Source organism: Subtercola sp. RTI3 (assembly GCF_035018625.1).
In the GTDB taxonomy this organism is placed as follows: domain Bacteria; phylum Actinomycetota; class Actinomycetes; order Actinomycetales; family Microbacteriaceae; genus Subtercola; species Subtercola vilae.
In genome coordinates this window covers 1-43,556 of sequence record NZ_JASJXO010000030.1, presented here as the reverse complement: position 1 = coordinate 43,556, position 43,556 = coordinate 1, and the positions used below count along the sequence as shown (strand labels likewise).

The 43,556-nt window shown below is 63.1% G+C and carries 28 protein-coding genes and 5 pseudogenes; 9 read left to right on the top strand and 24 right to left on the bottom strand.

Translation table 11 applies throughout. The annotated features are described in order from the left end of the window. Positions 1-391: 391 nt before the first annotated feature. Both QN358_RS11995 and QN358_RS11990 read right to left on the bottom strand, forming a co-directional pair. Entirely contained in the window at positions 392-1,360 is a 969-nt protein-coding gene (locus QN358_RS11995) for a hypothetical protein (RefSeq protein ID WP_323512498.1), read from the bottom strand. A 16-nt stretch (positions 1,361-1,376) separates the two neighbouring features. Continuing rightward, the gene (locus QN358_RS11990) at positions 1,377-1,979 is read right to left on the bottom strand and encodes a MerR family transcriptional regulator (protein WP_323512497.1); all 603 of its coding nucleotides are present in this window, start codon (positions 1,977-1,979) and stop codon (positions 1,377-1,379) included. Between the two features lie 409 nt (positions 1,980-2,388). Here QN358_RS11990 and QN358_RS11985 point away from each other — a divergent pair. Together QN358_RS11985 and QN358_RS11980 are read left to right on the top strand one after the other, a co-directional pair. Further along, a pseudogene (locus tag QN358_RS11985) lies at positions 2,389-3,637 on the top strand (IS4 family transposase). A gap of 760 nt (positions 3,638-4,397) precedes the next feature. Further along, the gene (locus tag QN358_RS11980; protein ID WP_323512496.1) at positions 4,398-13,217 is read left to right on the top strand and encodes a kelch repeat-containing protein; all 8,820 of its coding nucleotides are present in this window, start codon (positions 4,398-4,400) and stop codon (positions 13,215-13,217) included. A gap of 30 nt (positions 13,218-13,247) precedes the next feature. Here QN358_RS11980 and QN358_RS11975 read toward each other — a convergent pair whose 3' ends face one another. The 9 genes from QN358_RS11975 to QN358_RS11940 all read right to left on the bottom strand — a co-directional run bounded on the left by QN358_RS11975 (position 13,248) and on the right by QN358_RS11940 (position 21,807). Next, positions 13,248-13,610, bottom strand: coding sequence for an integrase core domain-containing protein (locus QN358_RS11975; protein ID WP_323512495.1), 363 nt, complete (start codon positions 13,608-13,610; stop codon positions 13,248-13,250). Then, positions 13,591-14,988: an IS30 family transposase gene (locus QN358_RS11970; protein ID WP_416351988.1), complete on the bottom strand. Its 1,398-nt coding sequence runs from the start codon at positions 14,986-14,988 to the stop codon at positions 13,591-13,593. Before QN358_RS11970 ends, QN358_RS11975 begins: the two co-directional genes overlap by 20 nt. Then, positions 14,880-15,704, bottom strand: coding sequence for a DDE-type integrase/transposase/recombinase (locus QN358_RS18865; protein WP_416351987.1), 825 nt, complete (start codon positions 15,702-15,704; stop codon positions 14,880-14,882). The genes QN358_RS11970 and QN358_RS18865 overlap by 109 nt, the downstream gene beginning before the upstream one ends. A gap of 17 nt (positions 15,705-15,721) precedes the next feature. After that, on the bottom strand, positions 15,722-16,036 hold the full coding sequence (locus QN358_RS11965) for a hypothetical protein (protein WP_323512501.1): 315 nt from the start codon (positions 16,034-16,036) through the stop codon (positions 15,722-15,724). 51 nt (positions 16,037-16,087) lie between these two features. Continuing rightward, positions 16,088-16,585, bottom strand: coding sequence for a hypothetical protein (locus QN358_RS11960; protein ID WP_323512500.1), 498 nt, complete (start codon positions 16,583-16,585; stop codon positions 16,088-16,090). Between the two features lie 81 nt (positions 16,586-16,666). Beyond that, positions 16,667-17,564, bottom strand: a protein-coding gene (locus QN358_RS11955; RefSeq protein ID WP_416351986.1) for an IS5 family transposase whose coding sequence is annotated in 2 segments (ribosomal slippage) — positions 16,667-17,203 and positions 17,205-17,564 — 897 coding nt in all. Because the reading frame shifts where the segments join, the coding sequence is not laid out codon by codon here. A 416-nt stretch (positions 17,565-17,980) separates the two neighbouring features. Then, positions 17,981-18,208 (bottom strand): hypothetical protein, encoded by a 228-nt coding sequence (locus QN358_RS11950; protein WP_323512494.1) that lies wholly within the window; start codon positions 18,206-18,208, stop codon positions 17,981-17,983. Between the two features lie 198 nt (positions 18,209-18,406). Then, positions 18,407-19,258, bottom strand: coding sequence for a bacteriorhodopsin-like (locus QN358_RS11945; protein ID WP_323512493.1), 852 nt, complete (start codon positions 19,256-19,258; stop codon positions 18,407-18,409). Positions 19,259-19,593: 335 nt separating this feature from the next. Then, on the bottom strand, positions 19,594-21,807 hold the full coding sequence (locus QN358_RS11940) for an IS30 family transposase (protein ID WP_323512492.1): 2,214 nt from the start codon (positions 21,805-21,807) through the stop codon (positions 19,594-19,596). A gap of 195 nt (positions 21,808-22,002) precedes the next feature. Between QN358_RS11940 and QN358_RS11935 the strand changes: the two genes are divergently transcribed. The 4 genes from QN358_RS11935 to QN358_RS11920 all read left to right on the top strand — a co-directional run bounded on the left by QN358_RS11935 (position 22,003) and on the right by QN358_RS11920 (position 24,957). After that, positions 22,003-22,269: a hypothetical protein gene (locus QN358_RS11935; RefSeq protein WP_323512491.1), complete on the top strand. Its 267-nt coding sequence runs from the start codon at positions 22,003-22,005 to the stop codon at positions 22,267-22,269. 246 nt (positions 22,270-22,515) lie between these two features. Continuing rightward, positions 22,516-23,304 carry a Mu transposase domain-containing protein gene (locus tag QN358_RS11930; protein WP_323512490.1) on the top strand — a complete coding sequence of 263 codons (789 nt, stop codon included), beginning with the start codon at positions 22,516-22,518 and terminating at the stop codon, positions 23,302-23,304. Continuing rightward, positions 23,301-23,672, top strand: coding sequence for an ATP-binding protein (locus QN358_RS11925; RefSeq protein WP_323512489.1), 372 nt, complete (start codon positions 23,301-23,303; stop codon positions 23,670-23,672). Before QN358_RS11930 ends, QN358_RS11925 begins: the two co-directional genes overlap by 4 nt. A gap of 34 nt (positions 23,673-23,706) precedes the next feature. Continuing rightward, positions 23,707-24,957, top strand: coding sequence for a serine hydrolase domain-containing protein (locus tag QN358_RS11920; RefSeq protein WP_323512488.1), 1,251 nt, complete (start codon positions 23,707-23,709; stop codon positions 24,955-24,957). 28 nt (positions 24,958-24,985) lie between these two features. Here QN358_RS11920 and QN358_RS11915 read toward each other — a convergent pair. From QN358_RS11915 to QN358_RS11885, 7 genes and pseudogenes are all read right to left on the bottom strand, one after another. Then, positions 24,986-25,624 (bottom strand): annotated as a pseudogene (locus QN358_RS11915) (DDE-type integrase/transposase/recombinase); the annotation flags it as partial. Positions 25,625-25,735: 111 nt separating this feature from the next. Continuing rightward, a complete protein-coding gene (locus QN358_RS11910) occupies positions 25,736-26,485 on the bottom strand; it encodes an ATP-binding protein (RefSeq protein ID WP_323512487.1) in 750 nt (249 codons plus the stop codon). Then, a pseudogene (gene istA / locus QN358_RS11905) lies at positions 26,482-28,055 on the bottom strand (IS21 family transposase). The gene QN358_RS11910 and the pseudogene istA overlap by 4 nt, the downstream one beginning before the upstream one ends. A gap of 181 nt (positions 28,056-28,236) precedes the next feature. Further along, positions 28,237-28,431: pseudogene (locus QN358_RS11900) on the bottom strand (IS481 family transposase); the annotation flags it as partial. Between the two features lie 913 nt (positions 28,432-29,344). Further along, a pseudogene (locus QN358_RS11895) lies at positions 29,345-29,734 on the bottom strand (DUF4158 domain-containing protein); the annotation flags it as partial. A gap of 72 nt (positions 29,735-29,806) precedes the next feature. Further along, complete coding sequence (locus QN358_RS11890; protein WP_323512486.1) at positions 29,807-30,502, bottom strand: alpha/beta hydrolase; 696 nt, start codon at positions 30,500-30,502, stop codon at positions 29,807-29,809. Positions 30,503-30,592: 90 nt separating this feature from the next. Next, a complete protein-coding gene (locus QN358_RS11885; protein ID WP_323512485.1) occupies positions 30,593-31,252 on the bottom strand; it encodes a TetR/AcrR family transcriptional regulator in 660 nt (219 codons plus the stop codon). A 113-nt stretch (positions 31,253-31,365) separates the two neighbouring features. On the opposite strand from QN358_RS11885, the gene QN358_RS11880 reads away from it, so the two are divergent. Next, entirely contained in the window at positions 31,366-31,773 is a 408-nt protein-coding gene (locus QN358_RS11880) for a hypothetical protein (RefSeq protein ID WP_323512484.1), read from the top strand. A 35-nt stretch (positions 31,774-31,808) separates the two neighbouring features. Here the strand turns inward: QN358_RS11880 and QN358_RS11875 are convergent, their stop codons facing one another. Continuing rightward, on the bottom strand, positions 31,809-32,429 hold the full coding sequence (locus tag QN358_RS11875; RefSeq protein WP_323512483.1) for a DUF998 domain-containing protein: 621 nt from the start codon (positions 32,427-32,429) through the stop codon (positions 31,809-31,811). 113 nt (positions 32,430-32,542) lie between these two features. Next, on the bottom strand, positions 32,543-34,717 hold the full coding sequence (locus QN358_RS11870) for an MMPL family transporter (protein ID WP_323512482.1): 2,175 nt from the start codon (positions 34,715-34,717) through the stop codon (positions 32,543-32,545). Positions 34,718-35,465: 748 nt separating this feature from the next. Here QN358_RS11870 and QN358_RS11865 point away from each other — a divergent pair. Continuing rightward, positions 35,466-35,912: a DUF488 domain-containing protein gene (locus QN358_RS11865; RefSeq protein ID WP_323512481.1), complete on the top strand. Its 447-nt coding sequence runs from the start codon at positions 35,466-35,468 to the stop codon at positions 35,910-35,912. Then, entirely contained in the window at positions 35,912-36,259 is a 348-nt protein-coding gene (locus QN358_RS11860) for a cupin domain-containing protein (RefSeq protein ID WP_323512480.1), read from the top strand. The genes QN358_RS11865 and QN358_RS11860 overlap by 1 nt, the downstream gene beginning before the upstream one ends. On the opposite strand, the gene QN358_RS11855 is transcribed toward QN358_RS11860, so the two are convergent. From QN358_RS11855 to QN358_RS11840, 4 genes are all read right to left on the bottom strand, one after another. Then, positions 36,256-37,317: a tellurite resistance/C4-dicarboxylate transporter family protein gene (locus QN358_RS11855; protein ID WP_323512479.1), complete on the bottom strand. Its 1,062-nt coding sequence runs from the start codon at positions 37,315-37,317 to the stop codon at positions 36,256-36,258. The two genes, QN358_RS11860 and QN358_RS11855, sit on opposite strands and share 4 nt — an antisense overlap. Further along, positions 37,314-39,077 (bottom strand): molybdopterin-dependent oxidoreductase, encoded by a 1,764-nt coding sequence (locus QN358_RS11850; protein ID WP_323512478.1) that lies wholly within the window; start codon positions 39,075-39,077, stop codon positions 37,314-37,316. Before QN358_RS11850 ends, QN358_RS11855 begins: the two co-directional genes overlap by 4 nt. A gap of 471 nt (positions 39,078-39,548) precedes the next feature. Further along, positions 39,549-41,264, bottom strand: a complete 1,716-nt coding sequence (locus QN358_RS11845; RefSeq protein WP_323512477.1) for a beta-propeller fold lactonase family protein — start codon at positions 41,262-41,264, stop codon at positions 39,549-39,551. A gap of 918 nt (positions 41,265-42,182) precedes the next feature. Next, positions 42,183-43,556 (bottom strand): peroxidase family protein (locus QN358_RS11840; protein ID WP_323512476.1); only part of this gene is annotated, 1,374 nt, incomplete at its 5' end.

Below are 43,556 nucleotides of genomic sequence, written 5' to 3'. Positions count from 1 at the left end.
CGAGCTGACCGCCGCCTAAGCTAAAACCACTGACCTGCACGGTAAAGCGAAAGCACACCACTCAGCGGGACGTGACCAAACTATCGTGGGACCTGTGGAACGCGCATCAGCAGTAGCCAAAATCCGTTCAGGGTTCGAGCGTTGGCCAATCGCAGCGCAAGCAGCCATTGCAATCTCGACACCGGTCGCCGTCTTCGCTGCTATCGGACAGACGGGACTTGGTCTACAGGCAGGTGTCGGCGCATTCACCGTTCTGTATGCCGGCACATTGCCGGTGCGTTGACCGCTTGAATCTGACCGTTTTCGTTCTACCATTACCCAAACCCCGTATTGGGGATAAGTTCGGCGTTCTTCGTTTCGGACACTTCAGACCAGCGTCCGAGGTAGTTACCTAGCTGCCCTCTGTGCCGCTTGTGAGGCGTTTTCTGCGCACCACGATTACCGCGCTGGCGGCCACGGCGGTGAGGAATAGCACGGTCGAGACGGTCGCGATGGCGGCATCCGGGTGCACGATCGACTCGCCGGAGAGCGCCTGAAGGGTGAGCACCGCGATGACTCCGAGATAGAGCGCCGCGATCACGATGAGAATGCCGAGCCGGGTGCCGGAATCGCGCAGGGCCGAGACGCGGCGAGAGCCCAGTTCGAGCAACAGCGCGACGATGGGGATCACCTGCATCGCGTGCATTCCCACGAAGTGCGGGATGCGCAGATCGCCCGCGACAGTGCTCCAACCGAGCAGCGGCAGACCGGGGCCGCCGTCGGGAAGGCCCACAGTGTGGGCACCAGCAATCCCATGGAAGTGTGACAGCTGGGCGGCGGTGGGGTTCGTCATCAAGAACGCGAGCCCCATGCCGATCACCGCGATGATGAGGCCGGACCGGATAGCGAAGCTGCGAGCGGGGTCGCCGAGATCGGCGCGGAACAGCAACACGGCCACGAGGATGGTTGCAGCCCAGACGATCACGATCGACACCGCCATCGTGCCCCAGATCGCCGTCGAGAACGGGGTCGAGACGTTGAAGTGACTGGTCGTGCCGGCGACGGCGGCCCCGTAGATGGCGATCATCTCCACGGCGAGGAAGGCAGCGGCCACCGTGCCGGCCCACCAGGCGAGTCGGCGGTGCCGCGGAAGCTGGCCGAGCAGCCAGGACAGCGTGACGCTGTAAATCAGTACTGAGAGCGAGAACTTGAGTGGCTTCTCCCAGAGCGGCATCCCCGTGATCATGCGGGGGTCCACCACCAGACCGACGAGGGCGATCACGGTGAGGGCGAGCATGCCGAGGGCGAGCCAGAGCAGTGGCCGGTGCCCACCGAAGCGGGTGAGGACGGAGGCGGGGTGCGCATCGATCGTGCGGGTCATGGTGGTCATTTCTTCTTCAGGAATATCGCTGGGATGTGACGTGCTCTTGGGCTGCACGGCGCAGCCCAGAGATCAGGGCGTCGCCGAGCACCGTGCCCACGGCGACAGTTTCGGCTTTGGCTGCGCGGCCCTGGCGCGACTCGACCTCATCGAGGTCGGCGGCGGCGATCAGCAGGGCGGCCTCGGCGTAGCGGGCGAACCAGCCCCGCTCATCCTTCTGCCCGACTCCGCGGAAGGCGGAGAGAACCCGTGTTGCAGCGAGACGCCCGGGGTTCTCCGGTGAAACGTGCCATCCCTCGAGCAGCACGTTGATGCTAGCGAGGTCCGCCGGTTCGAGGTCGCCCGGTTCAATGGGCGCCGACACAGAGCGCTGCGCCACCTTGAAGACTTCGGGCAGCGAGGCATCCGAGTCGATAGCTTCGAGCACGCTGTGGGCGGATGCCACGCTGAGCCTACCCGCGTCGATGAGCGCGCGGATGAGACGCAGACGATCCAAGTGAACGGCCCCGTAGCTGGCCTGGTTGGCCGTCTCGCTCTCGCCCGCAGGCAGCATTTTTTCGCGGAGATAGTACTTGATCGTCGCCACCGGGATACCGCTGGTGGTACTGAACTCAGCCATTCGCATACAGATAATATATCTATCCGACAGTCAAACTATCTAGTAGTCGCGTTGACTCAGTGGAAACCTTCGCGTAGCCCTGTTCGTTGCCTCATTTGAAAACCTCCGTTTCGGCTTGGTTGGGGAGTGATTTGGTGGATGTGGGATACGCCCGTTTCTACGGAGCTGACGATGACGCAGCGGCACGCTGTGAAGAAGAAGAAAGCGGTGTCAGTTCACGAAAGGGAATAAATCACACGATTAGGGACGAAGGCTGGAGGCTCTCCACCTCTTGGCGGGGCTCGTCGTTGTGTGGACAGCGTCCATTGCGTCGAAGCCCGTCACGCTGCTCTCTTTCAAAATGCATTTCGACCTCGAGACTTTAGCCTCAGTACCGTTCAGTTAAGGCTCTCTGTGTTACGTTGTCGGTATGGCGCGAACAGGGTGGGTGAAGCCGGTCTCTGATCGTCGGTTGTCTGATTTGGTATCGGTCGGCTTGCTGACGCGTGTTTTCCCTGGGGACGTTATTGACGAGGTGGTCATGGCGGCGGGTCGGACTGAGCAGCGCAACCGGGCTTTGCCGGCGCGGGTGATGGCGTATTTCTCGATCGGGATGGGCCTGTATGCCGAAGCGTCCTATGAGGATGTGTTTGCTCAGTTGACGGATGGGCTCTCGTGGTCTTCTGGCTGGTCTGAGGCTTATGTGCCGCCGTCGAAGTCGGCTATTTTTCAGGCGCGTCGGCGGCTCGGATTTGAACCGGTGCGGGCTCTGTTTGCCCGAGTCGCGCGGCCCCTGGCCGGGCCGGACACGCCGGGTTCGTGGTTGGCTGGGCGGCGTTTGATGTCCATCGATGGAACGGTCCTGGATCTGGCCGACAGCGTGGTGAACGCAGAGTTCTTTGGCCGCCCGCCAGTCAGCCGTGGGGAGCAATCTGCCTTCCCGCAGGCGCGCCTGGTGGCGTTGGCCGAGTGCGGAACGCATGCGATTCTCGACGCGGTGATAGGCCCATGCGCGACGTCGGAAATTGAACTCTCACGGGAGCTCGCCGGCCGTTTCGAGCCGGGCATGCTGGTCTTGGCCGACAGTGGCTTCTACGGCTTCCGGCTATGGGAACAGGCGGCAGCGACGGGCGCTGACCTGCTCTGGCGGGTCAAAACGAACCTCCGTCCACGGTACCTGGAGACCCTCGCGGATGGCTCGTGGCTGGCCACGATCATCCCGACCTCCGGCCCGGGGCGGCAATCGACACCACCGTTGACCGTGCGGGTCGTGGACTACACGATCGACGACGGCCGCGACAATCCCGATGGCTACCGGTTGCTGACGACAATCCTTGATCCGGGTGAGGCATCTGCGGAAGAGCTCGCGACCGTGTACTCCGAACGGTGGGAGATCGAGTCTGTGTTCGACGAGTTGAAAACTCATCAGCGCGGCCCGCGCATGGTGATGCGGTCCAAGTCCCCGGATCTGGTCAAGCAGGAAATCTGGGGCCACCTCTGCTGTCACTACGCGATCCGAACCCTGATGATCGAGGCTGCACAGCACGCTCACCGCGACCCTGATGATCGAGGCTGCACAGCACGCTCACCGCGACCCTGATCGGGTCTCCTTCGTCGCCGCACTCCGCATCGCCCGCCGCTCCGTGGCCCAGGGCGATTTTTCCCCCTCCGCGACCTGACCACGCCAAAGCGGTCTGGCGTCACGCCATCCTCGCCCTCGTCCGACGGCTGAACCCCGGGCGGCGACAGCGATCAAACCCTCGAGTCGTCAAGCGCAAGGTCTCGAAATGGCCCGCCAAACGCTTCCACCACGCGCATTGGCCACAACCCCACCATGCACCAGAAATCACGATTCAAACACTTAACTGAACGGTATTGAGGCTAAGCTTCAACTACTGACCTCGACCGGTAAGCGAAAGCACACCACTCGAGGGGACGTGACCGTGCAGGTACGTTCGCTGAGCCCCGAACACCAGATGACAAGCACTATGCCGATAGCGGGAATCTTGGCTCTCTACCTCGTCGTCACAGTCGCTCTGCTGGTGATGTATGTGAATGCAAGCCGTCGTGCGAAGGGAAACAGCCACCGATCGGCCGCCCTCGCCGCCCTCGAAGCAGCGGCTAGCGCTGCGTTGTTTGTCTGACCGGCGAACCAGCCGAAATTCGCTTCAAATCAGGTTGCGAAAGGCTTGGAGCTGTTGACCTCGTCGGCCTCCATTCCGAACTTTTCGACGACCGAAACTGAACGAGGGGCGCTTCGCGAGATTGCGAAAGTGCGGTAGTCTTCGATCACTTCTAAAGCTGAAGTCGGCCCTGGGGTTGATTGACAGAAGCCGCGTTTGTTCGACACGCACGGGGTTGTGTGTGTTCTGTGGTCTCTGAGCGTCATTGCATGCCCCCAGTGCCTCACCGCACGCCACCCTTACTGCTAGGACCCTCGTGCGCGGTTTCGCTGCATTACGCCTGCCTGCCTTTCTCGTCATCGTTGCTCTCGTCACGGCGCTGACCACCCCGTTCTCGGCGTCGGCGAGTTCGCCGACGTCGATGGATGCTGCACCGACGTCACCGGTCACTACGGTCACCCCGGTCGGTACTACGTCGACGACCTCGAATCGAGTGACGGCAGCAGCCCCCTTGATTCTGATCACGCCTGTGCAGAGAGCCCTGCTGGTCTCCGCGCAGGCGTCACCGAATTTTTCCGAGTACTGTTCTGGCGTACTCCCGTCGAACGGCACGGTTGACTGTGGTTACCAGCCGCAAGCCGGCAAAGAATATACGTTCCGCATGGTGCACGGAATGACGGGAATCCAGTTCGTCGCCATGGGTGCCGCTGGATTTCAGCCGGACGGCTCGGGATACCAGCCCATCAACTGCCAGGCGGTCTACAATCCGTCTTCTCAGCCCGCGGTGTCATACCCCGCGTGTTATTTCAGCGGGGCAGGGCAGCGGCTTGAGGGCACGATCGCGAACGACGCCGACCACGTGTTGACGATCGACGTCGGAATCAGGGGCGGGGTATACGCTCCAACATCGTCTGTGCCTGAGGGCAAAACAATGATCGTATCTGCGCATGGCACCTCGGTGCTCATTCCCCGATACGCAGGCGGCGAAGGTATGGCTCGAGGCAATGTGAGCGGAGGTGGTGGCGGTGCCACTGCCATCACTGCCGACCGGGCGGATCCAGTGATCGATTTTCATACGTTCCCCTACAAGGTCACGCCCGGCTTTCTGGGTACGCCGATTGTGGTCGCGGCGGGCGGCGGCGGCGCAGCTTCCTGGGACGGAAGTCGTCTGGGCGGGGTATCACCCGATGGTGGGAGTACAGGGACTGATCCGACTACCGGCGGAAGCGGAGGAAGCGCACTGGGAGGCTCGCTCTTCTCCTTCGACGGCGGCGGCGGGGGCGGAAATCCCGGGGGCAGCAGTGGCAACATCAGCGGCGGGCACAATGGGAAGAGTTCTTCCTCTTTTCCCGCGGCAACACACCCGTGTTTCGAGACTCCCGCAAACTGCGTCAACTCGTTCGCTGGCGGTAGCGTCTTCCTCACCTACCTCCGCGGCCCGTCGGCGATCACGCCGGTACCCCATGGCACTCTTTTCGCGATCAAACAGCAGACATTCGCCGTTCAGGTCTCAGACGGCGGCACCGTCACTGCTGAAGACGGCACCGTGGAGACAATGCTCGACCGTGTCGTGGTGTGCGATTCCTCTCCCGTATCTGCCTCCGGGTCGGCAAGCTGCATCGTGCCCAAAGAGAAGATGACGGGAGGCGAGCATACGCTGACGTATTTCTTCTCCGGCAGTGCGGGTTTCGCCGATTCCTTCAGAACACAGACCATCACAGTTGCCCCCGACCCGAACACGGTGAGCATCGCCACCGCTGCATACACCGACGGCACACCGGGAAGCCAGTTCGAAGCGACCGTCTCGCCGAACGCAGATGGATTCGTCGACGGAAAGCTGTCGATCACGACCGATCCGCCCGCGCCCGCAGGTTTCTCTGCCTCGTGCCAGCCGGCGGGCCCGGCGACACCCTATGCAACACCGGGAACGTCGTTCACGTTGAAGTGCCCGGCCACGTTGCCGCCTGGCCACTACACCGTCGCAGCCCATTTCGATCCGACGCCCATCGTCGACACGGCGACCCCGTCGGTGACCCGTGCAAACAGCGCGTCATTCACCCCTGACGAGTCGACTGTTCCGTCGGCTGGCGTGACCAGTTTCACCGCGGACGCCTATGTCGCATCGGTGTCGCTGAAGGTGAACCCGACAACCTCGACGTTCGGAACTCCGACGACCGCGACGGTCTTGATCACCCCTCCAGCTGGCGCGCTTGTTGCGCCCTCTGGCACGGTTCACGTGGGCAGGGCAGATGGCGGCAGCAGTGCGAACGCGCAGTGCGATGCACTCGTGAACCCGGGCGGTCAACCCGCAGATGCCGCAACGGCGACGTGCACCTTCACTCCGGACGGAGGTCAGCACGACTACACCGCCACCTCACCAGCCAACAACTCATACGCAGCGGTCAGCAGTAGTGCAGTCCAGGTCGACACGACGGCGCTGGCGCCGACGCTCAGTCTGAGCATTCTCGACAGCACAGGTGCTGCCGTCGTCAACCCTGTTGCCGGCCAGAGCTTCGCTCTCAGCCCGACGGTGACCGGCGCGGGCGCAACCGTCATCTCCCAGGGTGTCGTGACGTTCTACGACGGGCTCGGCAGTACAACACCGATCGGGACAATCGATCTGAGTGCGAATCCGCGGGTGACCTCGTTGGCGGTCACGCCGGCGGCGGGCCCGCACACCTACTTGATGAGCTACCACGACCCCTCTGGCAGCTATTCAGACGGCAACGCGCCCGCCTCCACACTCAACGTCAAGCCTTTGAGCAGCTCGATGTGGACGTCTGCCACAAGCAACTCGAGCGGCGCCACCGCAGCGGGTGTGCCGATGATCGTGACGACCAGGCTCTCCGTGCCGGCGACCGATGCTCTCTCGTCACCGATCACTCTCGCGCCGGCCCCAGTTTCGCCGTGCTCTCGCACCGAGTCCACCCATGGATCCAGTCGCACCATCACCGTCGTCTGCGTTTACACAGTGGTGCCGGGCTCGACACCGAGCTTCACCGCAAGCTATTCCGACGCGCTCGTCGGCGCCGTCGGCACGACGGAGAACTCCACCAGAGTGGCCAACTCGCCCACCACCATCACCGTTGTTGGCTCTGGCGCGCCATTCGGCACGTCTCCGACCGTGACCGCGACCGTCAGCCCCACGGTAACGGCCACCACGGTGAGCGGAACCGTCACCTTCATCGAAGGCGCCACAACCCTGTGCAGCACCGCCACGTCAGCCGTTGCAGCCGGCGCAACGACGATCTCGTGCATCCTGCCAGCTGGTCTGCTTCACGCGGGCAACCACGCGATAACGGCCTCGTTCGTTCCGGATGCTACGAGCTTCACCCTTACCTCGACCGCCGCGACATCGACCAGCGTTACCGTGACAGCTGTACCCGTCAGTGTCAGCCTGACGACGACCCAGAGTGCTACCCAGCTGGTCATCTCGGTGCGGGCGGCAGTCGATGGTGGCACAGCGCTGTCGCGCGTACCGGTCGGCTCTGTGAAGTTCACCGACAACGCGAGCAGCTGCCACACGGTCGCCCTCGACGCCGGTGCGCTTGCAAGCTGCGCCATTCCGTTGCCCGCAGCCGGTGCGATCAGCACCCTGAGCGCGGCCTTCATCGGCACCAGTACAGACTTCATCGCGGGTGGTACCCCCTCGGCGTCGACTCAGTACCAGCTGCCCTCCTCCGGGCCGTGCTCGACTGGTTTCGGTGATCTGTGGACGGCAGCCCAGCTCGCCGGATCGCACTCGTTCACCGTCGACACCGGCGGTCTCGGCAGCATCAGTATCACGATTCCCGGTGGTCTCGGTGTCTGCGACCGAGCCGGAACTCTGTCGGCGAAAGCAGATGTCTCGCTGTTCAACGCCTCGGTCACGGCCACGGCTATGACGATCTCTGTCAATCAGGCTTCGGGTCTCTGCCTCGAGACGGGCTCGCTGGCCTTGCCTTCGGCCTGGAGGTCGGGGGCTCTCTCGGTGACGCAGGCGATCTGTTTTCCGCTTACGGCAACCGGCGGTGTCACGGCACCGACGTCAGGATCGCTTGCCTTGGCGTCGGGTGCGCACGCCGATCTGCCGCTGGTCTCCATTCCGGGAGTCTCGGGCCACGCCTCGTTGCGGGTGGACTTCGGTACGGTGTGCCCCGGTTCGGCCGTGGGAACCCCGACGCCGTGTGACGCCGCCGACCAGACCCCGGCGTACACTGTCGTGGCGGCGGTGACGGCCGCCGGTTCCGCGCCGGGCGCGACGCTGGTCGCGACCGTCGGCAGAGACGGCAGCGCCCACGGTGCACTCACCACTTCGGCGGTCAGAATGCTCGGTACCGCGGTCATCTTCACCGGCACCGTCGACCGCTCTGCGGCGGGTACCACGACGGCCACCCTGGCGGCGACTATGACGGCCGGCGCAACGCCTACCGCGAGCCTGTCGATCAAGCCGGGCGCGATCGTGACCGTCACAGGCATGACCGGCACGACTCCCGCGTTCGCTCTCGCCGGAACGGCAAGCATCGCCGCAGGCACCTCATCAGCAGTCGATGTGGCGGTCACCGGTTCGTTCGTGTCGACGGATTCGTACTCGCTGGCACTGGACAGCTCGAGCCCGCCGCCGGCGTGGAGCCCCGCTGACGGGCTGACGATCACGCCCGTGCTGCATGGCACGCTGGCGCGAGCTGGCGGCGCCACCACGTTCGCGGTCTCGGCCGCGGGTGCTGCAGGTCATTCATTGGTTACGTGGGCGGCCCAGGGCGGGGTGACCGTCACCATCAACACGATCTCGGTGGGCGGCGACCCGAAGAAGATCGACTCGCGATGCCCCTACACCGTCGGCGCCATTGCAGCGATCTCAGGCAGTCTCACCGTCGGCGGTCTGACCGTGCCCGCCTCAGGTTGCCTGTCGTTGGCCGACCATGGCTGGCACGTCGAAGCGACGTCGACCGGCACCTCGATCAACGGTGTCGATCTCAGTCTGTTGTCACTGGATGCCTGGCACGCCGGTGGCGGAACGACCGCGGTCTTCGGCACCGCCACCGCGAAGGTCGCAGTCGGGTCGAAGTCGGGCACGGCAGTAGTCACGATTAACGTCAGCGACAGCATTCTGGTGATCGGCGGGCAGTTCGACGCCACCTCGCTGGGCCTGCCCTCTACCAACAGCTACCTGGCTTATGCATCGGCGGCGACGACCGGTTGGCTCACCGGCGTGCCGAGCATCGGTCTTGCCGGCGTCGTCGATCTGCCCGCCGGACTGTCGGTGTTCGGGTCGATGGTGCTGCCGAGCGGAACCGCCACTGTGCTGAAGTCGGCGCACTTCGCACTGCCTTCGAACTCGACCGTCACCTTCTCGGTACAGATTCCGAAGGGCTCTGACACGTCTCTCGCTTTCGCTGCAGCGTTGAACGCCCCGAGCGCGTTTCCGCTGCTCACACTCCCCGGCGGCACCGTGCTGAATTCCGCATCGGTGAGTTACGCCGACAAGACGTTCGGTTTGACGGCAGACGGCACCGTGAAGGGGCAGGATGCGACGGTTTCTCCCGTTCATCTGGCAGTTGCGATCTCGGGAGATGGCAGCTTCACCGGAACGGGCACCGTGACGAACCTCGGCCTGCTCGGGCGCACCACCACGCTCACGGGCGTCGTTTCCAGAACCGCGGCCGGGGTCTTCGCGGCCAACTTGAGCGCGCCGATCAGCGGCACGATCGCGCTCGGCGACGCAACCGCCAGTGGCGTGACGCTGTCGGTCGGTACTGCGGGGCTCGGGGCATCCGGAACCCTCGCGGTGGCTTCCGCCACGGTGCCCTTCACAGCGCAGTTCGCCAGCATGACCTCCTATTCTTTGACGGTTTCGACCACGATTGACGAGTGGTCACCGGCCACCGGGGTCACGGTGAACGCTGCGATCAGCGGCGCGCTCACCCACACCGCAGACGGCTACAGCTACGACTTCGCGGCCGCACCCACGCCCGGTAACACGTCGCTGGTGTCGTTGAACCCAGCGGGAGGCGTGACGCTGGCGCTGAACACCTTCGAACTCGGCAACGGTGCACGTCAACCGGCTGGCTGCTCGGTGAGTGCGGTCGGCGACTCCTGGTTGGTCGCGGCCTCGAGCGTCTCGCTGTCGGCGGGTGCCGTCAACGCCTCCGCGACCGGCAACGCCTGCTTCGACCTGACACACCCGTCTTTCGGGTTCACCACCCAGATTCCTGGATCCGCTTTCAGTGGCGTGAATGGCAGAGTCACCATGAGCGGCATCACCGTGCTGATCGCTCGGGTCGACGGTGCCTTCACCGCCCAGGCATCGTCACGACTGAACATCGTCATGCCCAGCGGCGCGGCGTTCTCTCTGATCGCCCAGTTGACCTTCGGGGCTGACGGATTCGCGGTCGGCGGAACCTCCGACCTGTCATCGGTACTGGGCGGTTCCGCGCACAACGCGTACATCTACTACGCCAACAGCGCCATCGACGTGCAGACCGGTGACCCGACGCTCGGCACGCTGACCCTGCAACCCGGCGTCACTGCAGGGCTCGACTTCTCGCTCGGAGCCAATGTCAGCAGCGCTATCCACACCCTGGGCCTGAATGTCGGCGCTGGAACCATGGTCGCAGCGACCGCGGCGCTGAACTTCGCCGACCCGACCGTCGTTCTCACGGTCGACCTGAAATTCGGGCCGCACAACGTCTTCAGCAACAGCGACGGCACGTACTTGCGCGAAGACACGATGGCTTTGGCGATGATGCTGTCTCAGACGCAGCCGAGTTTCGCGTTCATCACCACAGCGACCCTGCACTTGCCCAAGACCGCATCGGGAAGCACTCCTTCTGACGTCGCCATGGTCGGAGGCATCAGTATCGGAACGCAGCTCACGGCGTTCATGACCGTCAACAACTGGTCTGACGCGTTCGGCATCAGCGGACTGACCATCAACAGATTCACCCTGCAGGGCGGTATCACCCTCACCGGCCTGCCGCTGCCGTCGCTCGCCGTGGCGGCTACGGTGAGCCAGCTGCCCAGCCCGATCGCCGGCATTGTGGGCTACCAGCAGGGTGCGCCCATCACCGTTGCGTTGGGCCTCGGGGAGACGAGCCTGCTGCTGGACCTGTCGATCGGTACTCGCGGATCGAGCTCGCCCGCGCTCAAACCGTTCGCGCTGTTCGGTAAGGCCGATCTCGTGACAGCGAACTTCGCCGAACTGTACATCTCGCCCACCGGGGCGACGATCGGTCAGGCAGTGTACCCGGCCGGCTACGGCCTCGCGTTCCAAGGCGCAGTGTTCGGCATTCCGATCGATGTCGACGCCGCGATCAACCCGAATGCCGGAACGTTCCACTCCCTTGTGTCGCTGGGCGCGGTCAGTCTCGGTTCCCTTCATATCGGGCACACCACCCTCCTCATCGACGCTGCGCCGAGCAGATTCAACATGGCCTTCGCTGGTTCTATATCACTGAGCCCGACTACCCTTGATCTCGGGCTCGTCAACATCACCGTTGCCGCAAGCGCCGCACTGACCATCACGGTCGGCACCAGTGGATTCAGCGCAATGGCCGACCTCAGCGCCTCCATTCAGCTCGGTGCCTACCTCCCTCACAGCGTCTGCGCAAAATGGGGAGTCGTTCCGTGGCCGTGCGATTGGTACTGGGAAACGACCCACAGCTACGGCGCGACGATCAGCGGCATCGGGTTCTCGATCAACGCCTCCGGCATCGGCATCAACATTCCCGGTACCGGCCACTCCATCACCCTCCCGCTACCGAGCGGCCTGGCCGACAGTGTGCGCAGAACCGTCGGTAGCGACTACAGCAGCGCGGCGGCGACGCCGCAGCAGCCTGCGCATCTGGCCAGTCTCGTGACCCAGAACGAACGCACCTCATCGCCACTTCCGGCAGCCCAACCCGTGATTCACCTTGCCACGGCGATCTCGGCAAACCCGCTCCCTGAGCCGACCCCCGTTCCGACGGCCGCCGACACTCCACCTGTCGGGCCGGCCTGGCAAACAGCCGGCAGCCTCGGTGCCGCCCGATTGTTCGGGGCAACCGCGAAACTGCGCGACGGCCGGGTGCTTGCCGCCGGCGGCTCCGACGGTAAATCCAGCGTTCTCAGCAGCGCCGAGATCTACGACCCCACAACCGGCGGTTGGACCGGAACCACCCCCCTCACCGATGCCCGGGCGAACGCCGCGACCGCCGTGCTGCCCGACGGCAGGGTGCTGGTTGCCGGTGGAACCAACAGCACCGGTGAGATCGCCTCGGCCGAGATTTTCGACCCGGCGACAGCAACATGGTCGAATGCCGGCCATCTTTCGAGCGCGCGCCAGGGCTCGACCGCAACACTACTGCCTGACGGTACCGTGCTCGTCGCCGGCGGTCTCGTCGGCAAGACACCCGTCTCGTCGGTCGACATCTACAGTCCGGCATCCGGTACGTGGTCGGCGGGCGCGCCACTGCTCGTTGCGCGGGCGTCACCCACCGCTACCGCGTTGACTGACGGCACGGTGCTCGTCGCGGGCGGACTCGGTCAATCGGGTGCCGTGGCGACGGCGGAGATCTTTCACCCGGCATCCGGCACCTGGAGCCCTACTGGCAGCATGCTGAACCCCCGCTTCTACGCGTCGGCCATCAAACTCGCCGATGGCCGGGTGCTTGAAAGCGGAAGCGCGCCCGAAGCCGAAACATACGATCCCGCAACGGGCAGCTGGAGCGCGGCTGGTATCCAGTCGACCTCCACCGTACTTTCATCGATGGTGCCGCTGGCTGACGGCACCATTCTCGTCGCCGGAGGAATCAGCGACACCTCCGCACTCTCCGATGTAGCCAGCTTCGACCCCCAGACCAATGAGTGGACGACCCTCATGTCGCTGCCGAGCGGCCGCGGAGCGATGATCGCCGCACCCATCCAGGGCGGAGTGCTCATCGCAGGCGGCGCCAACGACACCGGCGCTGCGGCAGACACGTACGTCTACGACACCCATGCCAACCCCGTGCCAGCGACGGCGTATGAAGCCACTGCGAAGCCCACTGCCAATGGCACGAGCACTTCGGCGTCTGGGTCACCCGCCTGGATCTGGATCGGCATCGCCGCCCTCGTACTCCTAGCCATCGTCGTGTCAGCCATGATCTTCATCAGACGCAGACGATCAAAAACCGTCTAGACGATATGAGTAAGTGAACCGTCCCGGTTTTCATGCCGCCGTCTTGTTGGCGGCGTTGCCGGTTGGGGCGCCGATGTTTGAAGCATAGTATTTCTGTTCGTAGTGCTCGGGGCTTTGGTAGTCGAGGTAGCTGTGTAAGCGGTCGTTGTTGTACCAGTTGACCCAGTCGAAGGTGATCTCCTGGACGTCGGCGAGGTTCTTCAGCGCGCCGGTTCGGAAGGGTGATCCGTTCGCGACGGCTTCGTTCTTGTACAGCCCCATGACTGTCTCTGCGGCGGCGTTATCGTAGGCATCTCCCACGCTTCCGATCGACGCGACGAGCCCCTCGAGCGCGACGGTGTCGGTGATCTGTTCAGATGCATATTGGACGAGTTCAATTGGTCGTTGCAACACCGGGTTGTTGGAGTAACTGTAGCTGTTCGTCGAAGACCTCGGCGGGGGTTTTCCAGTCGAGGCTTTTTCGGGGTCGGTTGTTCAGGGCAAGTGCGACGGCTTCGAGGTCTTCTGCGGACCATCGTGAGAGGTCGGTGCCCTTCGGGAAGTACTGCCGCAGGAGCCCGTTGGTGTTCTCGTTCGTCGGCCGCTGCCAGGGCGAGTGCGGGTCGGCGAAGAACACCTTCGTTCCCGTCTCGAGCGCGAACTGGGCGTGCGCGGAGAGCTCCTTCCCGCGGTCCCAGGTCAGTGTCTTGCGGAGCTGTTCGGGCAGCTTCGTCATCGACGCGGTGAGCGCGGCGTTCATCGCGACGGCACCGTAGCCGCCCAGCGCCGGACCGTTCTTCACGTAGGGATCCTCGCCCCAGCCATCGAGCCGGGGAAGGTGCACCAGCAGGGTCGAGCGGCTCTTGCGTTCGACGATCGTACCGATCGCTGACCTGCCTGTGCCAATGATCAGGTCGCCTTCCCAGTGCCCGGGGACGGCGCGGTCCGCGGCCTCCGCGGGGCGTTCGGAGAACACGACATCGGCAGTCACATGACCCTGGGGTCGGTTCTGTGCTCGAGCCCGCGGCTGCCGGAGCGCGCGACCCGTTCGCAGGCAGGCGACGAGTTCGCGCTTGAGGGCGCCACGACCCTGGATGAATAGCGACTGGTAGATCGCTTCGTGGCTGATGCGCATGGATTCATCATCCGGGAAATCGACCTTCAACCGGTGTGAGATCTGTTCCGGGCTCCACGCGGTCGCCCACCGCCGGTCCTGCCGGTGCGGCTTATTCAGCCCCTTCCACTCCGGTGGTTCCGGCCCGACGACGATGCTGCCGTCGGGTCGGCGAACGTTCCCAGCGAGGCGATCCTGTACGTACTCACGCAACCCGTCGTTCGCGACGAGCCTCGCCGTCTTCGGTCGCTTCGCCGCCTGCTGAGCCTTCCATTGCGCCACTAACGCCCGATACTCCTGCTTCCCGCTACGCGTGGCAGCGTTACGGCGCAGTTCCCGAGAGATCGTCCCCGGATCGCGGCCGACCCTGCGCGCGATCTCACGCACGCCGACCTGCTTGGCGCGGAGCAGTGCGATCTCTTCACGCTCCTCGAAAGAGAGGTAACGACCGCTGGGTTCGGCAAGTGAGAGCGATGGCATACCGCCAGCGTGGCGAAACCAGCGGGAACCGACCGGCACGGACACGCCCACCTTCAGCGCCGCCTCAGCTGAAGTGATGCCCGTCGCGATCAGACGCCAGAACTGCCGCTGCACCGCCCGCGAGGGCTCAGGCCGCCCAGGCGAACGCATCGGCGGGCGCAACGCCCGATCCGCACGCCACTGCCGACGTGCACCCACGGGCACATCACTCGTCTTCGCAGCCCAGTCCTTCTTCGCCACCGCCGAACACCTCCACGATCAAGGTGTTGCGACGACCAGTTGAATCCGCCTTGGGAGCCTGCGTCCGAGTGGTGGATCATTCCGCGGTTGACGGGCCGGCTGGTGTGATCCCGTCGCCATAACGCCATCCGTAGGCAGGCTTCCACGAACGGGGTGTCTTTGATCGTCGAGGCCTGCCAGCCGACGATCGCGCGGGAGTACAAATCGATAGCGAAAGCGACGTACACGAACCCAGCCCAGGTCGGGACATACGTGAAGTCCGTGACCCAGCTGTGGTTCGGGTAAGGCGCGAAGAACTCCCTGTTCAGCAGGTCGCCGGCGCGTTTACCATTCTTCGCCGGGATCGTTGTGCGGGTCTTCCGCCCGCGCACGAGACCATTCATGCCTTCGTCGCGCATTACCCGGTCAACGGTGTGTTTCGAGATGCCCGCGAACCCGTTTCGGGCAAGCCACGCTGTCATCTTCCGCCGCCCGTACAGCACTTCGGGTTTCTGCCGACCCTTCGCATCACGCTGCCTCAACGATCGGAGTTTCCCGACAACGGTCGCGTCGTTGATCGTGCGATCTGCTGCCGGCCGTGTCTTCCACGCCCGGTACGACCTTGGAGCGACCTGGACGCCCTGCAGGTGCAGGACGTCACAGATCGACTCGACTCCATGGCCGTCCGTCCTCATCGTTTCGATGAAAGCGATTATCCGCGGTTGCGAGGGCCTGGTTCCCTCGCGAAGAAAGACGCTGCCGCTTTCAGGATCTCGTTCGTCTCTTTCAGATCACGGTTCTCTTTCTTCAACCGGTTGATCTCTTCGAGCTCCTCGGTGCTCGGACCGGTCTTCGTGCCCGCGTCGACTTGCGCCTGAACGATCCACTTCCGAAGCGTCTCCGCGCCGACGTTGAGCTTGGCACCGAGGTCCTGGCACGCAGCCCACGTCGATGGGTAATCGGTCAACCGATCAAGAACCATCCGGGTCGCACGCTCCCGAACCTCGGCAGGGTATTTGCTTGGCATATCCGAATCCTTTCAAAGAAAGAAAACAGCACGAAATCAGGGACAGTTCACTCAGCCCTCGGCTACCGACGCCCCAACGAAGTCCACTATGGCTATCAACAGCCAGCCCTGGCAGCGTAGAAGAAACCACCAAATCCGCTGACCGAAAACCGCGCGGCATCCCAGTTGCCGCACCGGCATGGTGCGGGTCACGTGGGCGATGGCAATGCCAAGCTTCTGAGTCATGCGCAGGTTTTGTGCGGCGAGAGTGGGAGCGGTTTTCCACAAGTGCATGAGCGCCGAACTCATCACGACCTCTGGCTGTGCGGTCCGGTTCCCGGTCAGCATCCCGAGAACGATCGGTGCGATCCGGTCGTACAGGTGAGAGAACGCTTCTTGGTCTCCTTGGGCCACCCGACGATACAACGCTGTCGCTATTTTCTCGTGGACCCAACCACTGGTGCCAACTACGACACGCCCCACCCGACGAGATCGCGGTGCTGAAACCGCCGGTCCGGCGAGGGCAGCACCATCGGCATCAGAAACGGCGAGATCCCCATTCTTAGACACGATTATCGTTCCTCTCAGACCGCAGAAAAGCGCCGCCGCGATGGCAACAAGAACACGGTAACCGCAGCAGAAGTACACGCCCTAGGGCGTGTCTCCTAACAGCTTGAGCCAGATGGTGATGGCTCGGAGGACGACTCCGCCGCGGTACGTGAGGGCGAGTTTGTCGTAGCGTGTGGCGATGCCGCGCCAGTCTTTGAAGGTGTTGAAACAGCGTTCGATGACGTTGCGTCGCTTGTAGGCCTCGGTGTCGAACGTGGGTGGCCGGCCGCCTTTCTGGCCGAGTCGTTTCCGGTTGGCGATATGGTCCGATTTCTCCGGGATGACCGCTTCGATGCCGCGATCACGGAGCAGCTTCCGGTTCGCTTTCGACGCGTACGCCTTGTCGGCCATCGTCCGATCGGGCTTCGTCCGGGGACCACCTTTGCCTCGACGCGGGACCCGCAAGCTCGCCATCACCTCGGGGAACATCGGCGAATCGCCGCCCTGACCTGTGCCGAGCAGCATGACCAACGGGCGCATCTTCGCGTCGCATAACGCGTGGATCTTTGTCGTCAAACCCCCGCGAGAACGGCCAACCGCATTCTCAGGAGGCTCGATCAGCAGATTCGTGTAATTCGACAGATCCCCCCGTGGCCCGACCGAGGTTGGTGCCGTGCTGATGGGCACGATTCACAGTCGAGTCCACCGACACCTCCCACTCGATCAGCCCGACCTCATCGGCATGGGTCAACAACTTGGTGAGAATCTTGTCCCAAGTGCCATCACCACTGAACCGGCGGTGTCGCTTCCAGACCGTCTTCCAAGACCCGAAACTCTCTGGCAGATCCCGCCACGGCGTTCCCGTCCGATATCGGTAAATGATGCCCTCGACCATCAGCCGATGGTCATTGAACGGCCGCCCACCTTTGCCTGTCGGGCTGGGCATTAACGGCGCGATCAACGCCCACTGGGGATCCGACAAAGACTTAGTTCGCGACACACCAAATCATCTCAAACCCAACATGACGAGGTTAAGAGACACGCCCTAGCCCTTGACGAGGACCCACCGATCATCCGCGCCCAGCTAGCCGGACACCGCACTGACTCTGGCAGCCTCGATCACGACCCGTGACCCGAGCAGATACCCCCACCTGTTACTCCTCAGACCTGGACTGGCTGGCGGCATTTCGAAAAAACGGCGCCTCAACTACGCCAAGATCAATGTCGTGCAGTCGAGCTGGTACGTTCTCCCTATCGGAGGAGAACAACAACCGGGCAACAGATCGCGCCTCGTCGATTCCGGTCTACACACTGACACCATGCGTTACGAAAGCCGCGGCGACGCCCGAGATGATCGTCATCCGGCGTGGCAGAAATGGGAGGTGCGAAACATCCTCTGGTTCGGTGGCGATTTCGTCACCGGGGATCGGAAATCGCCGTGAATGGCCGTGAATGGCCGCCCACACTGACCACAACGCGCTCGGCCATGATCTGACGCTTATTTTCGAGCGCCGGCGTGGTGCCGCCAATGAACCGGGCGCGGCCTTCGTGAATGAGAGCGCTGCCGGCGAGGGTAGTGCTCTGCTCCTCAGTTTTGATCGAACACATTCTTTCGACCGGTTCCTCAACGCGGGTCGCGGTCATGGGCCGACGATGGCGGAGACCGCCGCGAGAATACCATGCCTGAGTAGCGCTCTTCGCGAATGAGGTGGGCGGTTTTTGCGTAAGCTCCGGGTGGGTACACGCCCGGTGTTCACGCAGGCGCACCCGACCCGCCCGGCTTCGAGCACGACGACGCTCGCGCAGTCAGCCGACTTGCGTCGAAGCGGGCAGAATCAACAATCAGGTGACTGCTTGGGTACGCAGTTCGTCGTCGGTCCAGGTGCCGGTGGCGAGTTCGTCTTTGGGGAGTTCTATTTTCGCGAAGGTTAGGTCGTCGTCGTATGACTTCATTTTCGCGACCTGGAAGATGATGAGTGCGTAGACCGCTTTGGCCAAGATGTCTGCTATGGAGTAGCCGACTTGTTTGGCGACCCAGGCGTCTGCGCCGTTTAGGTTCAGTAGCGGCAGGAGGTACGCGATCGGGTATACTCCCCAGCTCAGCAGCAGCAAGAACCTCAGGCGTGAGAGAGTGCCGCGCACTGAGGCGGGTTGATGTTCGAGTGATTTGCCCAGTTCGGTGAAGAGAATGAACAAGATGTAGGCGAAGGGTATGGCCGAGAGCAGACCGAACAGGCCGCGGAGGCCGTTGTCGCCGCTGATTTCGCCGGGGTAGCCGAGGGCGATCATGAGTGCGGCGGCGGGTACTAAGCGTACCAGCAGGCGGCGCTGAACTTTTCTCGCCAGAGCGAGTACAGCAATGAGTTCGACGAGTAGCAACGGCACGGTCAGCAGCCAGTCCACGTACCGGTAGCCCTCGTTGAAGCCGGCACCGGCGGCCTGGGTGTAGTCGCCGGTGCCGCCGATGGAGGGGGTGACGAATGCAGATGTGAACGAGTTGAATATGCGGAAGTAGTGATATGTGGCGATACCGCAGACAACAATCGCGACGGTGATGGCCTGGCGATAGCGCGGTAGCACGCGCGGGAGCGAGATCAGCAAAAATAGTGCGGTGAAAAGCATGGAGGCGATCACGAGCGAGACAGAGTTGTAAACGGTTTCAAACTGGCCGTGGCTGAGGATGTTCGGTATCACTGGGCTCCGATGGGCGACGTTGAATAACCACTGGGAGAAAGGCTCTCACCAAGAAGAACGTGTTTGTGCACTACTCATCCGATCGCATTGGCCCACCAATCTGAAGGCCTTGACATCAGAATGCAAACACAACACGGCCTTGGTCGTCCCATCCGCCTGACGCTACTCACTGTCACATCTTGTATTTGTCAAGTCACCTGAGACAGGTGGTGTTTAGTTTGTTTTTGTCGTGCTCGCCCTACGTGTCAGGGTTGGGTGGGGTGACGTCCCCGTGAGTGGTGTGGTTTCGGGTTCTTGAGCGTTGCGCCCGCGACGTGAAGAGCCACCGGGTGAATTCAAGCGGTCGTCGCAACACCTTTTTCTTGCTGCGATCCTAGCTCTGCGGTGAAGAGCTGGGTGGGGCTTTGCCAGTTGAGGCGTTTTCGTGGTCGATCGTTGAGCTTCGCGGCGATGACTTTGAGGGTGTCGGCGCCGTGAACGCTGAGGTCGCTGTGCTTGCGGAAGTATTGCCGAAGCAGCCCGTTCATATTCTCGTTGGAGCCGCGCTGCCACGGCTTCCCGGGGTGGGCGAAGAATACTCCGTCGCCGAAGAGGGAGGCGATTTTGTCGTGGCTGGACATCTCAGACCCCTGGTCCCAGGTCAGCGTTTGCCGCAAGTGCGCAGGCAGCTGCGACATCGTCGCGGTAAGTGCCGCGTTGAGCTCGAGCGCAGAGTGCGAGTCGGGCAGGTGCAGCAGTAAGACATACCCGCTCTTGCGATCGACGAGCGTGCCGATCGCAGAGCGCGTCTTCGACCCGATGATGAGGTCGCCTTCCCAATCGCCCAGCCGGGATCGTTCCTCCATGACAGCCGGCCTGTGATCGATCAGCGTCGCCGGCGCAATGAACCGCGGCGCGCGCACATCGGGTCGCCGTCGTCGCTTCCGTAACGGCCGGCCCGTGCGCAGATGCGTGGTCAACTTCCGCGTCAATCCGCTGTTCCGCGGCCAATACACGGCCTGGTAGATCGTTTCATGACACACATGCCAGGACTTCTTCTGCGGGTGAGTTTCGCGGAGCCAGAAGCTGATCTGCTCAGGGCTCCAATCCTGAGTGAGCTTCTCCTGCACGAGATCGCGTAGCACTGGGTCTTTACCTATGAGGCCGGCGCGGTCGCGGCGGGCTTTCTCTCTGAAGCGGGCGTGCGCGAGCACAGCATCGTATTTGCCGCGGTCATGCCGGCGCATATTCCGGTGCAACTCCCGGCTGATCGCACACCCCAACGGCCGGTAGCCGCGGACTTGCTTGAACGCCTGCCGCAGCACTGCCGCCTCTGCAACATGGGCCGGATCGGTGACGATCAGCTGGCGGGCCCACTCCCGCTGATGCACCGCGATGACAGTGCCGTCATGGGTGACAGTGACCTGGTGCAGGTCAGCAGTGACATCAACGATCCGACCGATCATGCCCGGACTGACCGAGTAATCGTTCGTGAAAACCCGCACGTAGTAATCCCTAGGCAGCCTGACCGTGTTCCGGAATAGCACCTCCGGTGGCACCGGTGACAAGGCCCGCATCGCGGCCCGATCACGGCCGACAAGCTCGGCGGGTTTCCCGCGCCGTGAGCGCGAGTGGCGGGCATTCGCGACGGGCAGCCAGTCAACGAGCTGGTTGTTGAAATCCGCTGGCGATGCGAAGCTGCGGCCGGGCATGAACCTCGAGCGGAAGAACTGGTTCATCCGCTCGACCATGCCCTTGGACTCCGGATCCCGCGGTGGCAGCAGCACGATCTTCGTCCCCAACGTGCCAGCGAACGCGGCAGCGGGCTCGGTGAGCTTACGCCGGCCGATACCGGTCTCGTTATCCCAGACCAGCCGCTCCGGCACCGCGCCGGCCTGCTGCAACAACTGCCACATCCCGCCGAGGAGGTCGGGGGTTGTCCGGGAGGGCAGCATCAACGCTTGAATGTTCCCCGAGAACGTCGACGTCATCACCAGCACCGGCGGCATGCCGTGCTGATCATGACCCAGCGGGATCGCCTGGTGCGGGAACCACAGATCACATTGCACCTGCACACCGGGCTGATGATCGATCCGGTCAGCGGGATCCGGCGGCAGATATTCAGGTCGGATCGCTGCGACCCTTAACCGGAACAACGACGACGAACCCGACCACCCCACCCGCTCCGCCAGGGCCGGCGACGGCATTCGCGGCGAACTCAGCAACAGCTTCCGCACCGCCAATGCGACATCATCAAAACTCGACCCCGTCAACGCTCGCTCGTACCGAGGCACGGTCGAGCGGGCGCTGGAAGCGGGCAGGCCACCGACGTATTGGCGGGCACCTGCCGGGTCGACGTTCGACGCGTTCGAACCGAAGGTCCGGGTGCTGCTCGCGGCCACGGCGCGGATGCCAGCATCGACGCTCGCAGAACGGGTGGGCTGGTCCGGGTCTTCGTCGGTGTTCCGGCAGAAAGTGTCAGAGATCAGCCCCACCAGACAAGCCCTCGGCCACACCCTCACCACGGTCGCCGCGGCCCTGGACTGCTCACCAATGACCATCTCGGTCATCGAACGAGGACATGTCAACAACCGCGACTTCCTCACCCAATATCGAACCTGGCTCACCACTTGACGGTGCTCACTGAAATTCCCCACCCCGGGTCGCTTCCGCTCATAAGTGCGGGCATTCCTCGATGCTGATGGTCTTCGACCACACACCAGCACGAGGAAGGTCCTACTCCTATGCTTTCAGAGGAGGACGACGTGGATATTCACGCGCTCAAACGGCCAGGGATGACGATCAGTGAAATCGCTCGCCGTACCGATCATGACCGTAAAACGATTCGAGCGTATCTGTCGGGCCAGCGTAGCCCCGGGATTCGGAAACGCGCCGACCCGGACCCGTTCGACGTGTTCGTGGTCTATGTCACCGCGAGGCTGGCCGAGGACCCGCACTTGTGGGCCGCGACGCTGCTGGACGAGCTTCATCCGTTGGGCTTCACCGGGTCGTACCAAACTCTGACTCGTTAGGTTCGGGACCGGGGATTACGGCCGGCGTGCACGGCGTGCGCGCATGTCACGAAACGACCGAATGCGATCATCGAGCACCCGCCCGGTGAGGAGACCCAGTTCGACTGGGTCGAGCTGCCCGACTCTCCAGCGGGGTGGGCGTTTCCGACGAAACGCGCGTACGTGCTCGTGGGGTCGTTGGCTCACTCCGGGGTGTGGCGGGCAGCGATCGCCCCATCGATGGACCTTCCGCACTTGCTTGCCGCGATGACCGTGCTGCTCAGCCTCCTCGGCGGTGTCAACACGTCGTGGCGGTTCGATCGGATGGCGACGGTGTCGAAGGCCGGCACCAGCGATCTGACACCCGCGTTTTCAAAGCATCACGCGGTGACCGTTGTCGCGTGCCGGCCAAGGTCGGGGAACCGTAAAGGCGTGGTGGAGAAGAACAACCACACCACAGCACAGCGGTGGTGGCAAAACCTGCCCGAAGACCTCATCGCCGAGCAAGCACAAACACGATTGATGACATTCGCCCGAAGCCAAGACGCCCGCCGCCGTGAAGGCCGCGACGGTTCGACGACAGCCGCGGTCATGTTCGCTGCGGAACGGCTCCGACCGTTACCGCCTAGCGTGTTCCCGGTCGTCGTGACCGAGGAACGCACCGCGACACGGCAGGCCCTGATCGACTGGCGCGGGAACCGCTACTCGGTACCCCCGGAGCTCGCCGCCACGAAAGTCATCGTTCATCAGCGGCTCGGCGTGAACACGATCGATATCGCGACCGTATCGGGTGTCGTCCTGGCACGGCACCAGACAGCCGAACCCGGGCTCGGGCTCGGAGTCACGATCCGTGACAGCGGCCACATCACCGCACTCGAGCGGATCGCGTTAACCTCGGCACCTCCCGGGCGGCCGTACCGGAAGAAGGAACGCATCCCGCCAGGCGCCGCTGCCCGTCACGAGGCAGCAGCGCTCACCGGCACCACCGAACCCACGACCGTGATCAGCCTCGCCGCGTATGAACAGGCCGCGAAGAACAGGAACACCCTCCAATGACCACCACCACGACAGCAGTGACGCCGGCGAGCGTGTATCAACAGCTCCGCGGCCACCTGACCGACCTGAAACTCGCAGACGCCGCCGACGCGCTGCCAGGGATACTGGACCAGGCCCAAGCCGAGGGCTGGTCTCTGACTCAGGCCCTGGAGCACCTCCTCGCCATCGAAGTCACCGCGACCGATGCCCGCCGCCTGACCGGCCGGTTCCGGTTCGCGAACCTCCCCACCGGTGCGACACTCAACGACCTCGACTTCGACCTCGACGCAGCATCCGGGATAGACTCCGAGATATCGGTGCAGCAAAGCGCGTGCTGCAGCATGAATCGCATGAGAGGGTGCCGCAATGAAGCGATCGACCGGTCATAAACGATTCTCAGGCTCGGCTGTTGCCTCGCTTGTCGTGGCGCTGGGGCTCGCCCTCAGTGCGTGTGCGCAAGGAGGATCTGCTCAGACTGTCACATCGTCTCCGGCGGCCGCCGTCGATTCGACCTGCGTTTCCGATGTCGCCGGTGTTATCAGTCGCCAACCCACGTCCCAGATGACCACTGCCGTGTTGCCCACCGCCCTCACGGATTCGCTGGACTCAGCGGCCAGGTCGTCGTTCACTGAAGCAGCATCACCGGGGGCAATCGTCGGGGTGCGTACGCCGCAGGGCACCTGGATGGCGGCGTATGGAGTGGCCGATCCTTCGACAGGCGCGCCGATGGAAGTGGGCATGCATACGCGGATCGGCTCGGTGACGAAGACGTTCACCGGCACGCTTCTGATGCAACTGGCTGAAGATAAGAAGCTTTCGCTCGACGACACGATCAGCAGGTACATCCCCGGCATTCCGAATGGCGAGCAGATCACCCTGCGCCAGCTCGCCTCGATGACCAGCGGCATAGCAAGCTACACGATGAATTCCTCGTTCACCGATGTGTACTTCGCCAAACCGGAGACCATCTTCACGCCGACGGAGTTGGTGGCCGCGGGGGTTGAGAAGTCCCCGATCTTCGCGCCGGGTGAGCAATTCAACTACTCGAACACCAACACCGTTCTTCTGGGGTTGGTGATTGAAAAAGTCACAGGGGAATCGATCTCAGACGTCTTTGCGCAACGCATTCTGAAACCGCTTGGTCTCACGAGTACATCGTGGCCGGGCGACCAGACGGCCATACCCGAACCGTATGCCCAGGGCTTCACGGTGCAAGGTGATTTCGCGACACCGTCAGCCCCGAGCAATGCGACCAATTGGAACCCGGCCTGGGGCTTCACGGCGGGCGAGATGATCTCGAACATGCCCGATCTGCTCACTTACGGGAGGGCCCTTGCCACCGGCCAGGGTCTGCTCGACACGGCGAGCCAGACTGAACGCTTGATGTCGTTCCCCGGTGCGGCAGGATATGGCATTGCCTTGGGTTGTATCGGTGGGTGGGTCGGGCACACTGGTGAGCTCCCCGGGTACAACACCAGCCTCTTCTCCGACACCAGTACCGATACGACAGTTGTGGTGCAGACGAACAGCGACATTCCTTCTGGCGATTGTGAGTTGTCAGCCGTGTTGACCGACGATCCGCGAACGGCAGTGTGCTCGTCTCCGGCCACTCGGATGTTCGTGGCCCTGTCGACCGCGCTCGGGCACACTTTCACACCGAACCCCTCGAAATGAGAGTCCTGGGCCGCAAAGCACTGCTGTGCTAGATGTACTGCCCAGGGAGGTTGGTCAACCGGGTGATGGGTGGGTGGCTTCCGATGGCGGTGTGTGGTCTGTGGTGATTGCTTTCGTGGAGCCATGCTGGGAGGGCGTTTCGGCGCGCGGTTTCGGTGGGATGGAACCTTTTGTATGCCCGCCCGTCGACGAGGGCGCGGTGGAAGCGTTCGATCTTCCCGTTCGTCTGCGGCCGGTACGGCCGGGTTTTCTTCGGGATTATCCCAAGCTCGGCGCAGGTATCGCGCCAGAGATGTGATTTGTATGCGGACCCGTTGTCGGAAAGCACCCGCTGCACGGTGACGCTGCGGGCCGCGAACCAAGGCACCGCGCGTTGTAGCACCCCAACAGCTGTGAGGGCGGTTTCGTCAGCGTGGATCTCGGCGTACGCGACCCAGGAGTGATCATCGATCACGGTGTGCACAAACGCTTTCCCTGGCAGCGGGTTGCGGTGTTTGTTCCGCGGGAGCCCATTGGTCGCTGCGCGGTTCCGGTTGCCTTGTTGTCGGCCGACCTAACGGTGCCCGCCACCATCGGGAATATTGCCGAACTTCGTGACGTCGACATGGATCATCGCACCCGGGGTGTCGTGCTCGTACCGGCGAACGACCTCACCGGTGCGTTTGTCTGAGTATTTGCGTGGGTGGGAGCCACCCGATATTGCTGTTCGGAGCCACTGGTATTGCCGATGAGAGCCAGCGAATCGCGTGCTTGGGAGCCCCGCTGGCTCTCGTTGCGGTTAGGCGGCGCGTTTCGCGGCGTGTGCTCGCATGTTGTAGTCGCCGGTCTCGACCCATAACGTGTGGTGCACGATGCGGTCCATGATCGCGTCGGCGTGGACTCCGGAGCCGAGGCGCTGGTGCCAGTCCTTCTGCGCGTACTGGGTACAGAACACGGTCGAGGTTTCGTCGTAGCGTCGCTCGAGCAGTTCCAGCAGCATGCTCCGGGTGCTCTCGTCAGGTTCGTCGAGGAGCCATTCATCGATCACGAGGAGCGTGAACGATGCGTATTTGTTTAGAAACTTCGTCTGCCCAGAGGGTTTGTCGCGGGCCAGCTGCCAGGCCTCTTCAAGCTCTGGCATCCGAATGTAGTGCGCCCGGACCCGGTGCAGGCACGCCGCTTTCGCTAGTGCGCACCCGAGGTACGATTTCCCGGACCCGGTGAATCCCTGGAACACGACGTTCTGCTGCCTCTCGATGAACGAGCAGCTGCCAAGTCCCGCGATCACACTCCGGTCAAGGCCGCGTTCCTCGATCAGATCCAACCGTCTCAGGTCAGCGTTCGGATAGCGCAGGTTCGCCCGCCGGATCAGCCCCTCGACCTTGGACTGAGTGAACGCGGAGTGGGCGTCATCGACGGCGATCTTGATCTTCTCCTCAAACGCCAACCCGAGGGTCAGCGTGTCGTCTTGGGCTTCGAACGCGTCCAACAGTGTCGCGACGCCCATCTCTCGGAGTTTACGTTTCGTCTCGATATCGATCCGGCTCATCGGGCACTCCCGCCTGCGTAGTAGTCGGCACCGCGCACATACCCGTCCGGCTCCGGCTCCGGGCTGGCGTCTTCGAAACGCGGTCGCCGACGCGTTCCTGCTCGATCTTGCCCAGTTTCTAGGATCGGTTGCAGGTGTGCGTAGCGCGGCGATCGGACACGACTTTCCAGCGCGATCTGGCAGGCGTGCTCAACTCGTTCGCTGGAATATCGGCGGGTCAGCCTGAGCACGGCGAGGGCTGCGTTGAAGCCTTGCTCCTCGACAGCTACCGACTCGAAGATCCGGCCCACCACGGTCACCATGTGCGGGCCGACGCGTTCCGCCCACGTCCGGATCCTTTGATTATCCCATTCCCGATACTTCTCACCTTGCGGCTGATCGGAGTCGTTCGTGCGGTACTCGTTCACGACGTGCTCACCGAGCAGCAGATGGCTCGTGAGGCGTTCATGATTCCGGTACACCTCGACCAGCTGCGCCGTGACACGCAGATCGACAGCCTGCCCGATAAGCGCGTACGGGACGGAATAGAAGTTCTTCTCCCACACCACATGGCCGTTCTTCTGCACCCGACGCCCGGTCACCCACCGGCTGATCTCGTACGGCACTGCGGGCAGCGGTCGAAGCAAAGGTTTCTCCTCCGTCTCGAACACGCTGAGCCTTGAGCCAGCCCGTTTCTGGAACGGCTCCCGATTATACGCATCCATCCGCTCCCGTACCGCGGCCCGCAGCACAGCAAGCGAGGTGAAGCTCTGATCACGCAGGCCCGCGATCACCCAGGTAGCGACATGAGAGACCGTGTTCTCTACGCTCGCCTTGTCCTTCGGCCGGCGCACCCGCCGGGCAGCACAGCCGCGGAATAGTGCGCAGCGAGTTCCCTGTACGCGTCGTTCAGCACCACCTCGCCCTCGCGGGGATGCTTGATCACACCGGTCTTCAAATTGTCGGGCACGACCCTGGGTGCTGTCCCGCCGAACCACTCAAACATCCCCACGTGCGCCAGCAGCCACGTATTTTGCCTCATATCCGTGGTCGGCTCCACGAACGCATACCTCGAAAATGGCTGACATGCGACGAACAAGAAAACCTTCGATACCTCGCCCGTTGCCGGATCGGCGAGCTGCATCGTGGGCCCCGACCAGTCGACCTCGATCGTCTGCCCAGCCTTATGACCAACCCGGGACGCCGCCCCGCTGACCATGGCGTGTGCCGCGTACGTCTTACAGAACCGGTCGTAACTCATCGCCGGCCCGCCTGACGCAGAGCATCCGTCGACATACTCGCCGTGTAGCTTCAGCGTCACCCCCGCACGAGCGAGCTCCCTATGAAGCCCCTCCCAGTCAGGCTGCACGAACACGCTCTCGTGCTCCCCGCGACCCGGGAACACCAACGCGTACACCTCAGCATCAGTCTTGCCAGCGATACCATCCCAGACGATCCCGGCCCGATCCGCAGCGGCGAAGACCGCCGCGGCACTGTTCCGGGAAACACCCTGCGCCTGAGCGATCATCCGCCCTGTCAGCCCCTGTGCCCGAAGCTCGAGCACCAGCTTCGTTTTGATCCTACGTACCATTGGTGACTACTCCTTCTGCCGCACGCCACATACGCACGGCCGAAGGAGCCTAACCAGCCGGCTCCGAACGACAATATTCCGCCACCCCCACGGTAATGACACCGACACCGACACCGACACCGACTATCGGGAAGTGGCTCTCAACGGCAATAACCGTGGCTCCCAGAAACGCGAATATTCATTTGTTGATGTAGCTGAGCCGGTTCAGACGGCAGCGCACCAGAACGGCGTGCACCGTCGACGCCGGGACGCCGAGGTGCCCGCCGATGCCAACTGGGCCGAGGCGTTGCTTCCACCGCAGATGCCCGATCTTTCGCACCATCGCCTGCGGGGTCCGGTTCGGGCTGTGATGCGGACGAGACGACCCGACAGTTCCTCGCTGAGCGCCTCACGCGCATTCCAAAGCACCATAGTATGGTGCGATCGCGAGGCTTTGGGAAGATGGGAACTTCCTCCGTTTCCGCATAAGACCGGACGGTCCCGCTGGCGGTCGCGTAAGAAGCCAGCAGATCAAGTGCCTTGAGCACGGGCTGGTACGCGCTGTTATTGCACCGAAACCGCACCGCTGACAACAACGCCGGCAACATCCTCCGGTAATAATTCGAATGCGACCCGCGCAGCACGGTACGAACGCGAGCCTGGAAAATGGACTCGTTCGCCTTCGCTTCCCGAACCAAATCCCGCAGGGTCGCCTCCCCGACAATCGGGAACACGGTCTGACGGACTATGGAATCCGGTGCTTCCAGCACTGCTTCCGCCACCTTGAACAGGATCGTTTCCTTCCCCCGCACCCGACGCAGATCATCGGTCAACTCCCGCTCCACTCGTCGCTCGGCTCGCGTGTTGACCTTCAAGACCAGCGCCAGCAGTACATCCACCAGTCCGTCCGTGATCTCCGCCATCCGCTGATGACACAACGCCGCCAACAACGTGACCCGCACCGGCGGTGGTGAGGACCACAGGTCCGATGGGTACGACCGCGCCGCTCGTGCCCGCCAAAGCTCAATGACCTTCTCCGAAACCCCCTGGAACAAGCCATCCGGAAGCGCTAGCTCTTGAACCGATCTCAGCTTGTCCACTTCATCAAGCAGGGTCTCCAACCCGACAGGCCCCGGATCCGCGCGCAGCTGCGCCAACGCCCCACCAGCAGTTCCATCGCCGATCAACGCTTCAAGCCGGCCACGCGCGTCCTCACCGAGCCTCTCCCAGACGGACGCGCAAAATGACGACTCAAAAGCCGACCTGGCTGCCCCAAGAAGGCGCGACACCCGTCCCGACAGTTCAATCCGTTCGGATCGCACGCGGTCGAGCAGAGCCGCCCGGACGGCCGCCTCACGATACTCAAACGGGAACACCTCCGAAGCCAACCACCCAGCCAATCGATCCTCGTCAGCCCGCGTAAATTCGCGAAAACCGAACGCCGCACGAATCTGAGCCCGATGCCTTGTCGCCGACCGCCCCGACCACTCATAAGAACGCAGAAGCATCACGTCGATGCCGACCTGCTTCGCAATGTAGGCTACGACAGCGGACGAGAAGTCTTCGGCGGAGTCCGGGAATCGAGCGGTGTGCTCGAAAAACTTAAGCGTCAACGCGAAACCCAATCGGGTCGCCCCTGACTTATTCCCCAGCAGGCTCAAGTCCGCATCGACGAGCCTCCAATCGCCAACAACATCCACATCCGGCTCGGGGAACGACACCCGACCAACCCTACTTGTCGGTCTGGGACAGCTTCAGGAGTACCGGGCCGTTTAGGCGGCCGAGTCCAGCCATGCGTCGAGGGCGGCCGAGGCGGCATCGGGTTGTTCGTGGAAGAGCAAGTGCCCTGCGCCTTCGATGATTGTGAAACGCGCCTTCGGGAGCGCTGCCGCAGTCTCTTCGGCAGTGCTGATTGGGATGAGTTGGTCTTGGGCTCCATGGATAATTGTGGTGGGGCACGTGATCGTGGCCAGCAGTGAGTGCAAGTCGGATCGTTGCGTGACAGCTTGTTGTTGGCGAAGGAATGCTTCGGCCCCCACCGGCGTCGTCATAGCTCGCCAGGTGCGAAGCAACCCCTCGTCGTTGTGATTCTCAGGCGCTACAACGCCTCTAAAGGCCGCGTCGATGAGGTCGGCGAAGTGGCCCGCGTCGACGAGGGCCGTCTGCCTCGCCCGCGCTTGAGATTGATCGTCTGTGTCAGCCCGGGAGGACGTGCTCACGAGCGCGAGGGCACTGACGCGTTCGGGCGCTTGCCTGATCACCTCGAGCGCGACGTAACCGCCCATGCTTGTTCCGAGGACGGCAAATTCTCCCTCGTTTTCCCGAAGGATTCTGGCGGCCATATTGGCAATAGTGTCGTCTCGTCTGGTGTCGGCAAAGGTCACCTGCCCGCGTGCCCATAACGCGGTCAGGACCGGAGCGTAGGCGAGCGGTGAACACAACAGCGGGGGGATAGCGACAGTTTTCATGAGGTAATACTTCCTTCCAGCGGTGACAATTATCGTTTTTTGCAGAGACCGAACTCCGACGGGACGGGCTGGGTTTTTTCCAAGTTCGAACTAGAGCTGAGTTTGTCTCGTCGTTGACGGGGGTTCGCTGAGCGGCGATCCGGGTTTCGACATCGCTATGGGTCTGGTCTTCAGAAGGGTTTCCAGGACGCGCATACCGCCCAGAACATCTACTGCGTTGGGAAGCGCCGCTTGGATGGTCAGGCCGTCCGAGACGGCGAGGATGAGGGAAGCGGCAACTTCGGGGGCGATGTCGGTGCGGATTGCTCCTGCGTCTTGTGCTGTTCGAACGCCGTCCGTCACGTCGCGTCTCAATTGGTCGAGCCGTCCATTCATGCTGTGGGCTATGGCCGAGTCTCGCTCGATGACTGCGCGCGCTGCGAGCGTGGCAAAGAGTGCCGAAAGCCCAGGCACGGCGGCGTTCCGTCGAGCGGAATCGATGATTTGCTCGAACAACCCGAGCGTCTGATCGGGTTGCCTAGCCCTCGCGTCCTCATCTACGGACTCGACGATGGCCAGGAGGACGTCGTCTCGGGACGAGAAGTAATGCCGAAGTCCCTCCCGCGTCATGCCCGCGGCGGCGGCGATCGCACTCAGGGTCGTACCGGCTTCGCCTTCGCGAGCGAACAGGTCCATGGCGACATCGAGAACCTGTTTCCTCTGGGCCAGACCCTTCCTGTAGGGGCCACGCCTCGTCTTAGCTTCACCCATGGCATCATCGTAGACCAAAACAACCGTACTGGTATTTTTGGGTTAGTGTCGGTGCGTAGATCGTCAGAGGCGCGACCAGATCGCGTCGGCCGAAAAGGACGAAAGGTGGACGCATGATTCAACTCCTCAGATGGGTGGTGGTCTCCGGCGCGGGAATCGAGGTGGTGCATGTCAGCGGACGTTTTCTGTCGAAGCGTCGGGACGCTCAGCTCGCCAAAACGGCACTGATCCTGATCGGCGTGGGATGGGTGATCTCCGTCGGCGACCTTTTTCTGCCTGTGATGATAGTGCCCCCGCCCGGATTGATCGCCTTCATCCTCACCGGTGTCATCTCCATCGTGACGAATGTGGCGGCTGCGCTTCTTGCGGGGAATCTGATCCTGCGACACGTCAATCGCAGCCGTAGGATCAAGGCTGAGTATCCAGGTCACGCGGTTGCAGGAGGTAGCCTCCTCGTTCTCGCCGCAGTGTCGTTCATCGGAGAACGAATGCTCGGGTTGGTCGTCGCGATCCACGGGTAGCACCCGCGCCTCGGGCAGGAAGTCACACGTCTGAATCACCTCCGTCCGGCCGGGGCGATGTATTGGTTGACGGCGATCGTGGCGATCCAGATCATGGTCGAGATGTAGTACGCCCGTTCGAAGAGGCCGAAGAGGATTGAGAGGCCATTGAGCTGAGAGGCTGCGAAGAGCAGAACGATTGCCGCAGCGGTCGTTGCACCCATGAGTGCCGACCACCGACTGAGAAGACTGTCGTGGCGGCTATCCCGAAACGTTCGCTGAGCGAAGAACATGGCGAAAACTGTTGCGATGAAGGAGATGATTCCGAGCGTCCAGTGAACATCTCCCCGGGCGGTGGCCGGAGATCCTGGTGCGTCCATGTTGATCCATCCGACGACCGAACGCCCCAATGCCACCAAGACCAAGGAGACGACCAGCCCGTTTCGGTGGCGTGGGAAGCGTGAAGCGACGCTGATCGCTAGTGCCGTGGCTGCTATGGCAAGGGACACCTCGAACCATTGGAAGCCCCAGGTGTACGCGGTCAGAGCGTACTGACTGGTTGCGGCTCGGAGGGATGATAGTCCCGTGGGTGCGAGTTCGAGAGTCGTCAGTGCGGCGGCGGCGGAAATCACGGCAGCGACTGTGACGCCGGCTGATACGTGCTGAATCAGGGACATGGGAACACCTTCGGGTTTCGTGGTCGTCGGGGATGGTGGGCCGTGGGTCGAGCCGCGCGGATCCGCGTCTAAGCAGGAGGGCGGGCTGAACAAACGGCCCCGCGCGCGTCGACTCACGTGGTGAGCTCGGGGACCGCTGTGAGGTGGGAGGGTGCGGGTTCCGAGGGCGCCAGGGACGCGCCTTCGATGTCGGCGTCGGGCAGGATGCGATCCAGCCAACGGGGCAACCACCAGGCCGCGTCGCCGAAGAGGCGCATGACCGCTGGGACCAGGGTCATCCGGACGACGAAGGCGTCGACGAGCACTCCGACCGCGAGGGCGAAGGCCATCGGTTGGATGGTGCCTCGGCCGGCGATCGCACCGTTTCCGAAGACGCCGATCATGATGAGTGCTGCCGCCGCGACGACCTTGGCGCCGCTGGTGAAGCCTCCCGACACGGCGGCACGCGAAGAGGCACCGTGGCTTCGTTGTTCGCGCATGCCCGAGACGAGAAACATCTCGTAGTCCATCGAGAGGCCGAACAGAACCCCGACGACGAGGATCGGCAGGAAGCTGAGAAGCGGAGCCGCGGGGTCGACGTGGAACAGCGAGCCGAGCCACCCCCACTGGAAGACCGCGACGGTCGCACCCAGGGCAGCCCCCAGGCTGAGGAGGAAGGAGAGCGTCGCCTTGAGGGGAATGAGCAGGGATCGGAACACCACCATGAGCAGCAGGAACGCGAACCCGGCTACGAGCGCGAGGTACTCGGGGAGGGCATCCAGAAGACGCTGAGAGATGTCGATCGCGATCGCGGTCGTGCCCGTCACTTCGGCTGACGTGCCGGAGGGCAGGCCGAGCGACGGCCCGGATCCTCGGAGCGTGTGAACCAGGGTCTCGGTCGCCGCGTCCGACGGCCCCGTCTTCGGGATGACAGTGAAGAGAGCATCGTTCCCGGCCAACCCCGACGGGGCGACCTGCGCCACCCCCTGCACGTCGAGGGCCTTCTGGATCGAGGGGATATCGGCCGCGGTCGTACCGTGAACCAGCACCAGGATCGGCCCGTTGTAGCCCGCATCGAACCCGTCGGTGATCAGGTCGTAGGCCTCGCGAGTGGTTGAGCCGCTGACATCGGTGCCGTCGTTGGGGAGCCCCAGACGAAGACCGGACACGGGGAGCGCGATCACCGCGAGGACGCCGACAGCCGCCACGGTGAAGAGGACGGGCTTCCGCGTCACGACGCCGACCCAGCGAACAGACGGGGTGCGGCGCGAAACGGGTGCCTGATCCCCCATTCTGCGCCGTGCTCGCCGGCTGAGAACTTTTTCACCACTGAGGCTGAGCAGGGCGGGGGTGAGGGTGAGAGACACAAGGAGCGCGACGAATACGCCCACAGCTGCGGAGAGACCCATCTGGGTAAGGAACCCGATTCCGACGACCGACAGCCCGGCCAGCGCCACGATGACGGTCGACGCGGCGAAGAATACGGCCGTGCCGGCGGTTCCCGTGGCGAGCCTGATCGAGTCTGAAACGGTCATGCCTTCGAGCAGGTTGCGGCGATGTCGATTGATGATGAATAGTGCGTAGTCGATGCCGACCGCCAGGGCCAGCAGAATCGCCAGCAGGGGTGCCGTGGAGTTGAGGTCGATGAAAGCTGAACTTGCGTAGATTCCTGCGACGCTCACGCCGAGCCCGAACAGTGCGGTGATCAGTGGCAGGCCCGCCGCGAGGAACGACCCGAAGGTGATCAGCAGGACGACGAATGCCAGCACGATGCCGACGACCTGGCTCGAGGCGCCGTAGTTGTTGGGGACGAGCCCCGACGTGGCCTCGACCTGAAGGTGGTCGGATCGCGCGTCGGTCATCGCGTGTGTGATGGCCGTCGTCTGGGCCGCAGTCGGGTCAGAAGTCGAGATGCTCACGCGCACGTAGCCGATTCGCCCGTCGGGAGAGAGAGTCGCGGTGCCCTTCGAGGCGGTAAAGGGATCAACAGCGCTCGTGACGCCGTTAATGGACGAAAGTCGTGTGGTCAGCGCGGCGACGGTTCTCTCGTCGTCGGCGGAAAATGTTGCACCCTCAGGAGCCGCGAAAACGACGTCGCCCCCACCGCCAGCTGCGTTCGGGAACTCGTTCTGGACACTGCTGAGGGTGCTGATCGACTGGAGGCCCTTGATGGTAAAGGTCGACCCGAGGGGCTTGGAGAATGCGCCGGCCGAGCCGACGGCAACGACGAGCAGAACCAACCAGGCGGCGATCACCCACCATCGGTGTTTGGCGCTGAATCCACCCAGGCGAGCCAAGAGAGAAGCCATGTGCGTGATGCCTTTCCGGTCGGGAAGGCGACGGACCGCCCTCTTCACCAAGCGTGCTGATTTCCGTTCGTGCACGACACCACCCCTGGGAGGGCCGAGGGTGGAGACTTACTCGGCGCGCACTCCACCCCTGGGTGGTGGAAAGGAGAGATGAGGAGCGCTTCGGACAAATCGCCAATGATGACACCCCGCCACCAAACCGAGCTCTCCTTGCCGCCTCAAAAACCTAAAGGTTCGTGAGATGGCTCACGTGGGATGCCGTCGAACTCGGTAGGCACTCAGTTGCCCCCAATCCCAATGCTTCCGAACTTGCCGCAGGCCGCCGGTGCACGGGTTTGTGAGACATTCTGGCGAGACCCCGCCGGACTCACCTGAGGGGACGGCGGCTCGAACGAATCAAGAACGCCGTTCGAATTACATAGATTGCGTACACCGGTCATGTGTGAAATTTGGCGCTTTCTGGTGGTGTTCTGTGATCGCTCCATGTCGCGGCGTGTCTGCACTGAGAGCGTTCCCCCGCCACAGCGGCTGAATTTTTTGTGAGATGTGGCGTGGGCCTCGTCGCATGGACGCGCGCGCAGGGCCAGACTAGGGCTATGTCTCAGGTCCAGCGAAAGTGTTCTGTTCGGGAGATCCGTGCCGGGCAGGTGATTGTCGAGGGCCCAGCCGTTGGTGCGGTGCTGGACAGGAGGTGGCAGAGTGCTCCCTGTCGGGCTCTGAGCAGTGCGAGTCGAGTGGGGATGTTCCGATGAGTGTCAGTGCGCATCGTGTGCGCATCGGTCGGGCCTACGATTCGCGGGTGCGCGGGGATGGGATCCGGGTGCTGGTGGATCGGTTGTGGCCTCGGGGGTTGAGTAAGGAGCGCGCGGATTTTGATGAGTGGCAGAAGGACGTCGCCCCCTCTCCCGTGTTACGGCAGTGGTACGGGCACGACCCGGACCTGTTCGATGAGTTTTCTGCCCGTTACCGGGCAGAGCTTGAGGATCCGGTTCGGGCGAGAATACTGGTGCATCTGTTTGCCGTTGCCCGGCACGGGAACCTGACCATGATCACCGCGTCGAAGGCTGCCGAGATCAGCGAGGCGGCCGTCTTGGTGTCAATCCTGAATGGCGAGTCGAGGTCCGCGACCGCTGCGAATGACCGCTCTCATACGCCGGACCTGGCGGCGGCGACTAATGAACAGAAGGTGTGCTGATGCAGAAGGTGTCGTTGATCGCGTTGAGCCGGCATCACTTGGAGCAAGCCTTGCGGGCCTCGAGCGGGCGGAGCGCAGAAACGGTGTTCGGCGGTCATGAACATCACCTGCGGCAAACCCTGATCGCTTTGCGGTCTGGGGAGTCTTTATCGGAGCATGAGAATCCGGGGGAAGCGACGGTGCAAGTCCTCGTGGGGCGGGTGTTGTTGCGCGCCGGGTCGGTCGAGTGGAACGGTTCCCCTGGGGATCTTCTGATCGTTCCGGATGCTCGGCACGCCCTTGACGCGGTCGAGGACAGTGTCATCGTCTTGACAGTGAGCACGCCCGCGAAACCTGCCGCTGTCTAGCAACGTGTGTCGCCGGTAGGCGAGCCGTGGTCTTTGTCCTGTCGGAGCGGGTGAAAGGCCGTGTATGCGGCAAGGAGCAGGACGCCAACCCAGGTGAGAACGGCCACCGCCGTTCCGATTCGGCCGACGTCGACCATGAAGGCTGCCCCGAGGGTGGTGCCGAAGGTGATGCTGGCGGTCGAGTACATCCCGATCGGAAACACGATGCTCCACAACGCGGTGGTGTAGCGGAGGGGGACGTGGCGGATGAGGTGGCGCCAGAGTCCGAAGATGACCAGGAATGGTATCCACCAGGTCCCGACCGCCCAAAGGAAGTAACCGGTGCCGGTTACCGTCGCCGCTGTGGCCGAGACGATCGGGAGCGTGTGGGGTAGGTCCAGGATGTGGGCGGCTCCGAGAACGGAGATCGCGGTGGCTCCCATCACGATCCAGTATGTCGGCGAGAACGACGCCGGGTCGCTTCGGACCGTGACGAGCTGGTGGACGATCAGAACCGTGAGGATCAGATACAGCATCACTCCGATGCCCCAGAGGCCCACCGCGACCCCTGCCAGGAAGTCGCTGGCAGAGGCTGCGGCGGCGAGGCTGGTGACGATGGCGAGAGCTTGAGTGCCGACGACCCAGAGCAGCCAGGAACCGTCAATCCGCACCGGTTCGGGTTTGTTGCCTGGTCGGAGAAAGAACCCGGCCGGGATGCTGTAAGTCAGGATCAACCACACGGGCACGCTCATGCCAGCTAGCACGGCGGCCGGCCACGGGTACCCGCCGGCAGCCAATCGGACGGCGACGACATCGAGGCCGGCGACGATCGTGAAGAACCCGAACGCCCGCCCCGGATTCTGCATATCCGCCAAGACGTCACGTCGATACAACGCGAGGCGCGTGAGGCTCAATCCGGCCAGCACGACGAGCCCGCCCAGGGCGGTGATGAGGAACACGGCGGACAGCACCGTCCAGCCGGTGAGGTTCAGGGCGGTGGAGATGATGCCGGTGGCCATCACGAAGGAGAACGCCGCGGGCGGAACGCGACGTGCGAGATTTCGCACCAGCAGGGTCAAATGGATTGGCTGTATCCGAAGAACTCGTGGTCGTTGTTGTACCCGCCAAGCCCTCCGCCGACGTCGGAGAAGTGTTCCACGAACTCAACCCCTTTCAACCACTTCACCATCTTGAAGCCCAGCTCGATCTCGTTGCGGAGCCGTAGGGGTGCGCCGTGGCCGAAGTCGAGGGTGTCGTCGTTCATGTCGTAGGCAAGCATCGTCAGGTGGTGGGACATCTGCTCGATGGGTTGCGCGTCGTAGTACAGGCCGCCGTCGGGGCCGAGTGCGTGGGAGTAGAAGATCACCCATTTCGCTTCCGGGGCAGGCTGCACAACATCCATCAGGGTTCGCATCGACACGCCGCCCCATTTCGCGACCCCCGACCAGCCCTGAATGCAGAAGTGCTGGGTGATCTGCTCGTGATGCGCCAACGCCCGCAGGTCGGTGAGGTTCAGCTCAACAGGGTTCTTCACGAGCCCGTTGACGCGGAGGGTGTAGTCCCGGAAGCCGTCTGCTTGCAAGGCGAGGTAGGCGGCGTCTTCGGGATATTTACCGTTGTGCCAGAAATACGGGGAAATGTCCTTCTCGGTGTAGTGCCCGGGTTTGGCGTCGATGTGTTCGAACAAGCGCTGCGCCGGACCGATCAGGGCGTAGCCGACGCGTTGCACGACGCGGGGGTGCCGGTAGGTGAACGGGGTCGCCGCGACCCACGCCACGATGAGCACGATAAGGGATGCCGAGAAGACGACGAACCCCCACCACGATTCATCGTCGCGGCCAGCGAACATGTGGTTCAGGTTCCGCAGCGCCCCCGTAGTCAGGACGAGGGCGACATGGACGACGATGAACAGGATGAACCAGCACAGCACCAGGAAGTGCACGGACCGGGCGAACTGGATGCTGAACACGGAACCGATTCTCGGGAACCGTGTCGAGAGGGCCGGCGACATGCCCAGCCCGGTGATCAGGGCGAGCGGGGCTGCAATGAAGACGGTGACGAAATACGCGATCAGTTGGAGGCCGTTGTAGTTCGTCCACCCGGACTCCAACGGCCAGTCCAGGGACAGGTACTGGATGGCAACGGAGATCGCGTTCGGAATGACATCCCAGTGCAGCGGCACGAGGCGCAACCATTGCCCGGTGGTGAAGATGAGGATGTAGAACACTATGCCGTTGGCCAACCACAACGTGTCGATGCCGAGGTGCCACCAGCGCGCCAACCCGATCGAGTGCCGACGACCGGGGAGGCCGACCCCGTTCGGGAGCGTGATGGAGTCCTCCTTTGCCGTGTAGAGCGGCGCGGTGGGGACGGGTTTCTGAATCCGGAACCAGTCCTTCCCTGGGGTGGAGTTCCGGGTCCAATACAGGCGCGGGTGGTCGGCGAGGATTGTGATGCCCGATCGGATGATGAACAGCATGAAGAACAGGTTGAGGAAGTGCTGCCATTGGAGCCAGACCGGGAACCCGACCGGGGTGCCCGCGGGTAGTTCCGACAGCCCCGGGTACTGGCGAACGAACGCCTCGACGCCAGCCGTCTCCCGGAGGCCCTTCGCGACAGCGATCAAGACGATGAACAGGCCAACCCCGATCGGGATCAGCCAAAGCAGGTTGAACCACTTCGTCCGGCCGACCCGGATGCGAGGCGCAACACCGAACTGCGGCGCGACACCGCCCGCCCAATCCTTCCCAACAGCGCGATAGTGCTGGGAATCAAGCTCCGTGCGGAAGCTCGGGAACAGGTCCCCTGACTCAGCTGAATGAGGCAAAGTTTCGGTCATGTCGGAATCCGTCCACTCAGTCACACACCATCGGACGCCCACTGGCATCCGGGGGGATTCGAACCAGACAGATCATCAGCTGACCCGATAGTTCTGGACACATCCCGGAAAGCAAAGGATACGTTCGACAAACTGACGCGGAAACGACGACAAAAGACGTGGCCACGAAAGTGATGACGGTGGCGAAGGCGTAAAACGGGAAATCGTTCGCACAAGGTCCAGGCACGAGCAGCCTCACCCTAGTACAGCGGCGGAGTCACGTCGACGGCGACGAATCGGTCCAGTAGCTCAGACACGCTCGGGCAACCCTCACTGTTCAGAGACGGCCAATGCCGTATGTGCGCCTCGAAAAGCTGAAAGGTTTTCAAGACATCTCAGGCCCCTGTTTTTGTTGACGAGTTTTCCTGATTGGCGCTGGGTCGGGTTGTCTTGGGAACTCGTCTCTTAGGCCCGTATATTTCAGTATGGTTTCTATGCTTTTATGAGGCGTGTCAGTGTCGTCGAGGGTTGCGGTGTCGTGTGAAGGCGAGGGTGATGCCGGCGAGGAGGAGCAGGACCGCGCCGCTGAGGGGTATGGCGAGGTTCGTTCCGGTCGCTGCCAGCGCAGCCCTGGGCGACGCCGTGCCGGGTACCGTGGGCTGTGGCTGTGGCTGTGGTTGGGGTTGGTGGAATTGTGGTTGCTGCTGCGATGGCGAGGGTTTGCGGGGTCCCGGCGATCGCATGGCCGACACCGTTGCTGACAGTGATCGTGAACGTTGTCGCGGCAGTGCTGGTTGGGGTGCCGGAGAGCACGCCGGCCAAGGTCAAGGTCAGTCCGTCGGGCAGTGCCCCCGTGGTCACAGCGAACGTCGGGGCTGGGTAGCCGGTAGAACCGAACGAGAACGAGATCGGCACGCCGACCGTGGTGCCGGCTGGCGGGGTGCCGAGGATGCCCGGCGCGGCTGGGGCCGGGGTGATACTCAGGCTCTGCGGGGTGGCAGCAGCGTCTGGTGCCGTGCCGTTAGACGCGTTGATGGTGTAGGTGAATGTTCCGGCAGTGGTTGGAACTCCGGTCAGCGCACCGGTCGTCGCGGACAGTGCCAGGCCGGCGGGCAGGCTCCCGGACGTCACCGTGTAGCTGGGTGCCGGGAGACCGGTTGCCCCGAATGCGTACGTGTATGGCGTGCCAATCACTCCAGAAGTCGGAGCAGCGGCGGCAGTGAAAGTGGGTGCGAACGGGGTGATCACAGAGACGGTTTGGGCGATAAAGTTGGCGGTGTAGATGGTTTTGTCGTTCGGACTGACCGCCACAGAGAGTGGATTAGTGCCGACAACGATGGGGGTCGGTGACGTCGTGCCTGTCTTCACATTGATCACAGAGACGGTGCTGTCGCCTTGGTTTCCGACGTAGGCGGTTCTGCCGTCTGGGCTGAACGCCACCGATCTGGGTTCCAAGTTGACAGCAATGGGAGTCGTGGCCGTACTGGTCTTGACGTCGATCACAGACACGCTGTCGCCGTTTTCGTTTGCGACGTACGCCGTTGTGCCGTCTGGACTGAACGCCACTGCTTCTGGGTCGTTGCCAACGGCAATCGGGGTGGGAGCTACGGTGCCCGTCTTGACGTCGATCACGGACACGTTGTGGGAGTTACCAGAGGTTGCGACGTAGGCGGTTGTGCCGTCTGGGCTGAATGCTACCGCTTGTGCCCAGCCGCCGACGGCAATGGGGTTCGGATTCGCGGTGCTGGTCTTGACGTCGATCACAGAGACTGTGTCGTCACCACCGTTTGCGACGTAGGCGGTCGTTCCGTCGGGACTGAACGCCACCGAACACGGTTCGCCGTCGACGGCAATGAGGTTCGTGGCCGTACCTGTCTGTACGTTGATCACAGACACGGTGCCGTCGTTCTCGTTCGCGACGTACGCGATCGTTCCGTCTGGACTGAACGCCACGGAGCTGGGGCCGCTGCCGACGGCGATCGTGGTCACGACCGTACCGGCCTTGACGTTGATCACAGACACGGTGTCGCTGATGTTGTTTGCGACGTATGCGGTCGTTCCATCCGGACTGAAAGCTACCGTCCTCGGTTGGGCGCCGACGGCAATGGTCGGCAACGTTGGTGGTGATGCCCAGGCGGCGGGGGCGGCCAGGGAAATCGTCGCACTTAATGCGAGGACCGCGGTGACGGTGAGGAGTTTGCGGGTCATGTCGGTCAGCGCTTTCAGATGAACCAGAGCCCAGTCGCTCCTCCCGCCCAGTCGCTCCTCCCGCGCAGTCGCGACGATGCACCGTTGCGACTGTTGACAGACCTGCCGAACCCACCAGCATTCGGCCCTGTTCTGGGTAAACCTGTTGCGTGCTGTTCGCTGATCCCCGCAGCAGCCACCGAAACGCCTACCCCGCACTGCTCAGAATGGCTTATCCGCAGCAGTAAAACAAACCCGCTACCGGGCCTGCCGTACCAGAAAGCGCCGATGTGCAGGATGGAGTGCAGGCTCGATAGGTCGACATTGGGCCTTCGCCGTCATCAATCATTGGAGTACGGGCTCTTGCACTCCCCAAGCAGACCGCGACCCGAGTGCCTGCAGTTCAACAGGTCACGACGGCTCGTCTACTCGACGATGCGCACGGTGCGGGGTCTGGGAAGTATCTAAGTGACGAGTTGACTCGCGTGCAAGATGCGCTGTGCGATCGTTGCGATCAGTGAAGCCGTGTTTTGTGATTCCGGCCAGAGATTGGCGTTGCTGGGCCATACCACCGCGTGAGAGGGTTGGCTCGTCTGTCCAATGCGGGTGAGCCAGGCCAGTTTTGTTCGATCAGCCGAGATGGCTTGTCTACCTCGTCGATTTCGACGACACAGCGTGACGAAAAATGATTCTGCTCGGATGAGGTCCGACCATCGGGACGACGTGATCGCCGTCCCGACTGACATAGCCGGTGTGCAGACGTGAACTGACAATTGTGCGATCGCGAACTGAAAATGACAGCGTCGGGCCTGACTATTGCGTGCAATGTGGGGCGCGCAACCTTTATAGCATCGCTCGGTCAAGGCGAGGGCGTGGAGGCTTGCGCGGGACCGCACCGTGCCTCCAAGCCATCATCTCGCCGGGACGCGGCCTCCGGGGTCAGGCGGCCATCGCACCGTACCGCTTGTGGCCCTTGACGTCGTAGCGGTCAAGCATCATGACCTTCGACCAGACGCGGATGAAGTCGCGCACGAACCGCTCTTGCCCGTCGCTGCCCGCGTAGGCGTCGACGATCGACCGCAGTTGCGCGTTCGAGCCGAATACCAGATCATTCCGGGAGGCCCGCCAGCGAGCCTCGCCGGTCGCCTGAACCCGGCCAGTGAAGATCGTCGCGGTCTCGTCGTCCTTCGTCCACACCAGGTCGGTGTCGGTCAGATGCACGAGGAAGTCCGTCGTCAGGATTCCGACGCGATCCGTGAGCACACCCACGTTGGACCCGTCCCAGTTGGCGCCGAGCACGCGCAGCCCAGCGGTCAGGACGGTCCACTCCGGTGCGGTGAGCGTGAACAGGTTCGCCTTGTCGAGGAACGCCGCCTCGGGCGAGACGCCCGGAGCAAACTCTTCGAAGCGCTCGGACACGAAGTTGCGGAACCCGTCCGCAATGGGTCGCAGCCACTCGAACATCTCGATGTCGGTCAACTCCTGCGTCGTGTCGACACGGCCTGGCGTAAACGGCACGCCGGCGTCAGATCCTGCCGCCCGTGCCGCCTGCTCCACGGCGGCGCTGCCGGCGAGGACGATCAGGTCGGCGAGAGACACCTTCCGCCCGCCCGACGTCGCCGTGAAAGCCGCCTGCACGTTCCGCAGCGCGTCGATGACTGGAACGGTGCGTTGATTGACCGCCCAGTCTTTCTGCGGCGACAGGGCAAGGCGGGCGCCGTTCGCGCCCCCGCGCTTGTCGCTGTCGCGGTAGGTCGAGGCGGCGGAGAACGCCGTGTAGACGAGGTCGGACACGGACAGCCCGCTCGCGAGGACGGCTTCCTTGAGCGCTGCCACGTCGGCCTCGTCGAGTGAGGATCCTGCTGCTTCCGGGAGCGGGTCCTGCCAGAGCAGGTCATCGGCGATGGTGACCTCCGGGCCGAGGTACCGGTGCTTCGGCCCCATGTCGCGGTGCGTGAGCTTGTACCAGGCCTTCGAGAACGCGAGGGTGAACAGATCGAAGTCGGCCAGGAAACGCTCGCATATGGCCCGATACTCCGGGTCGACCTTGAGTGCGATGTCCGACGTCATCATCATGAGCGGGTTCATCTGACCGGGCACGTGGGCGTCCGGAGTCTTCGGCGCCTCCGAGTCAGTCGGTTCCCACTGCAGCGCGCCGGCCGGGCTTTTCGTCTGCTCGTAGTCGTACGCGAACAGGTTCTCAAGGTAGGCGTTGTCCCACTGTGTCGGGTTCGGAGTCCAGCTGCCCTCGATGCCGTTGGTTGAGGTGTACTCGGCATTGCCGGTGCCGACCGGGTTGTGCCAGCCGAGCCC

Bases quoted from the DNA above. Each gene is read 5' to 3' on its own strand.
- QN358_RS11995 (WP_323512498.1), bottom strand. From the start codon at position 1,360: ATGACCCGCACGATCGATGCGCACCCCGCCTCCGTCCTCACCCGCTTC.
- QN358_RS11990 (WP_323512497.1), bottom strand. From the start codon at position 1,979: ATGGCTGAGTTCAGTACCACCAGCGGTATCCCGGTGGCGACGATCAAG.
- QN358_RS18865 (WP_416351987.1), bottom strand. From the start codon at position 15,704: ATGAGGACGGACGGCCATGGAGTCGAGTCGATCTGTGACGTCCTGCAC.
- QN358_RS11965 (WP_323512501.1), bottom strand. From the start codon at position 16,036: ATGCCAAGCAAATACCCTGCCGAGGTTCGGGAGCGTGCGACCCGGATG.
- QN358_RS11950 (WP_323512494.1), bottom strand. From the start codon at position 18,208: ATGACCGCGACCCGCGTTGAGGAACCGGTCGAAAGAATGTGTTCGATC.
- QN358_RS11940 (WP_323512492.1), bottom strand. From the start codon at position 21,807: ATGACCGAGATGGTCATTGGTGAGCAGTCCAGGGCCGCGGCGACCGTG.
- QN358_RS11930 (WP_323512490.1), top strand. From the start codon at position 22,516: ATGACCGTGCTGCTCAGCCTCCTCGGCGGTGTCAACACGTCGTGGCGG.
- QN358_RS11925 (WP_323512489.1), top strand. From the start codon at position 23,301: ATGACCACCACCACGACAGCAGTGACGCCGGCGAGCGTGTATCAACAG.
- QN358_RS11910 (WP_323512487.1), bottom strand. From the start codon at position 26,485: ATGAGCCGGATCGATATCGAGACGAAACGTAAACTCCGAGAGATGGGC.
- QN358_RS11890 (WP_323512486.1), bottom strand. From the start codon at position 30,502: ATGAAAACTGTCGCTATCCCCCCGCTGTTGTGTTCACCGCTCGCCTAC.
- QN358_RS11885 (WP_323512485.1), bottom strand. From the start codon at position 31,252: ATGGGTGAAGCTAAGACGAGGCGTGGCCCCTACAGGAAGGGTCTGGCC.
- QN358_RS11880 (WP_323512484.1), top strand. From the start codon at position 31,366: ATGATTCAACTCCTCAGATGGGTGGTGGTCTCCGGCGCGGGAATCGAG.
- QN358_RS11875 (WP_323512483.1), bottom strand. From the start codon at position 32,429: ATGTCCCTGATTCAGCACGTATCAGCCGGCGTCACAGTCGCTGCCGTG.
- QN358_RS11870 (WP_323512482.1), bottom strand. From the start codon at position 34,717: ATGGCTTCTCTCTTGGCTCGCCTGGGTGGATTCAGCGCCAAACACCGA.
- QN358_RS11865 (WP_323512481.1), top strand. From the start codon at position 35,466: ATGAGTGTCAGTGCGCATCGTGTGCGCATCGGTCGGGCCTACGATTCG.
- QN358_RS11860 (WP_323512480.1), top strand. From the start codon at position 35,912: ATGCAGAAGGTGTCGTTGATCGCGTTGAGCCGGCATCACTTGGAGCAA.
- QN358_RS11850 (WP_323512478.1), bottom strand. From the start codon at position 39,077: ATGACCGAAACTTTGCCTCATTCAGCTGAGTCAGGGGACCTGTTCCCG.
- QN358_RS11845 (WP_323512477.1), bottom strand. From the start codon at position 41,264: ATGACCCGCAAACTCCTCACCGTCACCGCGGTCCTCGCATTAAGTGCG.